This is a genomic window from Anabaena catenula FACHB-362 (genome assembly GCF_014698735.1).
GTDB lineage: Bacteria > Cyanobacteriota > Cyanobacteriia > Cyanobacteriales > Nostocaceae > Anabaena > Anabaena variabilis_A.
Genome location: NZ_JACJTQ010000006.1, coordinates 115343 through 173013, shown reverse-complemented (window position 1 = coordinate 173013; position 57671 = coordinate 115343). Strand labels below are relative to the sequence as shown.

The 57671-nt window shown below is 39.4% G+C and carries 50 protein-coding genes, 3 pseudogenes and 1 CRISPR repeat array; of the genes and pseudogenes, 24 read left to right on the top strand and 29 right to left on the bottom strand.

Annotated features, from left to right (window positions below):
- Positions 1-248: 248 nt before the first annotated feature.
- Complete coding sequence (locus tag H6G68_RS06985) at positions 249-2423, top strand: ATP-binding domain-containing protein (protein WP_190905973.1); 2175 nt, start codon at positions 249-251, stop codon at positions 2421-2423.
- Positions 2424-2719: 296 nt separating this feature from the next.
- Positions 2720-4772: a CRISPR direct-repeat array (repeat unit 37 nt; unit sequence ATTGCAATTTCACATAATCCCTATTAGGGATTGAAAC).
- A gap of 109 nt (positions 4773-4881) precedes the next feature.
- Here H6G68_RS06985 and H6G68_RS06980 read toward each other — a convergent pair.
- The 3 genes and pseudogenes from H6G68_RS06980 to H6G68_RS06970 all read right to left on the bottom strand — a co-directional run bounded on the left by H6G68_RS06980 (position 4882) and on the right by H6G68_RS06970 (position 7737).
- Positions 4882-7174 (bottom strand): annotated as a pseudogene (locus tag H6G68_RS06980) (FdhF/YdeP family oxidoreductase).
- 109 nt (positions 7175-7283) lie between these two features.
- A pseudogene (locus tag H6G68_RS06975) lies at positions 7284-7495 on the bottom strand (helix-turn-helix domain-containing protein).
- A gap of 29 nt (positions 7496-7524) precedes the next feature.
- Positions 7525-7737, bottom strand: coding sequence for a helix-turn-helix domain-containing protein (locus tag H6G68_RS06970; protein WP_016951402.1), 213 nt, complete (start codon positions 7735-7737; stop codon positions 7525-7527).
- 148 nt (positions 7738-7885) lie between these two features.
- On the opposite strand from H6G68_RS06970, the gene H6G68_RS06965 reads away from it, so the two are divergent.
- A complete protein-coding gene (locus H6G68_RS06965; RefSeq protein WP_190905972.1) occupies positions 7886-8395 on the top strand; it encodes a hypothetical protein in 510 nt (169 codons plus the stop codon).
- Between the two features lie 53 nt (positions 8396-8448).
- On the opposite strand, the gene H6G68_RS06960 is transcribed toward H6G68_RS06965, so the two are convergent.
- The gene (locus H6G68_RS06960) at positions 8449-9351 is read right to left on the bottom strand and encodes a S1 RNA-binding domain-containing protein (protein ID WP_190905971.1); all 903 of its coding nucleotides are present in this window, start codon (positions 9349-9351) and stop codon (positions 8449-8451) included.
- A gap of 108 nt (positions 9352-9459) precedes the next feature.
- Positions 9460-10227 carry a dienelactone hydrolase family protein gene (locus tag H6G68_RS06955; protein ID WP_190905970.1) on the bottom strand — a complete coding sequence of 256 codons (768 nt, stop codon included), beginning with the start codon at positions 10225-10227 and terminating at the stop codon, positions 9460-9462.
- Between the two features lie 324 nt (positions 10228-10551).
- Between H6G68_RS06955 and H6G68_RS06950 the strand changes: the two genes are divergently transcribed.
- Complete coding sequence (locus H6G68_RS06950; protein ID WP_190905969.1) at positions 10552-11538, top strand: GntR family transcriptional regulator; 987 nt, start codon at positions 10552-10554, stop codon at positions 11536-11538.
- A 174-nt stretch (positions 11539-11712) separates the two neighbouring features.
- Here H6G68_RS06950 and H6G68_RS06945 read toward each other — a convergent pair whose 3' ends face one another.
- The 4 genes from H6G68_RS06945 to tig all read right to left on the bottom strand — a co-directional run bounded on the left by H6G68_RS06945 (position 11713) and on the right by tig (position 16409).
- Entirely contained in the window at positions 11713-12621 is a 909-nt protein-coding gene (locus tag H6G68_RS06945; protein ID WP_190905968.1) for an alpha/beta fold hydrolase, read from the bottom strand.
- 83 nt (positions 12622-12704) lie between these two features.
- Positions 12705-14045: an ATP-dependent protease ATP-binding subunit ClpX gene (clpX, locus tag H6G68_RS06940; RefSeq protein ID WP_127054138.1), complete on the bottom strand. Its 1341-nt coding sequence runs from the start codon at positions 14043-14045 to the stop codon at positions 12705-12707.
- Positions 14046-14054: 9 nt separating this feature from the next.
- Complete coding sequence (clpP, locus tag H6G68_RS06935; RefSeq protein ID WP_071190924.1) at positions 14055-14753, bottom strand: ATP-dependent Clp endopeptidase proteolytic subunit ClpP; 699 nt, start codon at positions 14751-14753, stop codon at positions 14055-14057.
- 240 nt (positions 14754-14993) lie between these two features.
- Positions 14994-16409, bottom strand: a complete 1416-nt coding sequence (tig, locus tag H6G68_RS06930; protein WP_190905967.1) for a trigger factor — start codon at positions 16407-16409, stop codon at positions 14994-14996.
- 979 nt (positions 16410-17388) lie between these two features.
- Here tig and H6G68_RS06925 point away from each other — a divergent pair.
- The 4 genes from H6G68_RS06925 (at position 17389) to H6G68_RS06910 (ending at position 22217) form a co-directional block, all read left to right on the top strand.
- A complete protein-coding gene (locus H6G68_RS06925) occupies positions 17389-18420 on the top strand; it encodes an aspartate-semialdehyde dehydrogenase (protein ID WP_127054136.1) in 1032 nt (343 codons plus the stop codon).
- Between the two features lie 123 nt (positions 18421-18543).
- Positions 18544-19428 carry a 4-hydroxy-tetrahydrodipicolinate synthase gene (gene dapA / locus H6G68_RS06920; protein ID WP_190905966.1) on the top strand — a complete coding sequence of 295 codons (885 nt, stop codon included), beginning with the start codon at positions 18544-18546 and terminating at the stop codon, positions 19426-19428.
- A gap of 300 nt (positions 19429-19728) precedes the next feature.
- Complete coding sequence (locus H6G68_RS06915) at positions 19729-21495, top strand: ribonuclease J (RefSeq protein ID WP_190905965.1); 1767 nt, start codon at positions 19729-19731, stop codon at positions 21493-21495.
- A 389-nt stretch (positions 21496-21884) separates the two neighbouring features.
- Complete coding sequence (locus H6G68_RS06910) at positions 21885-22217, top strand: type II toxin-antitoxin system VapC family toxin (protein ID WP_242045163.1); 333 nt, start codon at positions 21885-21887, stop codon at positions 22215-22217.
- Between the two features lie 155 nt (positions 22218-22372).
- Here H6G68_RS06910 and H6G68_RS06905 read toward each other — a convergent pair whose 3' ends face one another.
- On the bottom strand, positions 22373-23569 hold the full coding sequence (locus tag H6G68_RS06905; protein ID WP_190905964.1) for an anion transporter: 1197 nt from the start codon (positions 23567-23569) through the stop codon (positions 22373-22375).
- A 346-nt stretch (positions 23570-23915) separates the two neighbouring features.
- On the opposite strand from H6G68_RS06905, the gene H6G68_RS06900 reads away from it, so the two are divergent.
- Positions 23916-24293: a Mo-dependent nitrogenase C-terminal domain-containing protein gene (locus H6G68_RS06900; protein ID WP_190905963.1), complete on the top strand. Its 378-nt coding sequence runs from the start codon at positions 23916-23918 to the stop codon at positions 24291-24293.
- Between the two features lie 229 nt (positions 24294-24522).
- Here H6G68_RS06900 and H6G68_RS06895 read toward each other — a convergent pair whose 3' ends face one another.
- A complete protein-coding gene (locus H6G68_RS06895) occupies positions 24523-26379 on the bottom strand; it encodes a caspase family protein (RefSeq protein ID WP_190905962.1) in 1857 nt (618 codons plus the stop codon).
- A gap of 72 nt (positions 26380-26451) precedes the next feature.
- On the opposite strand from H6G68_RS06895, the gene H6G68_RS26940 reads away from it, so the two are divergent.
- The 4 genes from H6G68_RS26940 to H6G68_RS06880 all read left to right on the top strand — a co-directional run bounded on the left by H6G68_RS26940 (position 26452) and on the right by H6G68_RS06880 (position 28192).
- The gene (locus H6G68_RS26940; RefSeq protein WP_206757396.1) at positions 26452-26664 is read left to right on the top strand and encodes a hypothetical protein; all 213 of its coding nucleotides are present in this window, start codon (positions 26452-26454) and stop codon (positions 26662-26664) included.
- A complete protein-coding gene (locus H6G68_RS06890; protein ID WP_190905961.1) occupies positions 26657-27187 on the top strand; it encodes a hypothetical protein in 531 nt (176 codons plus the stop codon). The genes H6G68_RS26940 and H6G68_RS06890 overlap by 8 nt, the downstream gene beginning before the upstream one ends.
- 111 nt (positions 27188-27298) lie before the next feature.
- The gene (rpmF, locus tag H6G68_RS06885; RefSeq protein WP_071190913.1) at positions 27299-27472 is read left to right on the top strand and encodes a 50S ribosomal protein L32; all 174 of its coding nucleotides are present in this window, start codon (positions 27299-27301) and stop codon (positions 27470-27472) included.
- 126 nt (positions 27473-27598) lie between these two features.
- Entirely contained in the window at positions 27599-28192 is a 594-nt protein-coding gene (locus tag H6G68_RS06880) for a sulfite oxidase-like oxidoreductase (protein WP_190905960.1), read from the top strand.
- 9 nt (positions 28193-28201) lie between these two features.
- On the opposite strand, the gene H6G68_RS06875 is transcribed toward H6G68_RS06880, so the two are convergent.
- From H6G68_RS06875 to H6G68_RS06865, 3 genes are all read right to left on the bottom strand, one after another.
- Positions 28202-29587 carry an aldehyde dehydrogenase gene (locus H6G68_RS06875; RefSeq protein ID WP_190905959.1) on the bottom strand — a complete coding sequence of 462 codons (1386 nt, stop codon included), beginning with the start codon at positions 29585-29587 and terminating at the stop codon, positions 28202-28204.
- A 203-nt stretch (positions 29588-29790) separates the two neighbouring features.
- Positions 29791-30906, bottom strand: a complete 1116-nt coding sequence (locus tag H6G68_RS06870) for a hybrid sensor histidine kinase/response regulator (RefSeq protein ID WP_190905958.1) — start codon at positions 30904-30906, stop codon at positions 29791-29793.
- A 145-nt stretch (positions 30907-31051) separates the two neighbouring features.
- Entirely contained in the window at positions 31052-31279 is a 228-nt protein-coding gene (locus H6G68_RS06865; protein WP_190905957.1) for a hypothetical protein, read from the bottom strand.
- 126 nt (positions 31280-31405) lie between these two features.
- On the opposite strand from H6G68_RS06865, the gene H6G68_RS06860 reads away from it, so the two are divergent.
- Positions 31406-33784, top strand: coding sequence for an NACHT domain-containing protein (locus tag H6G68_RS06860; protein WP_199332517.1), 2379 nt, complete (start codon positions 31406-31408; stop codon positions 33782-33784).
- 184 nt (positions 33785-33968) lie between these two features.
- Here H6G68_RS06860 and H6G68_RS06855 read toward each other — a convergent pair whose 3' ends face one another.
- The 3 genes from H6G68_RS06855 to H6G68_RS06845 all read right to left on the bottom strand — a co-directional run bounded on the left by H6G68_RS06855 (position 33969) and on the right by H6G68_RS06845 (position 36423).
- Complete coding sequence (locus H6G68_RS06855) at positions 33969-34136, bottom strand: hypothetical protein (RefSeq protein WP_199332516.1); 168 nt, start codon at positions 34134-34136, stop codon at positions 33969-33971.
- A gap of 99 nt (positions 34137-34235) precedes the next feature.
- Positions 34236-35963, bottom strand: coding sequence for an urease subunit alpha (ureC, locus tag H6G68_RS06850; protein ID WP_190905956.1), 1728 nt, complete (start codon positions 35961-35963; stop codon positions 34236-34238).
- A gap of 154 nt (positions 35964-36117) precedes the next feature.
- Positions 36118-36423: an urease subunit beta gene (locus tag H6G68_RS06845; protein WP_190905955.1), complete on the bottom strand. Its 306-nt coding sequence runs from the start codon at positions 36421-36423 to the stop codon at positions 36118-36120.
- A 407-nt stretch (positions 36424-36830) separates the two neighbouring features.
- On the opposite strand from H6G68_RS06845, the gene H6G68_RS06840 reads away from it, so the two are divergent.
- From H6G68_RS06840 to H6G68_RS06830, 3 genes and pseudogenes are all read left to right on the top strand, one after another.
- Positions 36831-37013, top strand: a complete 183-nt coding sequence (locus H6G68_RS06840) for a CsbD family protein (protein WP_127054121.1) — start codon at positions 36831-36833, stop codon at positions 37011-37013.
- Positions 37014-37276: 263 nt separating this feature from the next.
- A pseudogene (locus H6G68_RS27090) lies at positions 37277-37444 on the top strand (CsbD family protein); the annotation flags it as partial.
- A gap of 315 nt (positions 37445-37759) precedes the next feature.
- Positions 37760-38398 carry a hypothetical protein gene (locus H6G68_RS06830; protein WP_190905953.1) on the top strand — a complete coding sequence of 213 codons (639 nt, stop codon included), beginning with the start codon at positions 37760-37762 and terminating at the stop codon, positions 38396-38398.
- A 47-nt stretch (positions 38399-38445) separates the two neighbouring features.
- Here H6G68_RS06830 and ureA read toward each other — a convergent pair whose 3' ends face one another.
- The 4 genes from ureA to H6G68_RS06810 form a co-directional block, all read right to left on the bottom strand.
- On the bottom strand, positions 38446-38748 hold the full coding sequence (gene ureA / locus H6G68_RS06825; RefSeq protein ID WP_190905952.1) for an urease subunit gamma: 303 nt from the start codon (positions 38746-38748) through the stop codon (positions 38446-38448).
- A 35-nt stretch (positions 38749-38783) separates the two neighbouring features.
- On the bottom strand, positions 38784-39623 hold the full coding sequence (locus H6G68_RS06820; protein WP_190905951.1) for an urease accessory protein UreD: 840 nt from the start codon (positions 39621-39623) through the stop codon (positions 38784-38786).
- Between the two features lie 101 nt (positions 39624-39724).
- A complete protein-coding gene (locus H6G68_RS06815) occupies positions 39725-41011 on the bottom strand; it encodes a photosystem II assembly protein (RefSeq protein WP_190905950.1) in 1287 nt (428 codons plus the stop codon).
- The gene (locus H6G68_RS06810) at positions 41004-41924 is read right to left on the bottom strand and encodes an SPL family radical SAM protein (RefSeq protein ID WP_190905949.1); all 921 of its coding nucleotides are present in this window, start codon (positions 41922-41924) and stop codon (positions 41004-41006) included. The genes H6G68_RS06815 and H6G68_RS06810 overlap by 8 nt, the downstream gene beginning before the upstream one ends.
- 251 nt (positions 41925-42175) lie before the next feature.
- On the opposite strand from H6G68_RS06810, the gene H6G68_RS06805 reads away from it, so the two are divergent.
- The 3 genes from H6G68_RS06805 to H6G68_RS06795 all read left to right on the top strand — a co-directional run bounded on the left by H6G68_RS06805 (position 42176) and on the right by H6G68_RS06795 (position 43804).
- Positions 42176-43048 (top strand): ParA family protein, encoded by an 873-nt coding sequence (locus tag H6G68_RS06805; protein WP_190905948.1) that lies wholly within the window; start codon positions 42176-42178, stop codon positions 43046-43048.
- A gap of 280 nt (positions 43049-43328) precedes the next feature.
- Positions 43329-43604, top strand: a complete 276-nt coding sequence (locus tag H6G68_RS06800) for a hypothetical protein (protein WP_190905947.1) — start codon at positions 43329-43331, stop codon at positions 43602-43604.
- A complete protein-coding gene (locus H6G68_RS06795) occupies positions 43604-43804 on the top strand; it encodes a PIN domain-containing protein (RefSeq protein WP_199332515.1) in 201 nt (66 codons plus the stop codon). The genes H6G68_RS06800 and H6G68_RS06795 overlap by 1 nt, the downstream gene beginning before the upstream one ends.
- A 9-nt stretch (positions 43805-43813) precedes the next feature.
- Here the strand turns inward: H6G68_RS06795 and H6G68_RS06790 are convergent, their stop codons facing one another.
- From H6G68_RS06790 to groES, 4 genes are all read right to left on the bottom strand, one after another.
- Positions 43814-44104 (bottom strand): hypothetical protein, encoded by a 291-nt coding sequence (locus H6G68_RS06790; RefSeq protein ID WP_190905946.1) that lies wholly within the window; start codon positions 44102-44104, stop codon positions 43814-43816.
- A 276-nt stretch (positions 44105-44380) separates the two neighbouring features.
- Positions 44381-46357, bottom strand: coding sequence for a WD40 domain-containing protein (locus H6G68_RS06785; RefSeq protein WP_190905945.1), 1977 nt, complete (start codon positions 46355-46357; stop codon positions 44381-44383).
- Between the two features lie 179 nt (positions 46358-46536).
- A complete protein-coding gene (gene groL, locus H6G68_RS06780; protein ID WP_190905944.1) occupies positions 46537-48174 on the bottom strand; it encodes a chaperonin GroEL in 1638 nt (545 codons plus the stop codon).
- Between the two features lie 136 nt (positions 48175-48310).
- Positions 48311-48622 carry a co-chaperone GroES gene (gene groES / locus H6G68_RS06775; RefSeq protein ID WP_016951426.1) on the bottom strand — a complete coding sequence of 104 codons (312 nt, stop codon included), beginning with the start codon at positions 48620-48622 and terminating at the stop codon, positions 48311-48313.
- A gap of 536 nt (positions 48623-49158) precedes the next feature.
- Here groES and H6G68_RS06770 point away from each other — a divergent pair.
- The 3 genes from H6G68_RS06770 to H6G68_RS06760 all read left to right on the top strand — a co-directional run bounded on the left by H6G68_RS06770 (position 49159) and on the right by H6G68_RS06760 (position 51407).
- Positions 49159-49326, top strand: a complete 168-nt coding sequence (locus tag H6G68_RS06770) for a hypothetical protein (RefSeq protein ID WP_158624041.1) — start codon at positions 49159-49161, stop codon at positions 49324-49326.
- Between the two features lie 336 nt (positions 49327-49662).
- Positions 49663-50340 (top strand): response regulator transcription factor, encoded by a 678-nt coding sequence (locus tag H6G68_RS06765; protein WP_071190900.1) that lies wholly within the window; start codon positions 49663-49665, stop codon positions 50338-50340.
- Positions 50341-50855: 515 nt separating this feature from the next.
- A complete protein-coding gene (locus H6G68_RS06760; protein ID WP_190905943.1) occupies positions 50856-51407 on the top strand; it encodes an REP-associated tyrosine transposase in 552 nt (183 codons plus the stop codon).
- A 135-nt stretch (positions 51408-51542) separates the two neighbouring features.
- Here H6G68_RS06760 and asnS read toward each other — a convergent pair whose 3' ends face one another.
- Positions 51543-52934: an asparagine--tRNA ligase gene (asnS, locus tag H6G68_RS06755; protein ID WP_190905942.1), complete on the bottom strand. Its 1392-nt coding sequence runs from the start codon at positions 52932-52934 to the stop codon at positions 51543-51545.
- Positions 52935-53032: 98 nt separating this feature from the next.
- Positions 53033-53401 (bottom strand): sll0565 family protein, encoded by a 369-nt coding sequence (locus H6G68_RS06750; RefSeq protein WP_071190897.1) that lies wholly within the window; start codon positions 53399-53401, stop codon positions 53033-53035.
- A gap of 115 nt (positions 53402-53516) precedes the next feature.
- Here H6G68_RS06750 and H6G68_RS06745 point away from each other — a divergent pair, with 115 nt between their 5' ends.
- A complete protein-coding gene (locus H6G68_RS06745) occupies positions 53517-53777 on the top strand; it encodes a DUF6439 family protein (protein WP_190905982.1) in 261 nt (86 codons plus the stop codon).
- A gap of 136 nt (positions 53778-53913) precedes the next feature.
- Here H6G68_RS06745 and H6G68_RS06740 read toward each other — a convergent pair whose 3' ends face one another.
- Both H6G68_RS06740 and rlmD read right to left on the bottom strand, forming a co-directional pair.
- Positions 53914-54363, bottom strand: a complete 450-nt coding sequence (locus H6G68_RS06740; RefSeq protein ID WP_016951442.1) for an ATP-binding protein — start codon at positions 54361-54363, stop codon at positions 53914-53916.
- A 411-nt stretch (positions 54364-54774) separates the two neighbouring features.
- Positions 54775-56154: a 23S rRNA (uracil(1939)-C(5))-methyltransferase RlmD gene (rlmD, locus tag H6G68_RS06735; protein WP_190905941.1), complete on the bottom strand. Its 1380-nt coding sequence runs from the start codon at positions 56152-56154 to the stop codon at positions 54775-54777.
- 438 nt (positions 56155-56592) lie between these two features.
- Here rlmD and apcD point away from each other — a divergent pair, with 438 nt between their 5' ends.
- Entirely contained in the window at positions 56593-57078 is a 486-nt protein-coding gene (apcD, locus tag H6G68_RS06730; protein ID WP_127054105.1) for an allophycocyanin subunit alpha-B, read from the top strand.
- Positions 57079-57671 lie beyond the last annotated feature (593 nt).

Sequence of the window (57671 nt, the reverse complement as noted above, 5' to 3'; positions counted from 1 at the left end):
CATCTCCGGTAAAGATTGTAGAGCCGAGAATCCCTACCCAGGTCACGTCTCTACAAGGGCTTCAAGTCATGCATATTTAATTTTCACTCCTATGTCTATTAATTCTGCTGTGAGCGCCACTACTTACGCAAACATACTCAAGTATTCTAGCCCTATTCAATAATTCCATATCAGTATATTCTCACTGGTTCACTACTCATCAGCAATGATACCTTGGCAGCATTAACTATTCTAGGCACATAAAGAAAATGGCTGTAGGCATAGAAGAACAGGGTAGCAAATTTATCACCACTGAAGCAATCAAGAATCAAGATGGAGAACAAAAAGTTTGGGATGCTTTCCGTAGTGCTTTTGCTGATAGGAACTGCATTGGCTATTGGCGTTATCCCATTTTTTCCAAAGCTGGAGAAATTCGTAAAGAGCCAGATATCTTAATAGTTGATAGAGAATTTGGTGTAGTCGTAATAGAAGTCAAATCTATCCATATTGAGCAAATTGCTGCTATTAATGGTCAACAATGGCAATTAGAGAACAGTGATATCACGGAAACCAATCCTTATCAACAAGCAGAACACCAACTGCGAGCCTTAATATCATATAGTGATAGAGAACCTGCACTTTGGCGTAAGGTTAATGGTAGAACTATAGTTGCATTACCGCAAATTACCGCAGAACAATGGCAACAAAAAGGCTTTGATAAATTACCTGATTGTCCACCAATTATATTTCAAGACCAATTAGGAAAAGTTGGTTTATTAGAACGCATTCAACAAACTAATATTGTCATTCCCGGAACAGATTTAGAAGATAAAGACTGGGAATTATTACTATCGGTGATTGGCGGTACACCTGTACTTCGTAAACAACCCCGTAATCAAGTTACTACTACAGGTAAAACCCGTTCTAGCGTCATTGATAGTTTACGGGAAAAACTATATGAAATAGACTTACAGCAAGAACATATTGGTAAAGAAATTCCTGCTGGACCCCAACGTATTCGCGGTATTGCAGGTTCAGGAAAAACCGTGTTGCTCTGTCAAAAAGCCGCACATATGCACCTCAAGCATCCAGACTGGGATATTGCTTTAGTATTTTTTACTCGTTCTCTCTATGATTTAATGACTGGTTTACTCGACCAATGGATAAAGCGTTTTAGTTGTGGTGAAATGCACTATGATCCAAAAACTAACTTTAAATTGCAAGTATTTCATGCTTGGGGAGCAAGAGAACAACCAGGTTTATATAGAACTATTTGCGAATATCACGGTAAAAGACCTGGAACAGTTCAGAATACTAATGAAAGACAGCCAAATCGAGCTTTAATAGATTTAAGTAAACGGTTATTGGAAGAAATTACAATTGAACCGATGTTCGATGCTATTCTCATTGATGAAGGTCAAGATTTAGTAGCTGAAGATGATTTGAAATATGAAGATAAACAAGCTATTTATTGGTTAGCTTATCAAGCATTACGTCCTGTAAATGAAGACAAACCAGAAGAAAGACGCTTGATTTGGGCTTATGATGAAGCGCAAAGTTTGGATAATTTAGTAGTACCGAAAGCTAAAGAAGTATTTGGAGAAAAATTAAGTAATTTACTGAATAAACAACCCCAATATCCAGGGGGAATTAAACGTTCTGAAGTCATGCGCCGTTGTTACCGGACTCCGGGGCCAATTCTCACATCTGCTCATGCTATCGGTATGGGTTTGTTACGTCCAGAAGGAATGCTGACTGGTATTACTAATAAAGATGATTGGAATAGAATTGGTTATGAAGTGAAAGGAGATTTTCGGCGAGTTGGTAAACCGATAACTGTTAATCGACAACCACAATTTTCACCAAATCCTATTCCTGAACTTTGGGGAAAACCTGTTTTAGAATTTGAAACCTATGGTTCTCGTGAAGCGGAAATGACGGCTTTAGCTGAGAACATTATGCACAATATTGTCCATGACGGACTTAACCCCAGTCGTGATATTTTAGTGTTGGTTTTAGGTTCAACTTATGAAGCAATGGAATTAGAAACTTATGTCGCAAGTTTATTAATGGAGTACGACATTGATGTTTATATTCCTACTGCTTTAAAGTTAAATGATTTAGTTCCCCAATATCCTCATAATGACCCTGATAAATTTTGGCATGAAGGTGGGGTAACTATCTCGCGTATCACTCGCGCTAAGGGACACGAAGCGGATATGGTTTATGTGGTGGGTTTTGATAATGTAGCGCGGAATGAAAGTGATGTTAATTTCCGTAACCAGTTATTTGTGGCTTTAACGAGGGCGCGAGGTTGGGCGAATCTCAGCGGTGTTGGTAGTTATCCTCTGTATGATGAAATGCGAAAGGTAATTGCTAGTGGGGAAAGTTTTACTTTTACTTACAAGCGTCCACCGAAAAGGGATATTGGGGATGGTGATTAGGTTCAAATTTGGTAAAGTAAAAAAATTAGGTGGTAAAAAACCACGAAATAAAACGATTTTCTTCCCCTAATGCGCGAGGGGGTGGGTGTAAAAAATCCGATTTCTCAAAAAATGGCTGAAATCAAATCTAGATAAGGCTTTGATGGATTTTCCTGATCTACACCTCCGCGCACCTTACACAGCAAGGTTTTCAGCGTTTTTCACTCTTGACACTTTTTCTGGAATGGACTATTATGATCTTGACCGCGCAATTGAACCTTGAAAACTACATATATATAGGCTTTCAGACTGCCGCTATTGCAATTTCACATAATCCCTATTAGGGATTGAAACTGGCTAAATTCTCAGACATAATTAACAAGATATGGCAGTATTGCAATTTCACATAATCCCTATTAGGGATTGAAACGTAAATTGCCCCAGCATACACCAAAATATATTTGAATCAGATTGCAATTTCACATAATCCCTATTAGGGATTGAAACGTTTTGGGTTGCTACTTAAGTGTAGTTTTTCTATTGCAATTTCACATAATCCCTATTAGGGATTGAAACCCCTTAAAATCGTATGCTTCCTTAGAGTTGCCGACATTAGATTGCAATTTCACATAATCCCTATTAGGGATTGAAACGTCAATAGTCGTTGTTACAGCATTAATACCAGGTATTGCAAATTGCAATTTCACATAATCCCTATTAGGGATTGAAACTTCCCTCTGTATTTCGACGTATACGCCACTCATATTGCAATTTCACATAATCCCTATTAGGGATTGAAACACAGGATGCAGCTTAGAGGATACGGGTTTAATCGCCTCTGATTGCAATTTCACATAATCCCTATTAGGGATTGAAACATACTTTGAACAGAAATGCAATTATAGGTATATTTATGCGGATTGCAATTTCACATAATCCCTATTAGGGATTGAAACGATAACTATATTGCAACTACTAAGAGGTAACAATGCCGGATTGCAATTTCACATAATCCCTATTAGGGATTGAAACTATCGATGATCCTGCATACAACATTGGTGCATATCGGCATTGCAATTTCACATAATCCCTATTAGGGATTGAAACCGGCATACTTTGGAGCGTAAAGCACTAATTCATTTAATATTGCAATTTCACATAATCCCTATTAGGGATTGAAACAATTTACCCTCTTACCTTTGAAAGACGAGACTATTATTGCAATTTCACATAATCCCTATTAGGGATTGAAACGACTGGATATTTTGGAACAAATTTTATTTATTGGTAAATTGCAATTTCACATAATCCCTATTAGGGATTGAAACCAGGCGTGGGAAATGCCAAACCTGGGGAAGTTAAATTGCAATTTCACATAATCCCTATTAGGGATTGAAACTCTCGCTTTTTCTTTTCATCCTCACTATCAGGCGGGGATTGCAATTTCACATAATCCCTATTAGGGATTGAAACGCAATAGATGCAACTTTGAACCACTCTTTGACTGTTTATTGCAATTTCACATAATCCCTATTAGGGATTGAAACCCTCAGTTGCACCACCGGCGATAGATGCAAAAATGCGATGGAATTGCAATTTCACATAATCCCTATTAGGGATTGAAACCCCAAGCCTTAACCACCACAGCCAACCGATCAGCCTGATTGCAATTTCACATAATCCCTATTAGGGATTGAAACCAAACGCCACACCCCTACTAGCCTTGCAAATCAAGCCTTATTGCAATTTCACATAATCCCTATTAGGGATTGAAACCTGCTGGGAACTTCCTTGATAATCCTCAGCCAATTGATCCGAATTGCAATTTCACATAATCCCTATTAGGGATTGAAACACTTCACCTTTTGTAGTTGTGGCTAAACTACCATTGCAATTTCACATAATCCCTATTAGGGATTGAAACTATGTGCCAAGCATTAATCATAGAAAATGAGTATAGATTGCAATTTCACATAATCCCTATTAGGGATTGAAACATTTTGCGTAAGTATTTATTTTATACTTTTAGAATTATTGCAATTTCACATAATCCCTATTAGGGATTGAAACAAAACGTATCAGACAAGGAAAGCGCTATTTATAAATTGCAATTTCACATAATCCCTATTAGGGATTGAAACTGGAGTATTCCAGATGGAAGGTGGTGTACCAAGTAATTGCAATTTCACATAATCCCTATTAGGGATTGAAACCGGCTACTTTTTTACCCACTGATGCGGGATAACCTTTAGAATTGCAATTTCACATAATCCCTATTAGGGATTGAAACCTGCCGGAGAGAATCTAGGAACAGCATGACCATTAGCCCAAGCATTGCAATTTCACCTAATCCCTATTAGGGATTTTCTCGTTCCCATACTCTGTATGGGAATGAATTTTAGAAGGCTCTGCCTTCTTTGTAAAGTGGAGGCAGAGCCTCCTAATGGCATTCCCAGTCTGAGACTGGGAACGAGATAACCTACATTTTGCTATAAATAAAAACCGGAACTCTTTTATAAGCAGGTGTCCCACTTTGCGGATCAATTTCCGCTTTAAATAAAATATTAGTTTCAGGATAAAACATAAAAGCTACACCTTCACGAATTCCCCCACAAATAATTTCAATATTGTTTAATTCTCCCGCATTCCCTTTAACTGTAATTCGTTGATGTTCCTGAAATCCTGCTTTTTTGACATCCAAACTATTCATTAAAATACAATAACGATGGGGCATATTTCGATATTTATCTTCACTGCGATAAACTACAGTATTATGTTGCCCATAACTGCGTCCTGTTCCCAATATGACTACAATTCCTGACTGATTTTCTGAAACTCCAAAATCTGATTTATTCGGTAAAGATAATTGCGGTAAAGGTGTGACAAACATCTCCGCTTTACCATCAGATGTGGAAAATTTCGGTTCTTCTAAAATCCGTCCTGCAATGATAAATTCTTCTTTAGTTTTATCAATTGTGCCTATTTTCTCATAACCAGGAATAGTTTTAGCAATTAAGTCTCTCACATAAACTGTATCTTGTAATTTACGCCAATCTATCGGTGTTGCTCCATATAAACGATGAGCAATTTCTGTAATTAATTCTATTTCCGAAATCAAATCAGAATTATGTGGTTGTAAATGACTTTTACCTTCATCATTTAAACGCACAAAGTTATTACCTGATTCAGTTGTTGTTTTATGAGGATTTTCAAACCGATTGAAAACAGGTAAAATTAAAGTTTGCGTTTTGGCTAATCCGTGAAAATGTCCTAAATTCGGTTTTGTAGCTACATAAAAAATTGTTTCTATTTGCGATAATGCTTGTTTTGCTTGCTGTAAATCTGGGTTCGCTGCATACAAATTTCCCCCTAAACAAAAGAGTGTATCTATCTTTCCTATTTCTGCTGCTTCTATTAAATCACGGGTATGATAACCAGGAGTTTCACTGATGGGTTTTCCTAATAGTTTCGATAATGCTTGTTTGATTTCTTCGCGCAAGTGAACTGTGACACCCATTGAACCAAATCCTTGCACATTTGAATGTCCGCGAATGGGCATTGTTCCCGCACCAATTTTACCAGCATTACCTGTCATTAAGGCTGTATTGGCTATACTAAAAATGTTATCAACTCCGTTTGCTTGTTGAGTTATACCCATTGCCCAAGCAAAAACTACACTCTCTGATTTACCTATTAAATAAGCTGTGGCTGTGATTTCTTCTTGGGATAAACCGCAGTTTGTGGTGATATTATTCCAGGATATATTATTAGCATAATCGATAACTTGTTGCCAGCCTTGAGTATAAGAATTGAGATATTCTGTTTTTATCAAATTTTGTTCAATTAGGGATTTTTGCAACCCTACAAATAATGCAACATCGCTACCAGGAATTGGTTGTAAATACAAAGAAGATATATCTGAACCTCCTGTGAGTAAAGATTTGATGGGAAACGCAGGAGATGCAAATTTAACTAAACCGATTTCAATTTGGGGATTAATAACAATTACTTTACCACCTCTTTCTCGCAATTTGATTAATTCGTTCATCAATCGCGGATGGTTTGCAGGTGCGTTAGAACCAATTAAAACAACACAATCACTATGTTGCAAGGCTCTCTAAACTTACCATTGATGTGCCTGAACCGAAAACTTTTTTTAACCCGACGGTTGAGGGGGCGTGACACAAATCTGAACAGTCTGCTAAATTATTACTACCAAGCGATAGCTTCGCTCGCCGCAGGCATCGCACTAATAATTGCAATAAATATGCAGCTTCGTTAGATGAACGTCCAGAACTATAACTAGCAATGCGTTCTGGTGCTGAACTAAAGGCTTGTGTAGCGATTTGGTAAACTTCTTCCCAGCTAATGCGTTGATAATGGGATGATCCTGATCTGAGAATAAGAGGATAACTAAGTCTACCCAAGCGATCGCATTCTTGAGAAGTCAGTTGTTGTAATTCACTGATGCTATATTGTTGGAAAAAATCTTGTTTAATTCCTGGTTGCAATTCCGCTGCGATGCCTGCGGCGAGCGAAGCTATCGCTTCTACACTTTTAGCACAGCGTTGTAAATATTCTCCTGCTTCATTTACAAACCCCCCTTTTTGTCCACCTGTACCCCAAGCACAGGATAAACACGCACTTTTATGATTGAGGGTTTGCCATAATTGTAACCCTTGTGGTGAGAGGGTTTTTTCTACCCAATATTGGATTACAGGTAAACCACCCCCAGCAGGGGAGTTAGACTTGATTTCCGGTAAATTATCCATAGTTAGCCAAAATTCAACTCGCTTAACTAACTATTATTATTGCCAAAAATAATTTTTACTGTCTAAACCTATAGAGATATTGTATAGAACGTCTAGACTTGACGTGAGATTACTCTTCCACTACTTCTACCAAGTCTTCAATCATGACATCAAAGATGCGGGCTAATTTCTGGAGGCTGTAAAATCTACTGTTGCTAGTCCAGGCGATCGCGCATAGGTTCTGAGAGTGCTGTAAACTACACCAGAACGGTCAGATACTTCTTTTAATGTCCAACCTTTCTCACCAGCAAACTCTCGAATCTTTAGCCGAATCATTCCCATTTTTATTATTGATGCAAGATTTAAGTCTTTTACTCTTCTACTACTTCAACTAAGTCTTCAATCATTACATCCAAAGCGCGAGCCATTTTAAGTATAGATGTAAAGTCTACCATAGCTAACCCAGGCGCTCTTGCATAAGCTCTCACAGAACTATATGCCACACCGGAACGGTCAGAAACTTCTTTGAGCGTCCAACCCTTTTCATCAGCGAATTCTTTAATTTTTAGCTTAATTAGCCCCATTGACTATTGACAAACGATTGAATTATATCGTTTAATAGATTAAATCAAATAAAAAGATCGCCCTCCGGCTCTAGAAACTGAAAAGCGATCCCAAAGGTGTCATCGCTTTCAAAAGTAAAATTTTCACTTTCAAAAGAACACTTATATCATGGTATCATCTCTCAAGCCAAAAACAACTCCTATTCGCACATCAAAAATTGTTCACAAATCCTCAACTCTCCATCAATTAACACGATTTGTGACTGAAGATGCTGTTTGCGTGATGTTCAAAATAAGTTTTGAGGATATTTATACAGTTGAATGTTGGCGCTATGTGGTTTATGTCCACGGTAAAGGTTTAAGTAAATTTGTCAGTTACGCTGATTTTCCGCCTATTATCAGCGTAGATTCTCCCACTACTTCAGATTGTATCAAGTGGCGCAAACGCTGGCGTAAGTGCCATAATTATTGTCAAAGAAAGCAAGCACCTTCATGGTGGACAGAGTTTTTTACTCTTGAGTTTGGGGAAGCTTCTTCGGAGTCGATGTTATCTAGTTGGTGGCAATTAATTGGATTAATTAATTTTGCCTTTTCTCAAGAAACATTACAACAACTCCAAAACAGCCATCGTCAAGTAAAAATGATGTTCGAGCAAGAGGTAAAAGGCAAGAGGAAGTAATTTTCTTTTCCCTATTACCTATTCACTTCTTACTGTCACCTGTTAAGAGTCCCCTATTCTGCCTGTTTATTAGCAGCACGGTTAGCACGGGCTTCGGCTGAACTCATCACTTCTTCCATATTCTCCAGCACTTCACCAGGGAAGTTTTCCAAAACTCTGGTAGAAATAGCAACTCGACCTTTACCTTCATCTAAGTCAATAATTACAGCTTTGATGGGTTGACCGATTTGAAAGACCTTTTCCAAAGATTCAATAAATTTTTGGCTGACCTGTTTGATGTGCAGTAAGGCGCTGACACCATTTAACTCCACAAATACACCAAAAGGTTTGATGCCGGTAATTTTTCCTTCCACCAATTGACCGACTTCTAATAAACTGAAGTTGCTAGAACGAGTGGCTAAACGTTGGGAAAGAATGAGTTTTTTGGTGTTAAGGTTGACTTCCAAAAATCCCGCAGTTAGAGTTTGACCTTTGAGTGCGTCTAGGTTATCACGTTCGGCGAGGTGCGATCGCGGAATAAATCCTCGTAAACCAAGAAGATCAACAGTGACACCACCTTTATTCACACCCGTTACCCGCACTTGGACTGTCTGGGAATTTTCCTGCATTTGTACGAGTTTCTCCCAGATGTGCTGAATTTCTAACTGCTTACGAGAAAGAGTAACTTGACCTTCAGCATCCTGATCCCGGATAATCAAAAATTCCATATCCTCCTGCAACGGTAGGACTTCTGTCAAATCAGTTACTGCTCTCAAAGAAGCCTCTTCGCGGGGGAGAAAAGCCGACGACTTACCACCAATATCAACATAAGCTCCATCATGCTCAAGTTGAAACACCTTACCATGTACAACCTGTCCCTTTTGAAATTGGTAATCGTGTTTTTCTAGTGCTTTGGCAAAATCGTCCATTGAAAAAGACGAATTGGCTGTTTGAGAAAGTGGTGATTCGGAATTCATGACGTTTGAAGATAAATTGTTATGAGAAGAAGGAGTGCTGCTTCGTGAAGCTACGCTTTCCAGGAGTTCAGGAGAAATCAACTAGGGAGTCTCTTAAAAAACCTCTTTTTACACTGCTAAAACGCTGGCAAAAAGTTTTTGTACTTGTTCCCAAGCATCGGACGCAGCTTTAGGATTATAGCTGGCACGACGGTCACAGAAAAATCCGTGTTCAGATCCATCGTAGCGAAACACATGATGGGAAATGTTATATTTTTCTAATTCAGCTTCGATTTCGTTTACCTGTTCTGGAGGAATACTGCCATCTTCTCTGCCAAAAAAGGTGTAGATAGTTCCTGTAATTTCCTTAGTGCGGGTAACAGTAGGTTCTCCACCACCGGGAGTGCGGGTGGTAATACCAGCACCATAAAAGGAAGCGGTGGCTTGAATATCTGGAAGGGTGGCGGCTAAATATGCTACATGACCTCCAAAACAAAAGCCAATACAGCCAAAGGCATCTGGTTTGACTTTGGGAAGACTTTTGAGATAATCGATAGCTAGTTGAATATCGCTTAATAATTCTGAGGCTTTGGTTCGCATCGCGTAGCCTCTACCTGTTTCAATATCTTCGGGGGTGTAACCTGCTTCATATCCAGGTGCTTGACGTTGAAAGAGTGCCGGAGCAATGGCTACATATCCTAGTTTAGCAATCCGTTCTGTTACATCCCGAATATGATCATTAACACCAAAAATCTCTTGCAGAATTACAATTCCTGGATAAGTACCAGGATTTTGAGGTTGTGCCAGATAAGCAGCTATTTGCAAATTATCTGGCGTTGACGTAGCGTCTTGTAGAGAAAGATTAACCGTTGTGGTGTCTATAACTCGTTCTGTCATAATAATTTTTACTATAGGGCTGTATTTGTCTGATATAACTATGCCAGTATGTTCAGGCTGTTTTCAACCAAATTATCTTTCCTTGTATGTATTCGCAATATCCATCAGCAAAATCCAAGTAAATCGGCGTTAAAAAATCAACCTATGTAACGAAATGTAAAATCAACAAATACCTTGAAAATATCTCAGTTCAAGGTTTTTACAAAACTATACATACGTCGGTTTGATTGTGCCGACTCACTTAACATATCAATAATATATTTAACGGGTAGCATACACAGTTAATAAAGAGCAGCGAGCTACCAGTAATCAGGAGAATTGGTGATGATTCAATTCCGTATTCAGCCAGATAGTGAAATTCCGGCATCTAACCAACTGTTTAATCAAATCCGATTTGCGATCGCATCTGGGCAATATCCACCTGCATACAAATTGCCCAGCACTAGGGCCTTAGCAATGCAAACCGGACTACATCGCAATACGATTAGCAAGGTTTATCGGCAGTTGGAGGAAGAAGGATTTGTTGAAAGTCTGGCAGGTTCAGGAATATATGTCCGAACCCAAGGTCATGAGGGCGGAAGTAGGTCAAAGTCACCTATTCTTAAGCAATATCCCGAAGCATACAAAGTAGTCCAACAAGCCTTGGATGAATTGCTCAATCAAGGTTGCTCTCTGAATGAAGCACGAGAACTATGTTTAGCAGAAGTAGACTGGCGCTTGCGTTGTAGTGCTAGAGTTCTGGTAGTAGTACCATCTCAAGACATTGGTGCTGGGGAATTAATGGTGGATGAATTACAAGAAGCCTTAAAAATTCCAGTCCAGTTGGTGGCAATGGAAGAATTATTGGCAGTATTAGACCAAACTACCTCGGCCACATTAGTCACTAGTCGATATTTTATCGGAGAAGTAGAAGCGATCGCAGCGCCAAAAGCTGTGCGTGTGATTCCCCTAGATATCCACGACTATGCGAAGGAACTCAATGTAGTTAAAAGCCTTCCCAAAGCTAGTTGTATTGGCATCGTCAGCCTTAGTCCTGGTATTCTCAGAGCTACAGAAGTCATCCTGCACGGTTTACGGGGGGATGAACTATTGGTGATGACTTCCCAACCAAAAGATGCTTATAAACTGCAAGCAATCATCAAACGGGCGGAAATAACTTTTTGTACCGATCAAACTAGCTATTTAGCCGTACAAGCAGGAGTGCAAATAGTTCTAGACGATCTCATTCGTCCACCCAAACTGATTCGCTGCGAAAACTACATTGGTTCTCTGTCTATTAATTTGCTCAAACGAGAACTTGGTTTGGTTTAAGTTCGGGGATTTGGGGATTTGGGGAGGACGCGGAGACACGGAGACACGGTGACACGGTGACACGGAGACGCGGAGAAAATTAAGAATTCCCTGTTAAGAGTTCCCTGTTTACGAATTACGTTGGCGGTAGCCTGCCGTAGGCATTATTACGAATTACGAATTACGAATTACGAATTACGAATTATTTTGACTAATTTGTAAAAACTCTCGCACTCGCTGCAAATAAGTTTCTGGGTCTTCCAGCATGGGGAAATGGGCTGTATTCGGAATCAAAGCCAATTCAACTTTCTCACTGAGTGCAGCCGCTTTCCGTCCCAATTCAGCTGGAATAATGATGTCATATTCCCCAGCTACTAGCAGCGTTGGTACTGTTAATTTGGCAAATTCCTGGGGCATGATTTCGGCTTGGTGCTTACTAACAGAAGTAAAAATTGTCCCTAAAGCTGCATCATAATCAGCATCAATGAAATCTTGTAAAAAAGCCTGACGTTCAAATTTAGGGATGGGACTATGCAAAAATCTTGCCATAAATATCTTGTCAGCCAAGGGGATTTTCCCTAACCACTTGGGACGGAATTTAACTACTAGTCCACCGAATTTATAAAAGGCAGAAAAGGCTTTTTCATCATATTCAAAAATGCCGCTACAAGTTAAAATCGCTTTTTCCACTCTTTCGGGGTAGCGGTTGAGAAACAAAGTGGCAACGGAAGCACCCATTGAATGAGCATTAATATAAACACGCGGAAGTTGCAACCCATCTAACAAAGCAGCCAAATCTTCAGCGTATTCTTCTAATTCATAACTTAACTCAGCAATGGCCTCAGCTTTTTCCTCGGTTGATTGTGACTCAACCACAGACTCCCCAGCTTGGACAATGGTAGGTTTCCCATGAGAACGTCCAAACCCCCGCATATCATAGAGTAAACAATCAAATTCTGCTAATAAAACCTCAGCCGTACTGCGCCAATACCTAGACGAACCAGCCCAACCATGAATAAAAACCATCACTGGTTTTACCAAATCTGATGGTTTTTTCATCCACTCGTAATAATGCTCAACCCCGCGAACCTTAATATAAGGCATTAGTCATTAGTCCTTTGTCATTAGTCCTTCGTCATTAGTCATTGTGCCTTTAATGATGACTAATAACTAGTGACTAATGACTATTATGCTGATTCTGGTTTAGGTAGTGAAGAAGGATGTACTAGCAGTTCAGCAGTAGAACGCTTCTCAACCATTTCCTTGGTGACAGTGCAGCGAGTGACATCCTTACGGGATGGTAACTCATACATGACATCCAGCATCAATTCTTCCACAATACCCCGCAAAGCCCGCGCCCCTGTTTTGCGACGGTAGGCTTCTTGCGCGATCGCCTTTAAGGCTTCTGGTTTAAAATCTAACTGGACATTATCCATTTTCAGCAGTTTTTGGTACTGCTTCACTAAAGCGCTGCGTGGTTGAGTGAGAATTGCCATTAGCGCCTCTTCATCCAGGGGATCTACCACCGCTACCATTGGCATCCGCCCTATGAATTCGGGAATCATGCCAAATTTTACCAAGTCATCTGGTTGAAGATGGCGCAGTGTATCTGCTGCCCGTTTTTCCTTACTTTGACCTTCTCCCGGTTGGACAAAGCCCATTGACTTTTTACCCACTCTCTGGTCTACGACTTTTTCCAAGCCCACAAACGCACCGCCGCAGATAAACAGAATGTTACTAGTATCAATCTGGATACAGTCTTGATAAGGGTGCTTACGTCCGCCTTGGGGTGGAACGTTGGCAATTGTTCCCTCCAACATTTTCAGCAAAGCTTGCTGTACCCCTTCTCCAGAAACATCCCTGGTAATCGAGGTATTTTCACTCTTGCGGGCGATTTTGTCAATTTCGTCGATGTAGATAATTCCCCGCTGTGCTTCCTCTACATCTAAATCTGCCACTTGCAACAGTCGCAACAAGATATTTTCCACATCTTCCCCCACATACCCTGCTTCTGTCAGAGTTGTGGCATCAGCAACAGCAAAGGGGACATCGAGGATTTTGGCCAGAGTTTGCGCTAAGAGAGTTTTGCCGCAACCAGTGGGTCCCATTAATAAAATATTGGACTTTTGTAGTTCTATGGCATCATCGACCCCACCTTTACCATTCGCTTTAGACTGAACAATAGCCAAGCGCTTGTAGTGATTGTAAACTGCCACTGACAACACTTTTTTGGCCTCGTCTTGACCGATAACGTGTTCGTCTAGATATTTTTTAATCTCTCTGGGTTTGGGTATTTGGTTAAATGAGAGATTGGCAGAACGGGTACGGCGTTTTTGAGGTGGTTCTGACCGTGGCGCTGGTTGGGAAGCGGCAGCATTCGTATCAAGTAACTCCTCATCTAGGATTTCATTACACAAGTCAACGCATTCATCGCAGATGTAGACTCCCGGCCCCGCGATTAATTTACGCACCTGCTCTTGAGACTTGCCGCAAAATGAACATTTTAAATGGGAGTCGTACTTAGACATACCAGCCTCTTATTTCAGAATGGTGACGTTTTCCCCTGCTGTGGGAAGATTTTGTCGGGAAATGACCTGATCGATCAAACCGTAATTCTTCGCCTCTTCTGCCGACATGAAAAAGTCGCGTTCCGTATCGGCTTCTATTCTTTCTAAGGGTTGACCAGTATGTTTGGCCATTAACTGGTTCAAGTTACCCTTAATGTAAAGAATTTCTCGCGCTTGAATTTCAATGTCAATGGCTTGACCTTGAGCGCCACCAAGGGGTTGGTGAATCATGATCCGGGAGTCAGGTAAAGACATCCGCTTTCCTGGAGTTCCAGATGTTAATAAAAAGGCCCCCATGCTCGCGGCTAGTCCAAAACAGATGGTTACAACATCGGGACGTATCTGCTGTATTGTATCATAGATTGCCATCCCTGCGTAGACTGAACCACCAGGAGAATTAATGTAAAGTTGAATATCCTTTTCTGAGTCTTCAGCATCTAAGAATAGCAATTGGGCCACAATTGAGTTGGCTACAGCATCATCTATTGGTGTTCCCAAAAAAATAATCCGCTCTCGCAGTAGGCGGGAGTAGATATCAAAAGCCCTTTCTCCCACGCCTGATTGTTCTACCACCATCGGGACGATGTTGCTAGGACTGCTCAAGTTGCAACTAATGCCTATAGGACTCAAGCTGCTAATTGGGTAATTTCCCGACTGCGATACAAGCATACAAGAATATTTAACAATAAGTGGGACAGAATTTGCAGCCGTTATGGCTGCTTTTTTCACGGATTGAATTTTGATTTGAGCTATGTGTTAACCATTATGCCTTATATAAATATAAATTCTTGCCGTTGAAGTTAGTCTTGTATGCTGAGTGTGAAGTCAGAAGGCAGGAAGTAGGAGGTTCCAAGGCAGAAGGTAATTATTTCTCCCTATCTCCCTCGTCTTCCCATCTCCCCATCTTCTTTACTCAGGACTTGTAGTTGCTTCTTCGGTAGCAACTTCAGGACTTTGATCTGCTAATTCTGCTGCTGGTTCCTCTGTCGCACTTAAAGAACCGTAAGGTACTAGTTCCACACTGGAGTTGGCTAAAAGCCAATCAATGATTTTTTCGTTTAACAGTTCGTTCTCTACCACTGATTGTAGTCTTACAGGATCTACATCTTCGTCAGGATACTGTTCTATCAGTTCTTTGACTCTAGCTTGAACTTCTGGAGGTGTCACTTGGATAGATTCGCGTTTGCCGATTTCTTGGATGGCTAGGGAACGTTTTAGGCGTTCAATTGCCTCTGGCTGCGATCGCTCCCGCAATTGGGGAATAATATCTTGGGTAAACAGCTTTTTCACATCTAGCCCCTGCTGTGACAGTTTCATTGCTGTCTGTGTCAACATGGCATCGACTTCTTGTTCAATTAAGGTCGCTGGTAAATCAACTTCTACGTTTTTGATCAGTACTTCTAACAAGGCTTCTTGCTGATTTGCCTTAGTTTTATCTTCAGCCTCTTTTTGATAGCGCGTTTCTAAAGATGCCCGCAATTGTGCCAATGTCTCGAATTCACTCACTTCTTGAGCAAAATCGTCATTCAATTCCGGTAGTTCTTTTTCCTTAATTTCTTTGAGTGTCACTGTGAACAGTGCGGGTTTACCAGCTAACTCTTTGTTAGCATAAGGATCTGGAAACTGCGCCGCAATTTCTCTAGTTTCTCCAGGGTTCATTCCTACCATCCCGGAGACAAAACCTGGGATAAACTTATCTTCTTGTAACTCGACTTGAAAATCAGTCGCTTCTCCACCGGGAATTGGTGTGGGTTCTGTTGATTCGTCTTCACCTTCAGCTTTGGTGATTACACCTTTAAAATCAACTACGGCGATATCCCCAATTTGGGCGGCTCGTCCTTCCACAGGAACCAAGGTTGCCATTTCTTGGCGTTCCTTGTCTAGTAACTCATCCACCCTTGTGGGATCATACTTGATTTCCTCGGCTTTGGCTTGCAAACCTGTGTACTGCGTCAAATTGATTTCTGGTTCTATATCAACCGCAGCTGAAATCACCAAGGGTTGCCCAGGTTCATAATTATTAATCAAATCATCAAAGGATGAGCGTAAACGCGGTTGACCAATGGCCTGGATGGCTTCTTGTTTGACTGCTTCTTCAATACCATCTGGAATTAATTCTTCCAGGGCTGCTGCTTTAATACGAGTTACGCCTAGGCGCTGTAATAATATCTGCCGGGGTACTTTGCCTTTGCGAAACCCAGGAATATTGACAGTTTTACTTAAGTTTTTAACAACCTGTTCGTATTTTTGTTTGGTAATTTCCGGTGTAATCTCTATTTCCAGCCCAATTTGGCTGGCGGGAAGTTTTTCCTGGGTGACTTTCATGCGTTGTCTCTAATTTTCTGGTGTTTTCATCTCTGAGTACATACCAAGACGCGTATGGTTCGCGTTACTAACTTGCTGTCTCAGGGGATAGGATATGCCTTGTAGACATGATCTCATCCAAGGTGGGGACGGTTGCCCTCTAGCAGATATCCAGTTTACTGCCAATGGCAAAAGACTTAACACTTTACTGCAATATCTTTACCGATAGCATTTTTACCTCAAATTCATAAGTCTTGAGCAGTTATTCAGTGCTTGGGACTAAAAAACCTGCTAAATTCTCTGCTGTTTGGGTTTTTTACTCACAACTGGGCATTAGTAGTGGTGATCAGATGGCTCGTACCATGATATCCTTTCAACATAGTAACTCTCAGTCCAGGGTTCTACCATTGGTTGTGACAGCTTTCTGTAAAAAGAGTGCTAATATTATTTTGCTACATAGATATTTTCTGATGTCCTGGTTCTGAATCTATCGTAAATAGAGTATATTTCTGACAATCGGCAACCTAACTTTACAGGCAACAGGCTTTTTTACCTGATAGGTCAGGGATACAGAAAATACCTCAATGCCGATATTTCAATTTTTATCTGAAAGTACAGTTTGTTATATGATAATATTTGATTAAAATTCGCAAGTGAAATTTAATCAGAAATTATTGTAAAAGTCCATATCGCTTAAGTATAAAAAATATAAAGGGTTGAAATTTTGAATAAATTGAGAAAACAGATGTTGCTGGATTGAAGTATGAATTAAGTCTAAGGTGATCGCTCTTTCCTAGAATTTCTTGAGGGATAAGCAATCGAATCAGCGCGAAAAGCAAAAGTTGAGAGGATCTAATTTTTGAATCTCATATCTTGATTGAGCAAGGCTGAAAAAAGCTCTCAAAACTATTCAAACCTATTTAACTTCTGATTTGCCCATTATAAATATTGTGATTTGTGCCAAAAAATTGTTAATAACCTCTTAAAGGAGGAGTTGAGTTTGTCTAAATCCTATCGTGTAGCTATTTTGGGAGCAACTGGTGCTGTAGGCACAGAGTTGCTGGAATTACTAGAAAGCCGGAATTTTCCGATTGCTAATTTAAAATTGTTAGCATCTGAGCGCAGTGCCGGCAAAACACTCAAATTTAAAGGGGAAAATATACTAGTAGAGCCGGTGACTGAACAGGCTTTTGAAAATGTGGATATAGTTCTGGCTAGTGCGGGCGGCGGAACATCCAAAACCTGGGCTGGGGTAGCAGTAGCGAAAGGCGCAGTGGTGATAGATAACTCCAGTGCTTTCCGTATGCACCCAGAAGTTCCCTTGGTCGTACCAGAGGTAAATCCCCAAGCCGCAGCTAGTCACAAAGGCATTATTGCCAATCCCAACTGCACAACAATTTTAATGACCTTGGCAGTATGGCCATTGCATAAGATTAAACCAGTAAAACGGATTGTGGCAGCTACCTACCAATCGGCTAGTGGTGCTGGTGCTAAAGCAATGGAAGAAGTCAAAACCCAAACCCGTGACATCTTACAAGGGAAACAGCCAGTAGCTGAAGTCCTGCCTTACCCCTTGGCTTTTAATTTATTTCCTCATAATTCCCCATTAACCGATTTAGGGTATTGTGAAGAAGAACTGAAAATGGTCAATGAAACCCGCAAAATATTTGGTAGTCAAGAAATCAGAATAACTGCAACTTGTGTACGGGTTCCCGTACTCCGCGCCCATTCAGAAGCAATTAATCTAGAATTCGAGACACCTTTTAATCCAGATGAGGCTAGAGCAATTTTAAGTCAAGCCCCTGGGGTGAAATTGGTAGAAGATTGGCAAGCAAATCATTTTCCCATGCCAATAGAAGCCAGTGGGCGGGATGAAGTTTTAGTAGGGAGAATTCGTCAAGATATTTCTCATCATTGTGGCTTGGAACTATGGCTATGTGGTGACCAAATTCGCAAAGGCGCAGCATTAAATGCAGTGCAAATTGCCGAATTATTAATAGAGAAAAATCTACTCCAATCGACTACAGCGTAGTTTGGTAATTGGTAATTGTGTAATTTTCCTTTCTTCTACCTCGTCACCAATAACCAATGAGTAATGACTAATGACTAATGACCAATAACTAATGACTAATGACTAATCAGGAGTAAAAAGAGGGTGGGAGATTTTGGCACAATTGTAACTGCTATGATTACGCCGTTTAAAGCAGACGGCAGCGTTAACTATGATGTAGCAGCCAAATTAGCAGCGCATCTAGTTAATAACGGTACAGATACATTAGTTGTATGTGGGACAACAGGAGAATCTCCGACCTTGAGTTGGGACGAGGAATACCAGTTGTTTGTTGAGGTATTGCAGGCCGTAGCTGGGAAAGCTAAAGTAATTGCCGGCTGTGGTTCTAACTCAACAACCGAAGCGATCGCAGCAACCGAAAAAGCAGCTAGAATAGGAGTACATGGTTCTTTACAAGTTGTCCCCTATTACAACAAACCGCCGCAAGCGGGATTGTATCAACACTTTCAGGCAATAGCAAAAGCCTGTCCCGACTTACCAATGTTGTTATATAACATCCCTGGTCGTACAGGTCAAAACCTGAGTCCAGAAACAGTTGTACGTTTAGCGGAAATTGACAACATTGTCGGCATTAAAGAAGCCAGCGGAAACTTAGACCAGTCCAGTGAAATTCGCCGCTTGACACCCAAAGAATTTCAGATTTACGCTGGAGATGATTCTTTAACCTTGCCTATGTTAGCTATAGGTGCTAAGGGTGTAGTAAGTGTAGCTTCTCATCTGGTAGGTAATCAACTACAACAGATGATTCAGGCTTTTAATGTCGGTAAAATTCAAATTGCCACGGAGATTCATCTACAACTGTTCCCGTTGTTTAAAGCTTTATTTTTAACTACAAATCCTATCCTAGTTAAGCAAGCACTAAAACTTCAAGGTTGGGAGGTTGGTTCAATGCGTCTGCCCCTATGTGAAGGTGACGCAGAAAGCTGTCAAAAGTTAGAGGCTGTGCTGAAAGAACTGAGTTTAATCTAAGCGCCAATATGTTGGATACTGGCAAACTCCGATTGCCCAAAATACATATAAATAATTGGCAATAATTGCTACTAAGGTGCGATTTAAACATCTGTGCTACAACTGAGAGATATAAAAATCCTGTTCTCCGAAATGCTCCGCGAACAGTAAAAATTTCATTTTATTCAATAAAAAATTGGATATCTGAATTAAAACTTGGCTGTTTTTACACTGACTAAATTATAAAAAATCAGTGTTGTATTTCATACAAGAAAGCTAACTATCAACTGATTCACAACAAACAACAATCTCAAGGAGAAAATGGTTAAAAACGAAATTGAATCAGCCCTCAAAATTATTCCTTTGGGTGGCTTACACGAAATCGGTAAAAATACCTGTGTTTTCGAGTACGAAGACGAAATAATCCTGTTAGATGCAGGATTGGCTTTTCCCACAAACGGAATGCATGGCGTTAACATTGTATTACCAGATACAACTTACTTACGAGAGAATCGCCATAAAATTAAAGGCATGGTCGTGACTCATGGTCATGAAGACCATATCGGTGGGATTGCATTTCACCTCAAGCAATTTGATATCCCGGTGATTTATGGACCCAGACTAGCAATGGCAATGCTAGAAGGTAAATTAGAAGAAGCAGGGGTACGCGATCGCACAGAATTAAGAACAGTCCTTCCCCGCGATGTAGTCCGAATTGGTAAAGCCTTTTTTGTCGAATATATCCGCAATACCCACTCCATCGCGGATAGCTTCACAGTTGCCCTGCATACTCCCCTGGGTGTAGTCATCCACACAGGAGATTTTAAAATTGATCACACCCCAGTCGATGGGGAAAAATTTGACTTGCAACGTCTAGCAGAACATGGCGAAAAAGGCGTACTTTGCTTGTTAAGTGATTCCACTAACTCAGAAGTACCAGGTTTTACACCTTCAGAACGTTCTGTTTATCCTAATCTGGATCGAGTCTTCTCTCAAGCCACTGGAAGACTATTTGTCACAACCTTTGCTTCCAGCGTTCATCGCATCAACATGATTTTGGATTTGGCAAAGAAACACAACCGTGTAGTCACAGTTGTTGGGCGTTCCATGCTGAATTTAATTGCCCATGCCCGAAATTTAGGCTATATCAAGTGCGAAGATAATCTGCTGCAACCGTTGCACATGGTTCGCAGTATGCCCGATGAGAATGTGCTGGTTCTGACCACTGGTTCTCAGGGTGAAACGATGTCAGCCATGACCCGAATCGCCAACAAACAACACCCCCACATCAAAATTCGCACAGGAGATACAGTCGTATTCTCCGCTAACCCAATTCCTGGGAATACAATTGCGGTGGTGAACACCATCGATAAATTGATGATTCAGGGAGCAAAAGTGGTCTATGGACGAGATAAAGGTATTCACGTTTCTGGTCACGGTTGCCAAGAAGACCAAAAGCTGATGATTGCTTTAACTCGACCCAAGTTCTTTGTGCCATTTCACGGCGAACATCGGATGTTGGTGAAGCACGCGGAAACGGCTCAAAGTATGGGCATCCCATCTGAAAATATGATTATTATTGAGAATGGGGATGTGATAGAACTGACCGAAGAATCTATCCGTGTTGCGGGTAAAGTGCAATCAGGGATTGAACTTGTGGATACTACTAGTTCTGGTATGGTCAGCGCCAAAGTCTTGCAAGAACGGCAAAGTATGGCTTCAGAAGGTATTGTAACTGTTGCGGCTGCCATTGATTGGACTGGTAAACTGTTGGCAAAACCTGAAATTCACCTGCGGGGTGTGGTGACAAGTATAGATAGATCGCTCCTGCTAAAGTGGGTACAACAGCGAATTGAAGAAATTCTCAGTGTCCGTTGGTCGGAATTTTCAGCCGGAGGGGAACCAGCCGATATCGATTGGGGTGGTTTACAAGGAACTTTAGAAAAAGAATTGGCACGTTCCATGCGTCGAGAATTGCAATGTCAACCTTCTGTGACTTTGTTGATGCAAATCCCTGAAGAACCACCTGTGAAGGTTGCTGATGGTAGAAGACGGCGGACTCGGCCAACGGCGCAAGTAGCTTCCTAAGAATTGTTTCGTGCGATAGACGCAAAGGCGCAAAGGTGTTTTTAGCATCTTTGCGTTTTTGTGTTGAGACTTAGAGAATTACTTTTTTTCTAGATGTGAAAAGCTAAGATAAATAAAGATCAAGATTATATTAGGACTTACGCAAGATGTGACTGAAAACCTTATTCCTGTGTAGCGGTAATTCATGAATTACCGCTACTTTAGTTCTGTTTTGCGTAAGTCCTATATATATAGGAATCCGATTTGATTCTTGAATAAATCTAAGTATTTGTAGGGTGGGCAACGCCCACAAAAACCATGATAAGGTGGGCAATGCCCACCCTACAATACTCGGATATTTTATGGCTACGCCACGCAAGCTAACAGAAATCATTTAGGATTCCTATATATTGCTGTATTTTTTGGGTGGTAGGTTAGTAAACCCATTAGCATCTGGGCAATATTTTGTTTCAGTGATTACTGAAATCGAATTGTTATCTTATCCTAGCCTGAGTTCAGTTGAAGAAACACAAATAATTGATTTTTTAAATAAAATTACAGTTGTTGGTATTGATAATAATATTAAAAATTTAACGATTGCACTTCGCAAACAATACAAATTTAGACTTCCTGATGCCATAATTGTAGCAACTGCAAAATCTCTCAACGCCACATTATTTACGAATGACGTAAAACTGGCTAACTTCATAGAAATTAATACTCAGTCAGTGCAAATTGTGTAATGAAATACGATATAGCCCTTCTCGGTTGAGTGAGGTACAAACACCCCACCCCCAACCCCCTCATCGCTTGCGATGAGGGGGCTATGATGTACCTCATATGATTGGAAACCGCTGTACATAGCTCATGTGAGTAGGAAACGCTATAAGTAGTTCAGCTAATGAATCCAGAGGTAAACTAAAACCAAAGTACACACTGTCAACGGTACACCAAAGCGCAAATGCTCCCAAAAGGTGAGTTTGTAGCCTAACTCTGCGGCTGCTTCTACGATGATCAAATTGGCAACAGCACCAAACAAAGTCAAATTACCAGCTAGGGTTGATGATGCTGCCAGCAACAGCCAAGAATGGGTATCATTGGGAGCAATTAGGGGTTGTAGTAGCAGTACAGTAGGAACATTAGAAATCAGATTTGACATAATAGTTGTGATTGCTAATAAACCAAGCTCAGATTTAACAACATGAGTAAATGGTTGTAGCAAATTCAACTTCTGTGTGACTTTCGTTAAAATAAAAAGTCCAGAAAACATCACTAACAAATTCCAATCTACTTTTTTAAGAATACGTTGTGGTTTAATTCGTCTAGTAATCAGCAACAAACTGGCAGCGACTAAAGCGGATTCTGCTAAAGGTAAACCCACAGCAAAAGCAATTAATAATCCGGTGGTGATAATTAATGTCTTCTTAAATAAGGGTTTGAAAATGCGTTGATTGTCTATTTTTAAAAGTTGACAAGGTTGATTTGAGCGCACATCTGGATAAAGTAGCCAGAGTAATGCCACTTGCATAACTAAGCCTGTTATACCAATGGGCGCTAATGCCCGTAAAAAATCTAGATAGCTGATCCCTGAAAATGAGCCAATGAGGATGTTTTGGGGATTACCACTTAAAGTGGCGACTGAACCGATATTAGTTGCACCTGCGATGGCTAGTAAATAAGGTATCGGATTCAAACCTAAAGCTTGTGTCAAGCTGAGAGTTAAGGGTGTAAAAACCAGCGCCAAAGTGTCATTGAGAAAAAAAGCCGAGAGAATACCGCTACCAAAAGTTAAAGTTATTAATAATCCCAAAGGGCTGCGGGTGATACTCAATAACACCGATAGAGCTTTACGGAAAAACCCTGCATAGGCTAAATTGGTGTTAACTACCATCATGCTCAACAAAAATACGATTGTGTTGGCATCAATAGCAAGCCATGCTTCCTGTAAGTTCAGGACACCCAACGCAATTAACAAAGCGGAACCGACTAAGGCAATAGTGGCGCGGTTCATCCGTAAACCGGGAATGTAACCCAGTGCTAAACCCAGGTAAGTTAGCCCTAATACCCCGTAAATGGTAAATTGCAGCACAATCAACGGTTAAACTTAACTATTTGCAGCATTTATATTTATCAAAACTACTAATAATTATTAGATATAATAAGACTTGTAAATGTTACACTAAAACCTGTCCAAAGGTAGAGGTCTTCATTAGAATTTAAACTGTGTCAAGTTATGGATAAGTTCCGAGGAATACAGTACCACTTCCGGGAAAATTACGCTTAACTTGACGTAGTAATACATCGGTTCTGACTTTAAGTGCCTACTCACACTTTTTATATAATTTCCGTCAGAATAGTTTTTGTTCAGGAAAGGCAATTGTCTTAATTGTATATATATTCATCGGTAAGGTGAATACCCTCATTAAAAGAGAGGCGTGATCATGAAGGTATTTAATAATACCACTAAAAAGATTTTTCTAGTCAGTTGGGTATCGCTCCATCAAGCAGAGACGAGTAAAGCTGATGTTACCCAATTACAAGGCTCACATTCACAGTTTAATTGGGATTTTCTGGTACCGTTGCGTCAGTGGTTGGATAACCTAAAAGTTAGCGATCGCTTGCTTGCTCATCGGTTGTGTAAATTCATTCCGGCTCAATGTCCTTTTGAGCGTGATGTTCAACTATTTGGTAAAACCATGTTTCACATTCCGCCAATGTGCAAACTAAACCCTTTGTATGAAGAAGTAGTAGGTTTAAGGTTTCGAGCGATGTGCTATTTAGCTGATGAGTGCGGCGAAGATATTTCACAATACTGCTAATGGAGTGCTGAGTATTGAGTACCGAGTATTGAGTATTGAGTATTGAGTATTGAGTACTGAGTACCGAGTATTGAGTATTGAGTACCGAGTCCAGAGTTGACAGGAACTGTAATCAACTCTGGACTTTTTAATTAATGACCAATCACCAATCACCAATCACCAATCACCAATCACCAATCACCAATCACCAATCACCAATCACCAATCACCAATCACCAATCACCAATGACTAATTCTTTTGAGCTTGCCATTTTTGAAGAGCATCCTGAGCGTCTTCATAAGCGGCTGTCACCTCTGGGACTAAAGTAGCGGTTTCAATAGCGGTGCTGAAGTCACCTTGAGCGGCGCGATTTTTAGCCAAATCTAAAATCTGTTCACTCCATTGATTAATAGATTGTTGGGCTATATCAAAGCCTGGTTGTCCTGGTGGTACTCTCTTGGCAACTTCGATGGCTCGATTGTAGCTAGAAGCTTGTCCGGGTTGAATTAAAGCATTAGCCGCATCTAACACAGTTTTGTTACTTACATACTGCTTGGCTTCTAGTCGCCATTTTTCTATTGCAGCTTGTGCTTGGGGATAAAGTGCCTCCGAAGTAGTAATTAACTTAGAAGTAGCGATCGCTTCACCATATTGTCCTTTTTGAGCGCGTTCTGTGGCTAAATCTAAAATCATCTGACTCCAAACCTGAATATTATCCTGAGCTTGTTGATAAAGCGGTTCACCGGGTTGAATTTTTCTAGCCGTTGCGATCGCTTGACTCAAATCAGCAGCTTTAGTTTCGCTGAGGGACATTTTGGCTAGTTCAAAAACTGCTTGTTCACGCTGTTTGGGGTCAGGAGTGGAAGCAATGGGGGCGCTGACTGGTTGTGTGGGTTCAATTGTTTGGGAAACTGTGGGATTACTAACGGCTGTTGATAACTGTTTAAACCGAAAACTAGCCTGATTGCGGAGAAGAAAAGTAGCCATTAAACCTACTATGATCATACTGCCTCCACCCCATAAGATAAATTGTTTCCAAATGGGGGAGTTAGCCTGAACCGATGGACTGGCGTAGTCTTTAGCAGCGGAGGGGATAAACCTGCCCGCTGTATTTAATTCTGGAGAAGTTGCCAGCATTTGATGACTATCTACCAAGGGATTAGAAACTGTTCCATCTGGAGAAGTAGCCGGCTTTTCAACCTCTGAAGAAGTTTTGTTGAGTGTTGTAGTTTCTACGGTTTTGCTTTCTGCCCACCAAGCTTTGTCTGAGGTAGAATTTTTAGAGTCTTGATTTCCCAAAGGAAGTGCTGCACTCCTCACAGCAAAGTTTTCTTCAGGAAAAATAATTTGCTCTGCTTCCGAGTCGCTGTCTAATGTCAAAATTGGCAAGATAACTTGCGGTTTAGAAGGGATAAAAGTTGCAGGGTTTTGGATAGGTCGCCAGTGATGTTGACATAGTTCTGGGGTGAAGGAACTCAAATAGCTGTTTAAATCTGCCAAGCTGCTGCCCTTCCCAGAACGTAAAGCTTGCAATAAGGCGGCTGTAAAGAATCCGAGACCTAGTTCGCTACTTTCGTGAGAAAATTCCTCTGGTTGGCAAGAAAGAATAGTTGCTAATTGTAATTCTTGGGCTAATTCGAGGATTTCTTGACCAACAGGAGCATCGGCTTGAGTACCAAAAGCGCGGTTGATGTCTAATATGAGTAATACATTGAGTCCGGTAACTTGTAGACCTTGCATTAGCGATCGCACTTCTATGCCTGTATCCCGAACAAGTTCGGCATTGCCTTCTACAGGCATTAAGTAATCTTTATCGTTGTGGTTAACTCCATAGCCGCTGAAAAAGAACCATAGCTGATCCTCTGGTTGCCAAGATGTGGCGGCTAATTCCTCCAGCAAAAACAGAATATTTTCCTTAGTTGGGTAGGAGGCTCGCTCCCCTATCGGTGGCGAAGTAGTTGTCATCAGCAGGGAGTTTTCAGGCAAAAAACCTGTTTCTGTTACCAAAAAATCCTTTAACGCCTCAGCATCTGCTTGAGCGCAACTTAAAGGTTGGAATAATTGATATTGATTGATACCAATAGCGATCGCCCAGTAATTTACCATCCCGCTCTTTGTCGGTTATTTATTGTTTGCCTAAAATTGCGGTTGGCCTTGCTGAAATAACAAAGCTAACCTATGAACAAAGGTGTGGTGTGTAGGGAATTCCCACAAAAAAATTTAGTTAGGAAGTTTCAACCTTTAGCAGAGAGCAAAATATATTTTCTGCCTACTATCCTTCTTGCTAATCACCAGATAAAATGTAATCTTTATGACGTTACTAAAGCGGAAAATACTTTTACTCAATTAAAACGAAAGGTCATTATTCAGGAGACAGGAGTTAATGATTAGGATTTACACTCAAGAACCATCATCAATCATCCCCTTTTCATTTATTGGCCAATTTGGCAGGAAAATCCGGATAATTCAAGGGGGAATGTGGCTGTTACTATCGGTTCCTCTGTGGTTTGCCATGTCCGCAATCGCACCCGAAAATGTGCAAGCTTACACAGCCAGAGTTGACTTAGGCATTGAAAGTCTAAAGGATGAAAACTACGAAACCGTTCTGGGAAGAGCAGAAATGGTTGCTAGGGCTGCGGCTCAACGCAGCTTTGACCAAGATATATTAGTTACAGATGTTTCTATAATTGTCACCGTGCAAAGTCATGGATTAATCGCCCCAGTTCTGGCTTTAGATGTCAGTCGCGTAGAATGGAAACAGCGCCCTGATCCCCAACGTTGGGTAACTTACTTCAAAACTGCGCGATCGCTACTTTTATTTGGAACACAAACAGCACTTCCTGATCCTGCACCTGCGGTACCTCCCACAGTTAAATCTCCCGCAGTTAACCAACCTACGCCAACAACACCATAAAAAGATCATCAACTGTATTCGACTTAGCCGAAATTTGCAGTATCTACCATTGCTGATGTCAATTGATGGCTTAGAATAAAAAGGTTGTCAAGAATCACGATATCCGCTATCATGGCTGTTCCAAAGAAGAAAACATCAAAATCCAAACGAGACAAACGCCGCGCTACCTGGACACACAAGGCTGTTGTTGAAGCTCAAAAAGCGCTCTCTCTCGGTAAATCAATTTTGTCTGGACGTTCTCGATTCGTTTATCCAACGGCTGAAGAACCAGAAGAAGAGTCATAATTTCTCCATCAGGAAAAGCATGAATAGCAAAGCTATAGAAGCTCTTTTTCTTTGCTTTCCTGATGAAATCAACCACAAACCGCTAAACGCCCCGCGTTATGGCGGATGTTTCCAGGAGGTGATGTGATGAAATTTTTTCAGAAACCAAGTCCAGAAGAAAGTGAACGGGTTCCTCCTGGCCAACATCTAGCTAAAGGCTTCCCAGTCTTAACTTATGGTGAAACTCCCCAAATCAACATTGAAGAATGGGAATTTCGAGTTTGGGGTTTAGCAAAACCTGCCGTATTTAAATGGTCTGATTTTCTTGAACTACCACAACAGGAATTTACCGCAGATTTTCACTGTGTCACCCGCTGGTCAAAACTTGATGTTAAATGGACTGGGATTAAGGTGACAGATTTCATGAGTTTGCTGGAAGTAGATTCAAAAGCAGCCTATGTGATGGAACACGGCTACGGTGACTACACAACAAACATTTCTCTGCAAGACTTTGTGCGGGAAGAAAACTTTTTTGCTATTCAAGTCTTTGGAGAACCATTACCAGCCGAACATGGTGGCCCCATGCGGCTAGTTGTTCCTCACCTTTATGCTTGGAAAAGTGCTAAATGGATTAATGGTTTAGAGTTTTCAGAACAGGAAGAATTAGGCTTTTGGGAACGTAATGGTTATCACCGTCGGGGTGAACCTTGGGCAGAGGAACGTTATAGCTTTGGCTTTTAGCAAAACTAGCTAAATCCCAATAATTCGCTTCAGTAGCGATAATTTGTCTTTATAGGGGGCGTATCGCCAATTTAAATCCAGCCAAAATGAGTTTTTCACAACACTTTTGTAATGGGAAAAAGTGTCGAAACTAGCTTTACCGTGATAACTACCAATACCACTATCACCTACACCACCAAATGGTAAAGATGAAATCCCAACTTGCATAACTGTATCGTTAATACATACGCCACCAGATGAAGTTTCTTGTAAAACTCGTTTTTGCAGGTCTTGGTTTTGGGAAAACAAGTATAAAGCTAAAGGTTTTGGTCGAGAGTTAATTAAATCTATGGCTTCAGCAATATCTGTATATGCAATTATCGGCAGAATGGGGCCAAATATTTCCTCCTGCATAACTGAATCTTCTACAGAAATATTATCAATTATTGTGGGAGCAATATAATTTTGTTCTGGGTTAGTTTCTCCACCAATGATAATTTCACCATCTTTGAGAAAATTTGCCAATCTTGCAAATTGTTTTTGGCTAATAATTCTGGCAAAATCAGGACTAGTTTCTGGATTATCACCATAAAATTCTTTGAGGCATTTTTGCAGACCATTTAGCAAATCTTGTTTGATTTTTTGGTCTACTAATAGATAATCAGGGGCAATACAAGTTTGTCCGGCGTTAATAAATTTGCCCCAAATAATGCGTTTGATTGTATGTTCAAGATTAATTTCTGCATCTACGATACAAGGACTTTTCCCACCTAATTCTAAGGTGACTGGGGTGAGAGTTTTTGCCGCTGCTGCCATGACGATTTTACCCACGGCTGTACCACCAGTAAAGAAGATGTGATCAAATTTTTCTTCTAGTAACTGTTGGCTTATTTCTACACCTCCTTCTATAACAGCAATATAATTTTTTTCAAAGTATTTACCAATGATTTCAGCGACAAGCTGTGAAGTATGGGGAGCAATTTCTGAAGGTTTGATAATTGCACAATTCCCGGCGGCGATCGCACCGACTAAAGGTGAGATAATTAACTGAAAGGGATAGTTCCAAGGTCCGATAATTAAAACTACTCCTAGAGGTTCTGGATGAATTTTAGCTGAGTAAGGAAAGAATTCTAAGGGAACTTCTGCTTTTTTAGGTTTAGTCCAATTAGTAATATTTTTGATCGCATAGTCAACTTCTTTGACTCCACCAATTTCTGTGGCGTAAGTCTCGAATTCTGGTTTATGCAAATCTGCTTTTAATGCTTGGATGATTGCTGGTTTATTGTCAATAATTGCTTGCTTGAGAATTTTGAGTTGTGCAATCCGAAAAGCAACGTTTTTAGTTGCACCAGTTTTAAAAAAAATCCGTTGTATGTTGAGAATTTCGGCAATTTTGGATATTTCAGTAGTAACCATTTTTTTATCTCCTAACTATTTTGAATTTGGATTTTTGAATTGTTTACTCCCTTCTAGAAGAATACGGATTAAATGAAATGCTTCAATGAACCGCGTATCCCTTACGGGACCGTAAGGAAAGACGCGAAGTGCGCGAAGGAAGAAGGAGGAAGGAAGAAGGAGGAAGGAAGAAGATAAGTAATCTTTTGCTGGGAAGGGGGTAATCAAGATTTTATGGGTAAATTAACAATGAAAATACTACCTTGACCTAATTCAGATTTTACATGAATAAAACCTTGATGTGCTTCTGCAATACGACGCGCCAAGTATAGTCCTAATCCACTACCAGAACGGTTGTGATTACCTTGACGAAATCGTTCAAATAAGGTGGGTTGTTCTTCTGGAGGAATACCAGAACCTGTATCAGCTACTTCAATAATATTTATAAGTTGGTCTGTTTTTTCTGGTCTATGTTGACACTTGAGGCGGATGGTAACTGAACCGGAATCTGTAAATTTGATAGCGTTACCTATCAGGTTTGTAAATAGACGATTTAGTTCTAAGCGATCGCCCATGAAGGTTTTTGTGGTTAAGTTATCAGATAATTCTAGATTTATAGATAGCGCTTTTTCTGCGGCTAGAGGGGCTAATTCTCCAGCGATTTCTTTAAGTAACTGGCTGAGATTAACTGGTTGAAATGTGAGAGTTTTGCGCCCTGCTTCAAAGCGATAAACTTCTAATAAGGTATTAACCATAGTTAGCAGGTTGATGTTACTACGCGCCATGATAGTCATGACTTCCTGCATTGGCGGTGATAACTCTCCTAAAGCACCTTGCTGTAATAGGCTTAACATCCGATCTGCGGCTACTAAGGGAGTGCGTAAGTCATGGGTGAGACGGGAAACGAAATCTTGGCGCTGGAGGGCAATTTCATCACGTTCATCTATACTATGTTTGAGTCGTAAGAGCGATCGCACTCTGGCTAATAATTCATCGATAGTTACGGGTTTGCGGATAAAGTCATCAGCACCTAAATCCAATCCTTGGGCGACGTTAGGGGTATCGTGGGCAGTAATTAGTAAGATGGGGATATATTGCTGCAAATTCATTTCGCTACGAATACATCTAGTTACTTCATAGCCATCCATTCCTGGCATCATTAAATCCAGTAACACCAAATCACAGGGAGATGCTTGAAGTTGTGCCATTGCTTCAGCACCATTTTCAGCAGTACTAATTATATAGCCTTCGGTTTCTAAGATGGTTTTGACGAGAAAGATATTATCAGGAGAGTCGTCTACAACTAGTATTTTGCCGGTGCGAGGAGATTTTGAACTCATAGACTTGGAAAGGTAGAGGGAAAAAGTCAACTTTTCTTAGGTTAGCTGAATCTGTAACCATCTATGAGTGATACGCTTCAGCAATAGAGTTTTTGTAAGAGTCTAGTGTCCCTTCAGTATCTTACACATAGATTTTTAATACAACTCATTTGTTTTTGGGTTGTTTATTTGTTGTGTCTTGGGTAACGGGGTTGAGAGGCGTTTTCAGTAAAATCCAATCGATATAAAGCACAAGTATCTGCGTTTTCAGGTAGTTATTGAGATTCTGGCTATTTTCATCCTTCAGCAGCCATTTCCACAATTTTTCCAGCAGTAGCGTCAGGATAACTTCAAGAGATTTGTTGAGTAGTTGGGGGATTAGAGTTTCTAGCATTGCGAGTGTCTCATTTGTTTGACTGAGTTCAATGTCGCAATTTTCTTTTGGAGTTATTTATTTGACTTACTCTTGACTTGTTTTGACTTACCCTGACTTGCCTTGATTATACGTAAATCGCCGAAAATGCAAGCTAAACTGGAATTTACAGAGTTTTTTATTGCATCTATGTCGTTACCTGAAGATTTCCTGAAACAACTCGAACAATACAGCGAATTATCAAACAGAGAGAAGGAAGTTTTTATAGAAATCTTTGGAAGTGGGAAAAGTCGAGTACAAGTAACACAGACGCTTAATATCGGGGAAAGCAATCTCAATACTTGTCTATCGGGTATTTACAAGAAGTTTCAGATTACAGGTAGTGGACCTGTGAAAGAACCCCGTTTGCGAGAATATTTAGAAAAGCGGTATTCACAACTAAAACCTCCTATAAATGCAAATGCTGATATTGCAGATCATGAAATTGATAGTTTAGTTAAAGAAATTCGCACTTTGGTAAAACCCCACATCAAAGAAAAATGTGGAACTATGCGCGTTTTAGATATGGAACAACCGATAGAGTTAACGGGTGAAAGAGGTATTTATACAAATGTCAACATTTTGGAGAAACTAAACCGAAACCGACGCATAGAAATTGCTGAACTTTTGCAAAACTGTAACCCTGAAGAATTTGATCGTTTTGGACTTAGCGGAATAAAAGAGGAAAGAGTACCAGGACTAGAAGCAGTAAAACGTCATAGTAAACTGATGGTTTTAGGAAAACCGGGAGCAGGTAAAACCACATTTTTAAAATATTTAGCAATGCACTGTATTGAAGGGGAGTTTTTAACAAATAAAGTACCGTTTTTCATCACCATGAAAGAATTTGCAGAAAAGCCCAAACAGCCAGATTTATTAGAATATCTTGCTCAACAATTATCAGTTTGTAATGTTAAAAATGCTGAAGATAAAATAGACAAACTTCTGAGACAAGGTAGAGGATTAATTTTGCTGGATGGTTTAGATGAAGTTCGACAAGAAGATAGCAAGCACATATTAAGACAAATTAGAGAAATATGTAATTTTATTAAAAATCAATTTGTTATCACTTGTAGAATAGCAGCCAATGACTATATATTTCAGGGATTTACAGATGTCGAAGTAGCAGATTTTGACGATGAACAAATTAAATTTTTTACCAAACAATGGTTTCAAAACAGAAAACCTGATAAAATAGAAAGATTCATTCAAAAGATAGAAGATAATCAACCGATTAAAGAATTAGCAACCAATCCACTTCTCCTAACTTTGTTATGCCTCATTTTTGAAGAAAAAGGAAAATTCAAGAACACTCGTTATGACTTGTACGAAGAAGGGGTAGAACTATTATTAGAAAAGTGGGATGCCAGTAGAGATATCGAGCGTGATGAAATATACAAAACTTTATCTACCAGAAGAAAAGAAGATTTATTAAGCAAAATTGCAATTACTACTTTTGAATCTGGAAATTATTTTTTCAAAGAAAATGATGCTGAAATATTAATTTCTGAATATATTTATAATTTACTCAATTTTAAGACTAAACAGGAGATTTTAGATATAGAAAGCAAAAATGTTCTAAAATCTATCGTATCACAGCACGGATTATTGCTGGAAAGAGCAAAAGGTATTTATTCATTTTCTCACCTAACTTTTCATGAATACTTTGCAGCAAGAGAAATATCTGATAATTCTGATTGGGGTATTTTAGTAGCACATATAACTGAGAAACGCTGGCGCGAGGTTTTTTTATTAACTATAGAAAGGATTAAAAAAGCCGATAATTTGTTATATTTAATGAAATTAAAAACTGATAAATTATTGGAGAACGACGATAAATTACAAGAGTTTATACACTGGGTAAGTAAAAAGGAATCATTAGTAAAATCTGATTTTAAACCAGGAATAATTCGTTCCTTCTACTTCAATCTAGGTCTTACATCATTTAACAGCATTGATGCATACTATGGGTATGATACCTTAAATTTACTTGATAGTGTAGATTACTTTGATATTGAGAGTGTTAATCAAAAAAAATCTTTTACCGGCAATTTACCTGATGAACTCATACTTGACCTCTGGTTAATGTTAGATTTTGACCCTAACCTCAACTTCAACCTTGACTATCAATTACAGCAAGAACTTGAATTATTAACAAATAAAATTCCTACTTTAAACAGAAATCAGGAATGGCTATATGAAAATGATGATTGGTGGACTAAACAGGAAAATGTTGAATGGTGGCAATCTCATGGGTATACGTGGACAGAGGAATTAAGAGATACAATTATTAAGTATCGTAATATTGGACATGATTGGCAATTCAGTAAGTCACAAAAGTATATATTGCAAAAATATTATAATGCTAATATCTTTTTACTAGAATGCCTTTATAGCAATTGTTATGTTAGCCGCGAAGTTAGACAATACATTGAGAATACTTTACTTTTACCCATGAGTGAAATAGAAACGATAAAGAAACAATGATGTTATGCGTAATTAGAAGCGAATTAGGAAAATTAGTTAGGACATTTTCTCTATTTAACTTTCAATAGTAATCTTATGTGAGAAATGTGTAAATTCATTTATAGAAAGAATCTCTTTTTTATGCAGTTTTATTAATGCAGATAAATTATTAATTTTTTTACTGCATTAATAACAACATTTAAAGTTATGTTAATAATTTCTGAAATTCGGAAATTGAAGGAATAGAAATTGCTCTTTTTAGCAGTGTTTTCAATACAGATGAATCATTGATATTATTCACTGCATCAATAATAAATGTTGGTACTTCACCAAATCGCGTTTCCAAGACTTCAATCAGATTATCTCTTCCCATTTGTAAAATACCTTCTTGCAGTCCTTCCTCAATTCCTTCCTGTTTTGCTAATCTTTCAATCTAAGGGCTATCGTAATCGGTAGATTGTTCAGTCATAACCTAAAACAAAAAGTATCTTTGTGCCATTGGTAAAACTGTTGCAGGTTCACAAGTTAATAATTCACCATCTGCACGAACTTCGTAGGTTTCTGGGTCTACTTCAATATGAGGTAAAGCATCATTTAATTTCATATCCAGCTTACTAATTTGCCGTGTTCCTGAAACTGCAACTGCTGTTTTTTGTAACCCTAATTGTTGGGTAATTTCTCTTTCTAAACTTGCTTGAGAAACAAAAGTTAATGATGTCGCGTTTCTAGCACCTGCAAAACTACCAAACATGGGGCGTGCGTGTACAGGCTGTGGTGTGGGAATACTAGCATTTGCATCACCCATTTGCGCCCAAGCAATCATTCCCCCTTTAATCACGATTTCTGGTTTCACTCCAAAAAATGCAGGTTTCCACAAACACAAATCTGCTAATTTCCCCGCTTCCACTGACCCCACATATTCAGAAATCCCATGTGTAACCGCTGGGTTAATTGTATATTTAGCAACATATCTTTTTGCACGAAGATTGTCTGACCTCTCCCCCAACCCCTCTCCTGGTAGGAGAGGGGAGAGTGTTCCGCGTTGTACCTTCATTTTGTGGGCGGTTTGCCAAGTCCGAATTATTACTTCTCCCACACGACCCATCGCTTGGGAATCGGAAGCAATCATACTAAACGCGCCTAAATCGTGCAGAATATCTTCAGCAGCGATAGTTTCTCGACGAATGCGGGACTCAGCAAAAGAGACATCTTCAGGAATTGCGGGATCTAAGTGATGACATACCATCAACATATCCAGATGTTCATCTAGAGTGTTGACGGTGTAAGGACGGGTGGGGTTGGTGGAAGATGGTAAAACGTTGGTTAGTCCGCACACCTTGATGATATCCGGTGCGTGTCCTCCCCCTGCGCCTTCGGTATGGTAGGTGTGAATAGCACGATGTTTAAAAGCCGCAATAGTATCTTCGACAAATCCGGCTTCGTTTAATGTATCGGTGTGTATTGCAACTTGCACATCATATTCATCAGCAACGGTGAGAGAGGTGTCAATAGTTGCGGGGGTTGTTCCCCAGTCTTCATGGAGTTTTAACCCCATTGCACCGGCGTGGATTTGTTCTACAAGTCCTTGGGGTTGACTGGTGTTACCTTTGCCTAAAAAGCCGATATTGACGGGGAAAGCATCAGCCGCTTGCAGCATTCGGTACATATTCCAGGGGCCGGGAGTGCAGGTGGTGGCGTTTGTACCTGTTGCGGGGCCTGTTCCTCCACCTATCATTGTGGTGATACCTGATGCGATCGCCACTTCAATCTGTTGGGGACATATAAAATGGATGTGGGTATCTATTCCCCCCGCTGTGAGAATCATTCCTTCCCCGGCTAAAGCTTCGGTTCCGGGGCCAATAATAATATCTATGTTGTCTTGAATATAGGGATTTCCGGCTTTACCAATTTTAAATATTTTCCCATCTTTAATGCCGATATCTGCTTTGACAATTCCCCACCAATCGAGAATCAAAGCATTAGTAATTACTAAATCTACAGCACCATCATGATTAGAAATTGGGGATTGTCCCATTCCGTCTCTGATGACTTTTCCTCCACCAAATTTTACTTCGTCGCCGTAGGTTGTGAAGTCTTGTTCGACTTCGATAAATAATTCTGTGTCAGCTAGTCTAATTCTGTCGCCTACTGTTGGTCCGTAGGTATCGGCGTAGGCTTGGCGGTTCATTTTGTAGGGCATATTTTATCCTTTTTTTTTAACGCTGAGGGACGCTGAGGTTAGCGCGGAGGTACGCGGAGGGTTTTTTTAGAGGTTCATTTTGTAGGATATATTTTATCCTTTTTTTTAACGCTGAGGGACGCTGAGGTTAGCGCGGAGGTACGCGGAGGGTTTTTTAGAGGTTGCCGTTAATTTTGGCGTTGAAGCCGTAGATTTGGCGTGTACCGAGGAGGGGGATTAATGTTATTTCTTTTTCGTCTCCTGGTTCAAATCTCACGGCTGTTCCTGCGGGGATGTCTAATCTCATTCCTCGCGCTTTTTCTCTGTCAAAATGTAGGGCGGTGTTGACTTCGTAAAAGTGAAAATGTGAACCTATTTGAATTGGTCTATCTCCTGTATTTGCTACTATTAATTTTGTGGTTTGATGACCTGCATTTAATTCAATTTCCCCTGGTACTGTGATTATTTCTCCGGGAATCATAATTTGGTTTTCCTGATTTACAGCTTTTCTCAGAATTAGACAAATGGTTTAAAAGCTTGAGGACATAGTTCTGCAATATCTTGATATCTAGAACTCGCCGATGTGTTTGCAAGCATTTATAGTTCCTTTACATTATACAATCAAGCTGCATAGTAGCTTAATTATGTCTTTAGGTATAAAAATAAACTGATTATTGGTGTTAAGCTATAAAAATAATCACCCAGTACTGAAACAGAGTAATTTGTTAAGTCACCTCTAACAATCGGCTGCACCGTATAATTCCTGTGATGCTGGCAACTCTCAAGTCCGGTTTTGGATTAGAGGTGAAGAGTGGCGATATTCTCATGTTCATAGCGGTAATGTGATTTTAAATTCATTTAATCTGGAAAATTAATACGGAGATAATTATGAGCTTAGAAAAACGGGTTGAAGCAACTGCCAAAAATATTGAAGGCAAAGTTCAAGAAGTTGTAGGCAATATTACGGGAGATCCCCAAGCTCAAGCTGAAGGTCAGGCAAAACAAGTCGAAGCAAGCGGTATTCACGTTGTTGAAAATGTGAAAGATCAAGTCAAAAAAATTATTGACTAAGAGTGTCATTTTTCTGGAAAGTATAAATAGCCATCAAACTATCTATACTTTCTAGTTATGCGCTTTTAGTTAATAGTCAAATCAATGCCTTAAAAATAAAAGTTTGGGAATTTAGAATGATTTTATTTCAACAAGCTCGGAAATTATTGCTCACTATTAGCCTAGTTTTATTAGTGTCAACTTCTATAGGATTGGGTTTAGCACCTGGAGATAGTTGGGCTGCAACTTCACTCACTGATATAAGCGGTCAAACCCATATTCAAATAGCAATGATGGATAGAGCAAAGGCAGTCTCTAAGAATATTGAAGGCAAAGCTCAAGAAGCTTTCGGTAATGTTACTGGCGACCCAAAAGACCAAGTTGTTGGTAAAGCTAAACAAGCTGAAAGCCAAGTTCGTAACACAATGGAAGATGTGAAAAGCAATGTTCGTTTATCAGGAAGAGCAAAGGCAGTCTCTAAAAATCTTGACGGCAAAACTCAAGCAGCAGCTGGCAATATTACAGGTGATCTGAAAGACCAAGTTGTAGGCAAAGCTAAACAAGCTGAAAGCCAAGTTCGTAACACTGTGGAAGATGTGAAAGCCAAGGTTCAAGACCTCTTCAATTAAGAAATATCAAACATCGGGTTTACATCATAATAGCGACATTCAAAAGCCGTTCAGTCATTGCTAATTTTGACTGAACAGAGGCAGCTTTTTTGAATTTGTTTGTGTCCTAATTCCACTAATGATTTCTGGTAGCAACATATGACTAATCTCAATAATCCTAATCCTAATAACCGTGACGATAATGTCAGGAATGATAAATCTGGGTCTTATGATCACGGTTACTCTGATGGTCGTGTCTCTGGAACAAATCTGAAGAACGAAGCCCTAGAAGCACGCGATCAAAATAATACCGCTAGTGGCCTGATAATTGGTATGGGTATTACCGCTTTGCTGGGAATGGGTGGACTTGCTTACTACTTTTGGGGGCGGCCAACTACCAACTCAGTAATTATTGTACCTGCTCCTGCTGCCTCTCAACAGCCAGCTAAACAGACAACGATCATCGAAAAGACGAATACTGTTGAGCGTGTTCCCGTACCCGTATCTGTTCCTACTCCTGCTCAACAAAGAGCGCCTAATGTCAACGTTAAAGTTGATGTTCCCCAGCCACAAGCACCTAAACAAGAGAAGACAGATGTTAAGGTGATTGCCCCTAATAATCCACAGCCTGCTCCCGCTCAACAGAACACGACGATTAACGTAGCTCCTGCTGAATCATCCACCAAGACTCCAACATCGACCTCTACCCCAGATAAGTCGAGTTCTAACACGCAGACATCTCCTAATACGCCTAAGGCGAATTCAGATGCTGGTACTACAACGAATTCAAACCCATAGCAAAACAAGTCTTTATCTTCTCTTTCTCCTATCTTAATGGGTTTTCATTAACGAATAGGATTATGTACAGTAACTAACTTTGTCCCATCAGGAAAAGTGGCTTCTACCTGCACATCATGAATCATTTCTGGTACACCTTCCATGACATCATCACGAGTTAATAAAGTTGTGCCATAACTCATCAAATCTGCTACAGTTTCACCATCTCTTGCACCTTCCAAAATAGCAGCAGAAATAAAAGCAACTGCTTCGGGATAATTCAATTTCAAACCTCTATTTTTTCGTCTTTCCGCTACTAATGCAGCAGTAAAAATTAATAACTTATCCTTTTCCTGGGGTGTAAGCTGCATTCTTGTCTCTGTCCTCTGTGCCTGGAGTGGTTAGTTTAAATTTGCCATACTCTGGGAATACAATTACCACGATTTAACAAAGATACTCGTAAAATTTGCCAAATATTTGTAAACCAATTTCTGACTTCAGATGTAGAATTACCACGATATCGACACAAAAATCCATGTGGTAAGCGAGTTACTCCAGCCCCAGAGTTGTGAATAATTAAAGAACGGGCTTTGTCAACTATTTCTCCAGGAATGGGACTTCCTACCCAAACTAGAGTACCTACAACGGGGTTTCCTGCTAACCCGTGGGGACTGTGAAATACTTCTTCGCTACCGGGTACGATTTGTCTATCAATCCACAACGGAATACCATTTTGCCAGATTTCTGTGTGCGATCGCATTTCTCCCTCTAAAAACTTTTCTCCTCTCGCACTCCTTCCCAACCGTGTAATTTCCCAGCCGATAAAGCTAGAATTGGTATCTAAATTTACTTTTAAATCTTGGCGATAAACAGCACCGTTGAATAAAATAGTCTCTTGAGGTAAATATTCTAAACAAGCATTAGCATCAATTTGGATATTTACCGTTTGTCTTGCGGGTAAGCCGTTACTGCGATATACCTTACCTGCTGCGGCTGTGGTGATTAATGTTTGGGAATTTTTTTCGAGGTGAATTTCGGAGGATAAGCGATCGCCCCCCACAATGCCCCCAGCCGTGTGTAAAATGACGCTATGGCAAACTTCCTGTCCTTCTGGGTAAAAGGGGCGTTGTACCTTGAAAGGGGCTTGATAGTGGTTGTAAATTAATTGGGTGGAATCTTGGCGATTAGCATAAACTAAATTAAGTTTGCCATGCCAACCTGGCTTTGTTTCTGGGTTCTGTGTCATTTATATAAATGAAAATTATATTTTATTTAACCTTAGACATTTTGTAAAAGTTTCAGAAATAAATATTTAACCTCAGATAAATTTGGCTGATGAAATCTTGTCTACGGTTTTTTAGCTAAGATTATATAATCATCTAAAGTATAGTTTGACTCATATTTCTGTCTAAAATACTTTTGGATGATTGGAGTCATATACACTTGCTTAGGTAGTTTCTCTCTCGCAAATTTAGCAAATTCAGCAGCAGATAAAGATATTCTGGAAGCCGTTGAGGTTAAATACTTATACCAAACCAATTCTAATTCAAGTTCTGCTAAAAATTTGCATACTAAAATTTTTTCTTGGTTTTTATCTTCAAGTTTCTGCGTATTATAAATTTTAAATAACTTTTTATCTTGCACAATTAACAGTACATAACCTTGATGATTTAAACTTTGAGCGAATATTTGTTTATATATATTATTTGCTTCCTGATTTTTAACTGTATCGTTAAAAAAACAATGGGAAATAACTATAAAATTAAAAAACTTTTTAGGGATATTATTAGATTTTTCATTCCAGGTAAATATGTCATCAGTCACAAAGCGAAAATAAGTATTTCCGGGACTAATACGAGATTCAATATATCTTCTCCAAAACTGAAGCCCTCGATATTGGAAAGCATCTTGTTTTTCTAAAGAATAGTAAGATACGTGCATTTGGGGAATCTCAAAGAAGCCGCTAAAACTTTGGAGAAATAAAGCTAAACCATAAGCACTTGTTCCCGGGCCAGCTGCAATATCGAGAATATTAAACTTTGTCGGTAGTAACTCATCTTGGTAAATTAAAAACCAGGCTAAATATAGACAATATACATTTTCTAAAAAATATTTCATAAAATAGACATGAGGAGTCAAACTAAAGCGATAATCTGGATCTTGTCCAATTTTTAAGTTATTAATATCCTCAAGAGCATCTTCTAACTTAATCGCTAATTGTTGATCAGGAATTTTACTAAATTCTTCTTGGAGATATTCAACTAGCTGAATTTCAAAATCTTCAAATATAGGCTTATCAATACCAGTAGCTTGTAATTTATATTCATCATGCTGCACTAAATTAAAAGCTTTATATATATACTGAATAAATTCTGCTTCTAGCTTTAATGACAAATGAGATTTTGGTTGTGTTGCTTCGGCTAATCGTTTAGTTAAATTGGCTTTTTCACGTTTATATTCCTGGGAATTACGTTCAAGTTGAAGCTTATCCCGAAATAATTTCTCTAACCAAGAAAAACTTGCACCTGACTTTTGAATTTCCTGCAAAATCTGCACAGCACGTCGGTTATCACCACGCTGTAAAGCTGATTTAAACTTTTGACTTCTCCACCAATTAATAATAAAATTACTCATAACCAAATCCGTCTTTACCTTCTTTAATTTCTACACCCGGAAGCCGAGCAATTAACTTTTTTTTAAATTTCAAATAACTCGATTTATCTGATTCATACCACCAAGCATACTTTTGTTTTATTTCCTCAGCTTCTTGACGAGTTGATGCTACAAGAGATCGATTATTGTTAACATGGAAATCTTGAATCACCACTCTATCAGCAATTGCTAATTTTTCAATAAAAGCAAATTCATCATTCGCTAAAGTTGGGAGTAAAGGCGTAATTGTAATAGAAATTTTAGGAATAAAACCTTTACTATTATCAATATTTTTTTTGATTTTAGCCAAAGCATTTAGTCTGGCTTTGATACTAGGTGAACGAGGTTCAAAATCCTTTCTTACAGATTCACTTCCCGTGGGAATACTCATATTAATTCGCAAGCGTTGAAACCTTTGTAAATAATCAATATCTCTGGTGATAATTGGACTGCGAGTTTGAATTACCAAAGTTGGACGATAATCAAGCATCACCTCTAATAAACTGCGAGTTAATTTATATTTAGATTCCAATGGTTGATAAGGATCTGTAACGCTACTCATATAAATTATCGGAGGCTGATTCGGATTTTTTTTATACCATTTTTCTAATTCTTTCCCTAGAATTTCCGCTGCATTTTCTTTATAAATTACCCATTTACCCCAATCCTGACGCATTTTAGTATTAGGACTAAAAGCCGCAGCATAACAATAACTACAACCATATTGACAACCCCGATAAGGATTGAGAGTAAAGTCATAAGCAGCAATAAAACCAGTGGCTTTAGTTAACAGTGATTTAGCATTTTGGAAATAAATATTCGTATCTCCAAATTTTTCTTTAACTAAGTTCGTTGGTGTACCTTCGCAATAACCTTCATACTGTATTTTGACCATATTTAAACCTACTTTTAGCTTCAACTCTGTCATCTGCCATAACAGATACTTTTAATCTAGCTAATAAATAAATTTAAATATAATTCAAACCGTTAGACAAACGTATATACACGGATAATAGTATAATTAGTAAATACTAACTTTGCTTTCACAGCCCATAACCGCAATGGGGAAACTTAAGCTGTGACTTTTGTGCCATTTCAGGCAAAAATAGAATAGTATCTCCAGAAATACAGCATCTACCAAAAAATATGGCAGCTAAAGTAATTAGTGTTTGCAACCTCAAGGGTGGAGTTGGCAAAACCACCCTCGTTATGGCCTTAGCAGAGTATTTGGCAGGAGATACAATGTATGGTAAGCGGGTTCTGACTATTGATTTAGATCCCCAAACTAACTTAACTACTGCTTTAATGGCGGAAGAAGTCTGGGAATGGCAATATAATAACAGGCGTTTGACATTGCCTTATTTATTTAAAAATGCTGATTTTTTTGTAAACAATGGTAATTATCATAAATTTATAGTTAAAGAAGAAGTTTCTAATGTCAGAAACAAAAACTCTTTCAATTGTTTACATCTAATCCCTAGCAGTCCAGGATTATTTGAAGTCCAAGAGTATTTACCAGAAAGTTCAGTTTCTATTTTGCGTCAAATTCTCAAGCCCTTATTAGCAGAATATGACTACATCTTAATAGACTGTCCACCCAGTATTAATAATATTATCAAAAGCGCGTTTTATGCTAGTGATTTTTGTATTATTCCCTGTGTACCTAGCCGAATGTCAATTCACGGTTTAGAACTATTACTTGAACAGATTGAAAAATTTAACAAAGATTATGAACATAACCTAGAACCAGTCGGAACTTTAATTTCTCGTTATAACGGAACTGTATCCCAAACTCACAATTTAAATTTTATTATCGTTAATCCCTTTTTCCCACCAACGTTTTATACAAAAATACCTGAAAGGGCAAAAATTGCTGAAAGCCTAGATTTTAGTATGCAGTTAACATATAAACAAAAATATGGAGAATGTCATGAATCTATGGTTAACCTAACCAAAGAATTTATGCAAAGAGTAGAGAGTAGTGCAATTTATGCACCATTAATGGCTAGTTTATTGTGATAGTTTAAATCTGTAATTGATTAGAACTAAATAGGAGACAGGTATGGCGTGAATATTTAGTTTATCAGCAGAATGTGGCTCTTTTGATTGTGAGTTGAATCGAAACTCAAAATTCTCTCTGCACCTCTGCGCCTCTGCGTGCAAAAAAAAAATCAATAGTTGTAGCAAATCGTTGGATAAAATGGCTCTACATAGTATTAAATATACCATGATATTGATTCCGTTTAACCCAACGATTTGCTATAATAAAACTAACTAAACTTTTACTACAAAAAATATTATGCCATCACCTAAAATTATTGAACTTGAACAAATATTACAAACTTACTCCATTGAAGATAAACAATGGTTATTACAACAGTTAATTCAACAACTGGGATTAAATAATCAAGAAAAACCACCAGTAAATTATAAACAACAAGCAAAAGAGATTATTGCGGAAACTCTCAGTGAAGTTTTAGCTTTATCCAACGACTGCGAAGAGGAAGTTTGGCAAAAATTTGATGCCGCAAGTGGAAGAATATCGGCAAAATTAAATGAATCGGATTTTTTATAATGTCTTTTCAAAAATTTGATTCACCAAAACCTTTAGTAATTGTAGATACATCTGTTTTTATCTCGGCTTTATTGAGTAAAAACCAAAATAGTGCGCCTTGTCAAATTATTATATTCTGGCGAGAAGGTAAATTTAATCTAGTAATTTCTCCACAAATATTAGAGGAATTAGTTGAAAAATTATTAGCAAAAAATATTTAAATAACCCATTTACCCTCGTTTTACAGATTCATCAAAAATTTGCATTTGCTCTGGAGTGAAATCATTCAGCATTCCTGAAACTAGATGTAAAGATAATATTCTTTTAATTCGTTTGGTTAATGCTTCCACAGAAATACTATTCACATCAGGAACAGCTACAGGATCAAAATTACGGGTGATATTTTCAATCATTTCCTGTCTATTTAGATTTTCTCGGTAAAGAGGATTATTGTCAATCAATTTGTTAACAATTGGAGTGAATTTTTGATAATTGGATTGTTGGTTAATACTTTGAGTCATAGTTTTATCTCCTCAAAATTATATGGTTGTTGAATCACTTAATATCATCATTATAAAATTGATAATATAAAGTTAAAATTCTTGGTTCTTCGGTACTTTTTATGGAGAACCCAGTTCAAAATCATTGAAAGCCTTATTGTGTCGGCATTTCATTCAAAATATGGGCATTATAGTTTATAATCCTTGCCCCGTAAGGGTTTTGTGATAAACAATCCTCAACCTCCATAAAACAGACGCAAGAGCCAAATTCTTGATGTCCTTCTTTCTAGAATTTTATTACTCACACTTCCAAATTTTAATTGTTTTATCAGCACTACCACTCACAAGAGTTTTTCCATCAGGACTAAAAGCAATTGAATGAACAGTTGATGAATGTCCAGAAAGAGTATTTATTAATTCTTTTGTACCTAGATGCCAGAGTTTAATTGTATAATCATTACTTCCACTAGCTAAAAAATGTCCATCAGGACTAAAGGCAACACTACATACAGTGTTTGTATGCCCAGAAAAGGTGTGAATTAATTCACCTTTTGACGAATACCAAATTTTAATAGAATTATCAACACTTCCACTAGCAAAAGTCTTACCATCAGGGCTAATAGCTAAACTAAGAACAGTGCCTAAATGTGCAGCAAGAGTGTGAACTACCAGCCCAGTTTTCATATCCCATATTTTTATAGTACTGTCGCTACTACCACTAATTAATGTCTGTCCATCAGGACTAAATGCCAGAGATACAACGAATTTTTCATGTCCAGTTAGAGTAGAAATTAACTCTCCATTAATTAAATTCCATATTTTAATAGTTGTATCATCACTTCCCGTAGCGAGAGTTTTACCATCAGGGCTAAATACAACTGACTCAACATCTGCTGAATGTCCAGTAAAAGTTGTTCCTGTTCGGGAATACCATAATCTAACTGTATCATCATAGCTACCACTAGCTAGTGTCTGTCCATCAGGACTAAACGCAACGGTACGAACATAATTAGAATGACCATTAAAGGTGCAAATCATTTCTCCATTCTGTAAGTTCCAAACCTTAATATTATTATCCCCCCCTCCACTAGCAAAAGTTTTACCATTTGGATTAATAGCAACAGAATAAACAGTATTTAAATGTCCAGTCAAAGTATGGATACATCGCCAATTTTGTTTTTTCTTACTTTCAAAATCTGCTAATAGTTTCAAATCCTTATTATATATTTCTCGATAATCTTGACAGATTAAACTTAGCTGTTCATTAATCTTGTTTGTCCAGTCTGAAGGAATATCAGCTTCTATATTCAATAACTGTGGTTCATAATTTGGATCAATATTTAAATAATACCAATCTGCCAAAAAAGCCGCTAATAACTTATGCAAAGTAACAATAGTCTGTCTAATTATGCGGAAACTTTGTTTTTCATCATTTCCAGCTTCATCAAGTTGCTTTTTTACTTCTTCCCAGTTCCAAGGTTCAAAAGATAAAGATACTGGTTTTTGCAGTCCCCAAAACCGAACATTAAAATAAACTTCGTGATCTGTAATATCAGTATAAATAATGGCAGTAGGCACAGCAGATAAAATTGTCTCTAGCTGCTTAACTTCAGCATCAAAAACAGAACGCTCAAAATATTTACCATAAAATTCTACTGGGCATAAATCACCTTGAAGTGAATAATGCTTTTCTAAGAATATTTTTAATTGATTGCGAATTTCTTTATTGAGACTATCACGAAATGATACAGGGAAATCTTCGCTAATATCTGGAGGTGGAACTAACATTAATAAACGTGGTTTCTCTTGTTCCTCAACAAATATTCTTTGTACTTCATCACGACTTAAAATACCTGGCCATTTTTGCTGATCAAAAATAGCCTGAATTTCTTTTTTCTTAATTTCAATCTCTTGGGTTGTTTTTTCTCGAATTACATCTAAGTATAAAGCACTTAATTTACGTCTATCTTCTAATTCTTCCTGTTTTAATTGCAAAGCTCTTTCTTCTCTTTCTGCCTTAGCTGCGGCAATTTGTATATCTGTTTTTAAGCGTACTTCTTGAACTTGCAGTAATTCTTTCTCTCTAGCTTCTCGACGGTTATAGTAATCTATTTCTGCCTGACGCACTCGCGTATCTTGTCGAACACTTTCAATTTTTGCAGGTAAATTACGTTTCTTTTCTTTACCAAATTTCTGCTCAATAAAAGCAGAAACTATTTGGTCACCAGTTTGGAGAACAAAACCAACAACAGCACCAATAATATTAAATCCCATAAGTAAGTGTTAAACCGGAATATTGACAATATTTGGTCAATATTAACACAATACGGTATTCTCCACTCACTTAACCTAATCTATATCTACTTCTCCGCGCCTCTGCGCCTCTGCGTGCAAAAAAAACAGCCGCCCCCTTACGGAAGCGGCCATTATTTAAACTAATCTAGGAAAAGATTTTAGTAATCAAAATCTCCGCCACCCATACCAGCACCAGCAGCAGGAGCGCCATCCTTAGGCTCAGGCTTGTCAACAACGATACATTCGGTTGTCAACACCATTCCCGCAATAGAAGCCGCATTTTGCAGCGCAGAACGAGTTACTTTCGCAGGATCAACAATCCCAGCTTCCAACATATCAACGAATTCGTTGGTAGCTGCGTTGAAACCTACATTGAAATCCTTCTCTTTCACACGTTCAGCAATGACAGCGCCATTCTGACCGGCATTTTCTGCAATTCTCTTCAGAGGTGCAGGTAAAGCACGAGCCACAATTAAAGCACCAGTCAACTCTTCATCCTTGAGGTTAGCCTTAGCCCACTCTTCCAACTGAGGAGCGAGGTGAGCTAGGGTTGTACCACCACCAGGAACAATACCTTCTTCTACAGCAGCTTTGGTAGCGTTGATAGCATCTTCCAAGCGCAGCTTCTTGTCCTTCATTTCGGTTTCGGTAGCTGCACCAACTTTCACAACAGCTACACCACCAGACAATTTAGCCAAACGCTCTTGCAGTTTTTCTTTGTCGTAGGAAGATTCGGTTTCTTCCATTTGACGACGGATTTGTTCGCAACGAGCCTTAACTGGAGCTTCGTTACCTTCAGCAACAATTGTGGTGCTGTCTTTGGTGATGGTGATGCGGCGAGCTTTACCCAGGCTATCTAGCTTGGTGGTATCCAGCTTCAAACCAGCATCTTCGGTGATGAGTAGACCACCAGTCAAGACAGCAATATCTTCTAGCATAGCCTTACGGCGATCGCCAAAACCAGGAGCCTTAACAGCCGCAACATTGAGTACACCGCGCAAACGGTTAACTACCAAGGTTGCCAAAGCTTCTTTTTCGATATCTTCGGCGATAATCACCAAAGGACGACCAGAACGAGCTACTTGCTCAAGTACAGGAACTAAATCTTGGACTAAAGCAATTTTCTTGTCTGTCAACAAGATGTAAGGCTCATCGAAAACCGTTTCCATCCGCTCTGCATCAGTAGCGAAGTAAGGAGAGATATAGCCTTTGTCAAAGCGCATCCCTTCGGTGATTTCGAGTTCGGTGGTCATAGACTTCCCTTCTTCTAGGGAAATTACGCCTTCTTTACCCACCTTATCCATAGCTTGAGCAATCATGCTGCCGACTTCTTCGTCGTTACCAGCGGAGATTGCCGCAACTTGTGCGATCGCTTTAGAATCTTCTACAGGACGAGCGTGTTCAGCAATTCTTTCTACTAAAAACGCAGATGCTTTATCAATACCGCGCTTCAGCAAAATCGCATTAGCACCAGCTGCAACGTTCCGCAAGCCTTCCTTAACGATCGCATGAGCCAAAACGGTAGCGGTGGTTGTACCATCACCCGCAGCGTCATTGGTCTTAGAAGCAGCTTGACGAATTAGCGCCACACCTGTGTTTTCAATGTGGTCTTCTAATTCAATTTCTTTAGCGATGGTGACACCGTCATTAACGATTTGTGGTGCGCCAAATTTCTTCTCTAGAACTACGTTGCGACCTTTAGGTCCAAGGGTAACAGCTACAGCCTCAGCTAAGATATCAATACCGCGTTCTAGAGCGCGACGGGCGTTTTCGTTGTAAATAATGCGCTTTGCCATATAAGTCTAAATCCAGGTAAAGGTAATAACTTAAAATTTGTCTTGAATTTGGGGATTGGGGATTGGGGATTGGTAATTGGTCATAGGGGAGAACTTTTTTCCAGTCCCTACATACCTCATACCCCTCATCACCCTTTTAGATCACGACTGCTAGAATATCCTTCTCAGAAAGCAGTACATATTCTTCAGTACCGAGCTTGATGTCAGTGCCTGCATACTTGGAGTACAGCACCTTATCGCCGATTTTAATTTCCATTTCCTGACGATTACCATCGTCATTACGCTTGCCAGGACCAAGGGCTACTACTTCCCCTACTTGGGGCTTTTCCTTAGCGGTGTCTGGCAAATACAGACCACCTGCGGTCTTTTCTTCAGCGGCGGTCACTTTCACGAAAACGCGATCGCCCAAAGGTTGAACTGTAGAAACGCTTAGAGATACAGCTGCCATAAAAATTTTTCTTGCCTTGTTAGCACTCTCGACTCCTGAGTGCTAATTTACCGAAGAGCAGCATCCAATGGCAATAATTCCAGGTGTACGGGTTCCCGAACTATGAAGGCGCAGCTATACTTAAGTATTTATACTTAATTAGTATAGTTGTCAGGTTTTGTTGCGTAGGTAATGAATATTTTTATATGGACAACTTTATTTGCAAAGCTGGCAAATTGTTATAGAACTGTAATCAGGGAGCCGCTTAATGAGTAACATTGCCGTCCAATCCCCAAAACTACTAAAACTGTGGAACTTAAAACCTCAAGTCATTGTTTGGACAATCTAGAACTGGCAAATATTCACCAAACAGCTTGCTGTTTTTTCTGAGCAGATGGTTGCTCACTCCTGGTTAAAACAAGCTAGTCTGGAATCCGGGAAATGCTTGCAAGAGCCACTCAAGGAGCCACCTCTCAACCAAATGCTTTCTTCGTCATCCCATTTGCATCTTCAGAACTAAATCCAACTGCTTGCGTGTTTGTTGTTCTAGGCAGATAATGGTAGTTTACCCAGATGGGGTCTGGTATAGCCAAACGAAACCGGAAGTCATTGAGCGGATCATCCAAGAACACTTAATCGGCAGAATGGTGGTGGTTGAAGGATATGCATTTTTGACCCATCCTTTGCCAGAAACTTACCCTGTTTCTCGTAAACCTCTGAAATAGAGGCTTAACATCCAAAGGATATAATAGAGCAGCAGTCAGCGAATGAAAGTGCGGGTTAGTTTTGAGCTAGGATGATCTTTCAGTCAATACTGAAGTTGTCAACCAAAAGGATTTTGATTTTATCAATCTTTTTTAGCCCGCCCCTTTCAAAGCCGTATATAATAGCGCATTATAAATACTGTTGCTCTCCGTATCCTTACTGGACTTTTGCCATCCAGCTACTAGTAAGATTGAAAGTGACCGTCACTTTTTAGACTTCCAGGCAGCAAGGGCAAGTTAAGTGGGAAAAAAAGCATCTCAATAATCCACCATAGAGGATAACTATTCAAGACCTTGATGGATCGAAGCGCGACAAGTGCCACTGCTATGAAAGAGCCCAGCATGAAAGATCACAAACGACTTCTATTGATTGACGATGACCCTAACCTCATCTTGCTGGTGAAGGATTACTTAGAATTCCGGGGATACGAAGTCATCACCGCCGAAAATGGACGAGAAGCTCTGGAAATTTTAGAACATGAAGTTCCAGACATGATCATCTGTGACGTGATGATGCCGGAAATGGACGGATATACTTTCGTTGAACAAGTCCGGCAAAACGAACGTACTAGTTGGATACCTGTTCTTTTCCTTTCCGCTAAGGGACAAAGTGCAGACCGAGTTAAAGGTCTGAACAAAGGTGCTGACGTGTACATGGTCAAGCCCTTTGAACCAGAAGAACTCGTAGCACAAGTAGAATCCTCACTCAAGCAAACTATCCGTTGGAAAGAACACCAGACAAAGGGAGGGGAAAACGGTTCCCGTATCCAGGTTCCCTTCGATGTGCAGTTAACCCCAACAGAACTGAAAGTAGTTCAGTTTGTAGCCAGAGGTTTAGCTAACCGGGAAATCGCTGAAGAATTAAATGTCAGTCAGCGTACTGTTGAAAGCCATGTATCCAATATGTTGGGTAAAACCAATCTCCACAACCGCACCGAACTAGCGCGTTGGGCAATTGAAAATCAAATGGCTTAAACCCACTGCTGATTTGGTGAAATTTTAAAGTTATGAGTTTTGAGTTACAGTGTCCTAACTCAAAACTCAAAACTAGAATTTTTCTTTTGCATTCAGCCTGAAAGCTAATAAATTATGAATTGTGAAGTCAAATTTGGATTTTCTAAATTCAAACTTCATAATTCATATTTTATGATACAGTCCTTAACTCCTATCTTCCAACCCGGATATCACCTAAAAATATCACTACATCACCCCACGTAAATCTCCTAATTTCCCCAACAACAAAGGGAATATCGCTGGTTGGTGCAAGATATAAGTTTCCATAAAACAGAGAATTAATTAAAAGTCGGTCTTTTAAATATACGCATATAAATAATTACATCTATACTGCCGTCAGTACAGTTAATTGAAGTTGATTTATTGATAAGCAATCATATTAAAACCGTAGGGTGGGTTAGCGAAAGCGTAACCCACCAAAAACCCATGAAACAAAAACCCATAAACCCACAAACTTCAATAATATAGATAATCCTATGCCTGACTACAGAAGATACACTCTTGCAGGAGGTACATATTTTTTTACAGGAGTTACCTATCAACGCCAGAAATGGCTATGCACTGAAATCGGAAGAAATACATTACGTCTAGCTATCAATCACGTTCGCAAAAAATATCTTTTTGTTATTGATGCTATGGTTTTATTACCAGATCATCTACATTGTATATGGACATTACCTATAGAAGACAGTGATTATTCAACAAGATGGCGTTTAATTAAAACATTTGTAACCAAACACTGTGCAGAAAAATTAGCACTTGAGGCTCAAATTTCACCTTCACGCCAAAAGCAAAAAGAAAGTAATCTTTGGCAGCGTCGGTTTTGGGAACATACAATTAAAGATGAAATAGACTTTGCTGCTCACTGTGATTATATACATTATAATCCCATCAAACATGGATTATGTACAACAGCAAAACAATGGGAATTTTCCAGTTTTCATCGCTTTGTTTCTCAAGGTATTTATCCAGAAAATTGGGGAAGTGAACAAATACCGAATTTAATCAATGATGTTGAATTTGAATAGGGGTAAACCACCATTTTTATCTAGTAAATAGTGATCATGTAGAGTCGGTTAGCAACAATGTAATCCACCATTATCCTGAAGTTTATGGTGGGTTACGGACTACCGTCCTAACCCACCCTACCATTAAAACTACAATTAAAACTCTGCGCTTTGTGGTGTACGTGGGAACGGAATTACATCTCGAATATTTCCCATACCCGTCATAAATTGTACCAATCTTTCAAACCCCAAACCAAAACCAGCATGGGGAACAGTACCATAACGACGCAAATCTAAATACCACCACAAATCTTCTGGGTTCATACCTTGGGCTAAAACCCGTTTTTCTAATACATCAAGTCTTTCTTCCCGTTGAGAACCGCCAATTATTTCGCCTATTTTGGGTGCGAGAATATCCATAGCGCGGACGGTTTTTTCATCATCACTCAACCGCATATAAAAGGCTTTGATTTTGGCTGGATAATCTGTAACAATCACAGGCTTTTTAAACAGTTGTTCTGCTAAATAGCGTTCATGTTCTGATTGCAAATCTGCACCCCAACTAACAGGATAATCAAATTTAACATCAGCCTTTTCTAAAAGTTTGACTGCTTCTGTATAAGTCAATCTTTCAAATTGATTATTAATAATGTTATTTGCGGTTTCTAAAACAGTCTTATCAATACGTTCATTAAAAAATTCCATGTCTTCTGGACAAGTTTCTAATACATATTTAAAGATATATTTCAGAAACTCTTCCGCTAAATCCATATCACCTTCTAAATCACAAAAAGCCATTTCTGGTTCAACCATCCAAAATTCTGCTAAGTGACGAGAAGTATTAGAATTTTCAGCCCGGAATGTAGGGCCAAAGGTGTAGACGTTAGTAAAAGCCATTGCCATAATTTCGGCTTCTAATTGTCCACTGACTGTTAAATAAGCTGGTTTGCTAAAGAAGTCTTGGCTATAATCAATTTCTTGATTTTCGCTGCGGGGAACATTCTTTAAATTGAAATTGGTAACGCTAAATAATTCTCCAGCACCTTCACAGTCACTAGCGGTAATAATGGGAGTATGTACCCACAAAAATCCTTTTTCTTGGAAGAATTGGTGAATAGCTGCTGAACAAGCATTTCTCACCCGAAATACTGCACCAAAGGAGTTGGTTCTAGAACGCAAATGTGCAATGGTGCGTAGAAACTCAAAGGAATGGCGTTTCTTTTGCAGAGGATATGTATCGGGATCAGCATCACCGTAGACTTTAACGCTATCAGCTTTTAATTCTATGCGCTGTCCTTTTCCTTGGGAAGCGACAAGTACACCTGTTATTTCTACAGAAGCACCAGTATTGATTTTTTTTAAGATTCCTTCGTAGTCTGGTAAATCTTGATTAATGACAATTTGCAAATTACCTAATGAAGAACCATCATTAACTTCTAAAAAAGCAAAACCTTTTAACTCGCGTTTTGTTCTTACCCAACCTTGAACTACTAAAGACTCTTCAGGTTGACCAGTTTTTAATATTTCTGCAATTCGGCGATTTACCATTTTCTACAATTTGTATTTTGTAAATGTGTATAGTTTTTATTTTAAGAAAAATTAACAATTAAGCCAATCCTACCTAATTTTACAATCCCAAATTAGAACTACCCAACCCAAGATTTTAATAACCAACCGATAATAACTCCCATTCCCCCAAAGCGGACTACTTGCCAAAAAGGTCTTTTCAGACTCGTCCAAGAAAACAACTGGCTTTCCAAATTTATTTCTAAGGCTTCCAATTGTTGTTGAATGCGTTTTAACTCCTTTTTGATTCCTGGGTGCTGATGCTTATTTTGCTTGAGATTCTTTAATTCTTGTTGCCATTGTGCCTTTTGTTCTTGATCCCTTTGTACTTGGGCATACCGTTCTTTCAATAATAAGAGCGAATTTTCCACTTCTTCCAGTTCTTGTGCAAAATCAGCTTCGGGATTTTCCTCTGGTGACGGTTGGGTTGATTGTTTGGGCGGCTTCATCGACAAACTAGTAAACTAGGATAATTAATCAATAGTCATTGGTCATTAGTCAAGGTTCTGAACTAAAAACTTTTGACTCAGCACTTAGAACTCAGCACTTAGTCTTATGTCTCAAATGTCTCAAACCAGTCAACTGAATGAAATTAGCACTTTAGAACTGGCACAAGCCCTGATGGAAAGGCTAAGTATCTCTCCTGATGATTGGCATCGTCTCAAGTCTAACCGCAATTCCCGCGCTAGTGAACAGGTAGCCGCCGCGATGGTGTTTTTGGTCAAAAACCAGCCTCAAGAAGCTCAAGTGAGATTAGAACAGGCTATTGGTTGGCTAGATAAGTCTGTCTCTGCCCCTCCTTGTGAAAGTCACGGCAAAAGGTGATGGGGGGATGGGGGGATGGGGAGATGAGGAGACGGTGGGACGCGGTGACGCGGAGAGTTTGTTTGATCAGCAATTAAGTAGATTAAAACCCTCTTTCTCCCTGCCCCCTGCACTCTGCACCCCTTGCCTCCTGCCTTCATCGTCGTAAAGATAGTAAACGACGGGTTTCTAATTGCTTACAAAGCCTTAATTCTGTTCCTTTGCGGTTCCATTCTACCTGATCAAAAATCTGATGAAGAAGAGACATTCCGCGACCACTTTCGGCTTCATCTGGTGGTAAATAGTCTGTGGGATCGCTATCGAAATCCGGTAAAGGTGTGAATCCACTACCTTGGTCGGAAATGATCCACCAATATTGATTATCTATCAAGGAAAAACGCACTACTACTAATTTACCGGGATCAAGATTATTTCCATGTTTAGCTGCGTTTACTAGGGCTTCTTGAAGTCCTAGCCGCAACTCTGCTTGTAATTTGGCGGGAACTTCTGCCAATAGTAAATCTAATATGGGACAAAGATAAAGAGTCGAGGCAAAACTAATAGTACCCCAAGAACGTCCAACTGGACGAAGAGAAATGGTAATCACAAGAGAAACCCCGTAGCTTTTAGTTAGCTAGACATCAGTTTGCTGTCACAGGCACCCTGATAAAAATTGAGGTGGTCATGCTGCTTTCAAACTAGCGTCTGTAAAACTAAATTTTGAAAATGCTGGGGAGCATTGACTCTAAACATAAGTTAGAATTGCTTGGTTCAAAATTGGCTGTAATTATTTTGACTAATGCATTTAACAACTTTTAAGTTGCTATTAATTTGAACGAGTATGGAAATACTCTATTTAATTGCCTCTTTATAATTTACGCAATCTAATTCACCTTTTTAAGAGCCTATGCAACTTCAATGTAAAAAAAGAATTTCTATTTTTAGCCTAATTAGATCTTAGCATTAGTACTATGCACTAGACTACAAATTTTTCATTTGGGTTTTTGTAAAGAATTCGCTAACTTTGAGCCAAAGGTGATAATACCAGAAAAGCGACAGCTTCGACGTGAGCGGTTTGGGGAAAAAAATCAGCTGGCTGTACTCTGGTAAGAGTGTATATTCCATCTTTACAAAGTAATTTGAGGTCACGGGCTAGGGTAGCTACTTTACAACTGACGTAAACAATCCGAGATGGTTTCAAGTCAAGTAAAGTTTTGATGACATTAGCTTCACATCCTTTACGTGGCGGATCAAGTAATACGACATCTGGTATAATCCCCAAATCTGGCAGGATTTTCTCCACTGCTCCTATTTGAAATGTAACATTATTAATCCCGTTATGTTGGGCATTGGAAATAGCCTGTTCTACGGCTGCTGATTGCACTTCCAAGCCTGTAACTTGCTGGGCTTGTTTCGCTAAAGGCAAGGTTAAAGTCCCAATGCCGCAGTAGGCATCGACTAGAACTTCATGACCTTGAAGATTGAGTTCTGACTGAATTACCTTTAATAGGGCTTCTGCGGTTTCGGTGGATACTTGAAAAAATGTATCTGGGAGTACTTGAAATTCTAGCCCAGCAAATATTTCGCGCAGGGCAGGAACTCCGGCGATACAACGAGTTTCGTTGCCAAAGATAGCATTTGTGCGATCGCTATTCCGATTCAGTGACACCCCTACCAATTGGGGATATCGCTGCAACCATTCTTCTGCTTGGCTTTCAATTCTGGGTAATTTCCAATCCTTCACCACTAAAGTCAGCAGCATTTCACCTGTACGACGACCAATGCGTAAACCCAGATGGCGAATTTGCCCTTGGTGACGACGTTCGTTGTAAATTGACCAACCTTGCTTTTGGATATCCTGCTTGACTTCAGCCAGCATGGGATTTAAGCGTTGGTCTTGGACTGGACATTGATTTAAGTTAATTAATTGGTGGCTACCTTTTTGGTAATAACCAGCTTGTACCTGACCTGTCGCTGAGACACCCAAAGGATAGGTAACTTTATTCCGATAACCTAAGGATGAATCAGCCCCCAATACAGCGTCTACAGGTGGTTGGACAAACCCGCCAATACGTTCTAATGCTTGAATGACCTGATTACGCTTGGCTATTAACTGGTAATCATAATTAATATGCTGCCACTGACAGCCACCACATTTATCAGCCACTATGCAACTTGGTCGGATACGTCCTGGAGAGCGCTGGACTATCTGCTCCAGTTTACCATAAGCATATTTTGGTTTAACTTGTAATAATTTCACCAGCACGCGATCGCCCCTGACAGTGTCTGGAACAAAGACCACACGCTGATCAAAGCGTCCCACGCCATCACCAGTATCACTCAAATCAGAAATATCAACTTCAATTATTTCACCCTGTCGCCAAGCTGTATTAGTCATTAGTCATTCAATTTTGGATGTTGGATGTTGGTGAGTCAGCGCGGTGAGTCCAGTCCTGAAGGCGGGTTTCCCGCCGTAGGGAACTGGCGAACCCGTAAGGGTCTTGGGGAGCCACTGCGTTGGACGGGTTTCCCGGCTTAAAGGAGGCAGTGCGATGGGCGGGTTTCCCGACTTGTAGCAACTGCCGTCAAGTGGCGTGGTTTCCCCCATGTAGGCGCTTCGCCTTCCCGAAGGGTGCGACTGCGTATCCCTTACGGGAGCCGGAGGCATACCCGAAGGGATTTTGGATTTGGTGATTGAAGAATTATTACAATTACTTCCTTAATTTTCCCCAATCCCCAATCCCCAGTTCCCATCCCTATCTTCTCACACCCTTCACTTCTGTACCTCTAACTAGTTAAACTAGCAAATAATATTTCGCGTAACAGCTTAATAATCATGACTGTAATTAGCCAAGTTATTCTCCAAGCCGATGACGAACTGCGCTACCCCAGTAGTGGCGAACTCAAGAGTATTAAAGAATTTTTGGAAACTGGTGTACAACGCACAAGAATCGTTACTACCCTCGCCGAAAATGAAAAAAAGATAGTCCAAGAAGCCACCAAAAAACTTTGGCAGAAGCGTCCTGACTTTATTGCCCCCGGTGGTAATGCTTACGGTGAAAAACAACGTGCTTTGTGTATCCGTGATTTCGGTTGGTACTTACGCCTGATTACCTACGGTGTACTTGCTGGCGATAAAGAACCAATTGAAAAGATTGGTTTAGTAGGAGTGCGGGAAATGTACAACTCTCTGGGCGTTCCTGTTCCTGGAATGGTTGAAGCTATCACTTCCCTTAAGCAAGCATCATTGGATTTATTGAGTGCTGAAGATGCCGCCGAAGCAGCGCCTTACTTTGATTACATCATTCAAGCGATGTCTTGATATAACTCCTGTGCTGGTTCTCCCAGTGGATTTTGAGTCTACTAGAGTTATCAGACGTTAGCACTTGATGGCAATAAATTTCTTCATGTGATCATCATCTGATCATCTTGTCCCCACACTTGGTAGTGGCTATGGCAAATTATTTGTCAAGTTATTAACCGATTGTGGGGATATTTGATCAAAATCGCTATTCAACGACCATTAGCCTTATTTTTGTAGTATGGCAGGTGACAGCTTTAAAAGTCTTTTTTTGTCTATGTTTTATCATTACTTGATGTCTTCAGCACCTGGGCGGTTGCTAGATTTGCATATTACAAAAATAAATAGCCAAAAGTAGGATTTATTTTTAATTTCTAATTTTTAATTTTTAATTGTTTATAATTACCATTAATAAAAAGCCAACAATCCTGTAAAAGGCTGTCGGCACTTGATGTGTTCCCTATTAATGACTCGGCTAGAGTTCAGTTGTACTGAATTATGCCAATTTGCTAATTATAAAGAGACGATCTTAATCATGGATACGTGTGATTCTAATCATAAATACTTGTGATGAAAATCACGTACAAATTACAGAGAAAATGTATTGTATTTAG

Bases quoted from the DNA above. Each gene is read 5' to 3' on its own strand.
- H6G68_RS06960 (WP_190905971.1), bottom strand. From the start codon at position 9,351: ATGAATTCCGAATCACCACTTTCTCAAACAGCCAATTCGTCTTTTTCA.
- H6G68_RS06890 (WP_190905961.1), top strand. From the start codon at position 26,657: ATGATTAGGATTTACACTCAAGAACCATCATCAATCATCCCCTTTTCA.
- H6G68_RS06820 (WP_190905951.1), bottom strand. From the start codon at position 39,623: ATGACACAGAACCCAGAAACAAAGCCAGGTTGGCATGGCAAACTTAAT.
- ureA (WP_190905952.1), bottom strand. From the start codon at position 38,748: ATGCAGCTTACACCCCAGGAAAAGGATAAGTTATTAATTTTTACTGCT.
- H6G68_RS06955 (WP_190905970.1), bottom strand. From the start codon at position 10,227: ATGACAGAACGAGTTATAGACACCACAACGGTTAATCTTTCTCTACAA.
- H6G68_RS06745 (WP_190905982.1), top strand. From the start codon at position 53,517: ATGTCTCAAACCAGTCAACTGAATGAAATTAGCACTTTAGAACTGGCA.
- H6G68_RS06950 (WP_190905969.1), top strand. From the start codon at position 10,552: ATGATTCAATTCCGTATTCAGCCAGATAGTGAAATTCCGGCATCTAAC.
- apcD (WP_127054105.1), top strand. From the start codon at position 56,593: ATGACTGTAATTAGCCAAGTTATTCTCCAAGCCGATGACGAACTGCGC.
- H6G68_RS06785 (WP_190905945.1), bottom strand. From the start codon at position 46,357: ATGGGATTTAATATTATTGGTGCTGTTGTTGGTTTTGTTCTCCAAACT.
- H6G68_RS06765 (WP_071190900.1), top strand. From the start codon at position 49,663: ATGGATCGAAGCGCGACAAGTGCCACTGCTATGAAAGAGCCCAGCATG.
- groL (WP_190905944.1), bottom strand. From the start codon at position 48,174: ATGGCAAAGCGCATTATTTACAACGAAAACGCCCGTCGCGCTCTAGAA.
- H6G68_RS06900 (WP_190905963.1), top strand. From the start codon at position 23,916: ATGAAGGTATTTAATAATACCACTAAAAAGATTTTTCTAGTCAGTTGG.
- H6G68_RS26940 (WP_206757396.1), top strand. From the start codon at position 26,452: ATGAACAAAGGTGTGGTGTGTAGGGAATTCCCACAAAAAAATTTAGTT.
- rpmF (WP_071190913.1), top strand. From the start codon at position 27,299: ATGGCTGTTCCAAAGAAGAAAACATCAAAATCCAAACGAGACAAACGC.
- H6G68_RS06760 (WP_190905943.1), top strand. From the start codon at position 50,856: ATGCCTGACTACAGAAGATACACTCTTGCAGGAGGTACATATTTTTTT.
- H6G68_RS06750 (WP_071190897.1), bottom strand. From the start codon at position 53,401: ATGAAGCCGCCCAAACAATCAACCCAACCGTCACCAGAGGAAAATCCC.
- H6G68_RS06880 (WP_190905960.1), top strand. From the start codon at position 27,599: ATGAAATTTTTTCAGAAACCAAGTCCAGAAGAAAGTGAACGGGTTCCT.
- H6G68_RS06790 (WP_190905946.1), bottom strand. From the start codon at position 44,104: ATGACTCAAAGTATTAACCAACAATCCAATTATCAAAAATTCACTCCA.
- tig (WP_190905967.1), bottom strand. From the start codon at position 16,409: ATGAAAGTCACCCAGGAAAAACTTCCCGCCAGCCAAATTGGGCTGGAA.
- ureC (WP_190905956.1), bottom strand. From the start codon at position 35,963: ATGCCCTACAAAATGAACCGCCAAGCCTACGCCGATACCTACGGACCA.
- H6G68_RS06770 (WP_158624041.1), top strand. From the start codon at position 49,159: ATGGTAGTTTACCCAGATGGGGTCTGGTATAGCCAAACGAAACCGGAA.
- H6G68_RS06830 (WP_190905953.1), top strand. From the start codon at position 37,760: ATGACTAATCTCAATAATCCTAATCCTAATAACCGTGACGATAATGTC.
- clpP (WP_071190924.1), bottom strand. From the start codon at position 14,753: ATGCTTGTATCGCAGTCGGGAAATTACCCAATTAGCAGCTTGAGTCCT.
- H6G68_RS06985 (WP_190905973.1), top strand. From the start codon at position 249: ATGGCTGTAGGCATAGAAGAACAGGGTAGCAAATTTATCACCACTGAA.
- H6G68_RS06865 (WP_190905957.1), bottom strand. From the start codon at position 31,279: ATGCTAGAAACTCTAATCCCCCAACTACTCAACAAATCTCTTGAAGTT.
- H6G68_RS06915 (WP_190905965.1), top strand. From the start codon at position 19,729: ATGGTTAAAAACGAAATTGAATCAGCCCTCAAAATTATTCCTTTGGGT.
- H6G68_RS06845 (WP_190905955.1), bottom strand. From the start codon at position 36,423: ATGATTCCCGGAGAAATAATCACAGTACCAGGGGAAATTGAATTAAAT.
- H6G68_RS06870 (WP_190905958.1), bottom strand. From the start codon at position 30,906: ATGAGTTCAAAATCTCCTCGCACCGGCAAAATACTAGTTGTAGACGAC.
- rlmD (WP_190905941.1), bottom strand. From the start codon at position 56,154: ATGACTAATACAGCTTGGCGACAGGGTGAAATAATTGAAGTTGATATT.
- H6G68_RS06970 (WP_016951402.1), bottom strand. From the start codon at position 7,737: ATGGGGCTAATTAAGCTAAAAATTAAAGAATTCGCTGATGAAAAGGGT.
- H6G68_RS06945 (WP_190905968.1), bottom strand. From the start codon at position 12,621: ATGCCTTATATTAAGGTTCGCGGGGTTGAGCATTATTACGAGTGGATG.
- clpX (WP_127054138.1), bottom strand. From the start codon at position 14,045: ATGTCTAAGTACGACTCCCATTTAAAATGTTCATTTTGCGGCAAGTCT.
- asnS (WP_190905942.1), bottom strand. From the start codon at position 52,934: ATGGTAAATCGCCGAATTGCAGAAATATTAAAAACTGGTCAACCTGAA.
- H6G68_RS06875 (WP_190905959.1), bottom strand. From the start codon at position 29,587: ATGGTTACTACTGAAATATCCAAAATTGCCGAAATTCTCAACATACAA.
- groES (WP_016951426.1), bottom strand. From the start codon at position 48,622: ATGGCAGCTGTATCTCTAAGCGTTTCTACAGTTCAACCTTTGGGCGAT.
- H6G68_RS06855 (WP_199332516.1), bottom strand. From the start codon at position 34,136: ATGGGAAGAGATAATCTGATTGAAGTCTTGGAAACGCGATTTGGTGAA.
- H6G68_RS06815 (WP_190905950.1), bottom strand. From the start codon at position 41,011: ATGAGTAATTTTATTATTAATTGGTGGAGAAGTCAAAAGTTTAAATCA.
- H6G68_RS06860 (WP_199332517.1), top strand. From the start codon at position 31,406: ATGCAAGCTAAACTGGAATTTACAGAGTTTTTTATTGCATCTATGTCG.
- H6G68_RS06795 (WP_199332515.1), top strand. From the start codon at position 43,604: ATGTCTTTTCAAAAATTTGATTCACCAAAACCTTTAGTAATTGTAGAT.
- H6G68_RS06965 (WP_190905972.1), top strand. From the start codon at position 7,886: ATGGTATCATCTCTCAAGCCAAAAACAACTCCTATTCGCACATCAAAA.
- H6G68_RS06840 (WP_127054121.1), top strand. From the start codon at position 36,831: ATGAGCTTAGAAAAACGGGTTGAAGCAACTGCCAAAAATATTGAAGGC.
- H6G68_RS06810 (WP_190905949.1), bottom strand. From the start codon at position 41,924: ATGGTCAAAATACAGTATGAAGGTTATTGCGAAGGTACACCAACGAAC.
- H6G68_RS06805 (WP_190905948.1), top strand. From the start codon at position 42,176: ATGGCAGCTAAAGTAATTAGTGTTTGCAACCTCAAGGGTGGAGTTGGC.
- H6G68_RS06895 (WP_190905962.1), bottom strand. From the start codon at position 26,379: ATGGTAAATTACTGGGCGATCGCTATTGGTATCAATCAATATCAATTA.
- H6G68_RS06800 (WP_190905947.1), top strand. From the start codon at position 43,329: ATGCCATCACCTAAAATTATTGAACTTGAACAAATATTACAAACTTAC.